This is a genomic window from Amycolatopsis sp. NPDC004378 (genome assembly GCF_053602455.1).
Window position 1 is genome coordinate 291,139 of the sequence record NZ_JBSGDR010000005.1, and the last position, 56,150, is coordinate 347,288.

General features: G+C 71.6%; 54 protein-coding genes and 1 riboswitch (2 of these 55 only partly in view). Of the genes, 18 read left to right on the forward strand and 36 right to left on the reverse strand.

Annotated features, from left to right (window positions below):
- The 10 genes from pcaG to ACWEN0_RS19010 form a co-directional block, all read right to left on the reverse strand.
- Nucleotides 1–299, reverse strand: partial view of a protocatechuate 3,4-dioxygenase subunit alpha gene (gene pcaG / locus ACWEN0_RS18965; protein ID WP_451974815.1) — the 5' portion only. Its footprint begins 256 nt before the window's first position; the window shows 299 of its 555 coding nt (coding positions 1–299); its start codon is at nucleotides 297–299; its stop codon lies off the left edge, out of view.
- Nucleotides 296–1,033, reverse strand: coding sequence for a protocatechuate 3,4-dioxygenase subunit beta (gene pcaH, locus ACWEN0_RS18970; RefSeq protein ID WP_451974817.1), 738 nt, complete (start codon nucleotides 1,031–1,033; stop codon nucleotides 296–298). The genes pcaG and pcaH overlap by 4 nt, the downstream gene beginning before the upstream one ends.
- Before the next feature lie 14 nt (nucleotides 1,034–1,047).
- Nucleotides 1,048–2,229, reverse strand: a complete 1,182-nt coding sequence (locus ACWEN0_RS18975) for a thiolase family protein (RefSeq protein ID WP_451974819.1) — start codon at nucleotides 2,227–2,229, stop codon at nucleotides 1,048–1,050.
- A complete protein-coding gene (locus tag ACWEN0_RS18980; RefSeq protein ID WP_451975193.1) occupies nucleotides 2,226–2,984 on the reverse strand; it encodes a CoA-transferase subunit beta in 759 nt (252 codons plus the stop codon). Before ACWEN0_RS18980 ends, ACWEN0_RS18975 begins: the two co-directional genes overlap by 4 nt.
- On the reverse strand, nucleotides 2,981–3,790 hold the full coding sequence (locus tag ACWEN0_RS18985) for a CoA transferase subunit A (protein ID WP_451974821.1): 810 nt from the start codon (nucleotides 3,788–3,790) through the stop codon (nucleotides 2,981–2,983). Before ACWEN0_RS18985 ends, ACWEN0_RS18980 begins: the two co-directional genes overlap by 4 nt.
- 164 nt (nucleotides 3,791–3,954) lie before the next feature.
- A complete protein-coding gene (locus tag ACWEN0_RS18990; protein ID WP_451974823.1) occupies nucleotides 3,955–5,262 on the reverse strand; it encodes a glycoside hydrolase family 27 protein in 1,308 nt (435 codons plus the stop codon).
- A 25-nt stretch (nucleotides 5,263–5,287) separates the two neighbouring features.
- Complete coding sequence (locus ACWEN0_RS18995) at nucleotides 5,288–6,121, reverse strand: carbohydrate ABC transporter permease (protein ID WP_451974825.1); 834 nt, start codon at nucleotides 6,119–6,121, stop codon at nucleotides 5,288–5,290.
- Nucleotides 6,121–7,074, reverse strand: a complete 954-nt coding sequence (locus ACWEN0_RS19000) for a carbohydrate ABC transporter permease (protein ID WP_451974827.1) — start codon at nucleotides 7,072–7,074, stop codon at nucleotides 6,121–6,123. Before ACWEN0_RS19000 ends, ACWEN0_RS18995 begins: the two co-directional genes overlap by 1 nt.
- Entirely contained in the window at nucleotides 7,071–8,339 is a 1,269-nt protein-coding gene (locus tag ACWEN0_RS19005) for an ABC transporter substrate-binding protein (RefSeq protein ID WP_451974829.1), read from the reverse strand. Before ACWEN0_RS19005 ends, ACWEN0_RS19000 begins: the two co-directional genes overlap by 4 nt.
- Before the next feature lie 21 nt (nucleotides 8,340–8,360).
- The gene (locus ACWEN0_RS19010) at nucleotides 8,361–9,530 is read right to left on the reverse strand and encodes an ROK family protein (RefSeq protein ID WP_451974831.1); all 1,170 of its coding nucleotides are present in this window, start codon (nucleotides 9,528–9,530) and stop codon (nucleotides 8,361–8,363) included.
- Nucleotides 9,531–9,606: 76 nt separating this feature from the next.
- Here ACWEN0_RS19010 and ACWEN0_RS19015 point away from each other — a divergent pair, with 76 nt between their 5' ends.
- The 4 genes from ACWEN0_RS19015 (at nucleotide 9,607) to ACWEN0_RS19030 (ending at nucleotide 14,766) form a co-directional block, all read left to right on the forward strand.
- The gene (locus tag ACWEN0_RS19015; protein ID WP_451974833.1) at nucleotides 9,607–11,685 is read left to right on the forward strand and encodes an alpha-galactosidase; all 2,079 of its coding nucleotides are present in this window, start codon (nucleotides 9,607–9,609) and stop codon (nucleotides 11,683–11,685) included.
- Between the two features lie 106 nt (nucleotides 11,686–11,791).
- Nucleotides 11,792–12,679: an SGNH/GDSL hydrolase family protein gene (locus ACWEN0_RS19020; RefSeq protein ID WP_451974835.1), complete on the forward strand. Its 888-nt coding sequence runs from the start codon at nucleotides 11,792–11,794 to the stop codon at nucleotides 12,677–12,679.
- 30 nt (nucleotides 12,680–12,709) lie between these two features.
- Entirely contained in the window at nucleotides 12,710–13,648 is a 939-nt protein-coding gene (locus ACWEN0_RS19025) for a 2-hydroxyacid dehydrogenase (RefSeq protein ID WP_451974837.1), read from the forward strand.
- Entirely contained in the window at nucleotides 13,645–14,766 is a 1,122-nt protein-coding gene (locus ACWEN0_RS19030; protein WP_451974839.1) for a glycerate kinase, read from the forward strand. The genes ACWEN0_RS19025 and ACWEN0_RS19030 overlap by 4 nt, the downstream gene beginning before the upstream one ends.
- Nucleotides 14,767–14,822: 56 nt before the next feature.
- Here the strand turns inward: ACWEN0_RS19030 and ACWEN0_RS19035 are convergent, their stop codons facing one another.
- Both ACWEN0_RS19035 and ACWEN0_RS19040 read right to left on the reverse strand, forming a co-directional pair.
- Nucleotides 14,823–15,119, reverse strand: coding sequence for an iron-sulfur cluster biosynthesis family protein (locus tag ACWEN0_RS19035; RefSeq protein ID WP_451974841.1), 297 nt, complete (start codon nucleotides 15,117–15,119; stop codon nucleotides 14,823–14,825).
- A gap of 83 nt (nucleotides 15,120–15,202) precedes the next feature.
- A complete protein-coding gene (locus ACWEN0_RS19040; RefSeq protein ID WP_451974843.1) occupies nucleotides 15,203–15,613 on the reverse strand; it encodes a hypothetical protein in 411 nt (136 codons plus the stop codon).
- 153 nt (nucleotides 15,614–15,766) lie between these two features.
- On the opposite strand from ACWEN0_RS19040, the gene ACWEN0_RS19045 reads away from it, so the two are divergent.
- From ACWEN0_RS19045 to shbA, 4 genes are all read left to right on the forward strand, one after another.
- Entirely contained in the window at nucleotides 15,767–16,237 is a 471-nt protein-coding gene (locus ACWEN0_RS19045; protein WP_451974845.1) for a GtrA family protein, read from the forward strand.
- Between the two features lie 11 nt (nucleotides 16,238–16,248).
- Nucleotides 16,249–16,602, forward strand: coding sequence for a YidH family protein (locus tag ACWEN0_RS19050; protein WP_451974847.1), 354 nt, complete (start codon nucleotides 16,249–16,251; stop codon nucleotides 16,600–16,602).
- 556 nt (nucleotides 16,603–17,158) lie between these two features.
- Nucleotides 17,159–17,455 carry a DUF202 domain-containing protein gene (locus tag ACWEN0_RS19055; protein ID WP_451974849.1) on the forward strand — a complete coding sequence of 99 codons (297 nt, stop codon included), beginning with the start codon at nucleotides 17,159–17,161 and terminating at the stop codon, nucleotides 17,453–17,455.
- 253 nt (nucleotides 17,456–17,708) lie between these two features.
- On the forward strand, nucleotides 17,709–18,365 hold the full coding sequence (gene shbA, locus ACWEN0_RS19060; RefSeq protein ID WP_451974851.1) for an RNA polymerase sigma factor ShbA: 657 nt from the start codon (nucleotides 17,709–17,711) through the stop codon (nucleotides 18,363–18,365).
- A gap of 31 nt (nucleotides 18,366–18,396) precedes the next feature.
- Here shbA and ACWEN0_RS19065 read toward each other — a convergent pair whose 3' ends face one another.
- From ACWEN0_RS19065 to ACWEN0_RS19075, 3 genes are read right to left on the reverse strand one after another with little or no spacing between them, the layout of a single operon-like run.
- Nucleotides 18,397–19,248, reverse strand: a complete 852-nt coding sequence (locus ACWEN0_RS19065) for an amidohydrolase family protein (protein WP_451974853.1) — start codon at nucleotides 19,246–19,248, stop codon at nucleotides 18,397–18,399.
- A complete protein-coding gene (locus ACWEN0_RS19070) occupies nucleotides 19,245–20,213 on the reverse strand; it encodes an aldo/keto reductase (protein WP_451974855.1) in 969 nt (322 codons plus the stop codon). Before ACWEN0_RS19070 ends, ACWEN0_RS19065 begins: the two co-directional genes overlap by 4 nt.
- A 5-nt stretch (nucleotides 20,214–20,218) precedes the next feature.
- Nucleotides 20,219–20,557 carry an L-rhamnose mutarotase gene (locus ACWEN0_RS19075; RefSeq protein WP_451974857.1) on the reverse strand — a complete coding sequence of 113 codons (339 nt, stop codon included), beginning with the start codon at nucleotides 20,555–20,557 and terminating at the stop codon, nucleotides 20,219–20,221.
- An 80-nt stretch (nucleotides 20,558–20,637) separates the two neighbouring features.
- Here ACWEN0_RS19075 and ACWEN0_RS19080 point away from each other — a divergent pair, with 80 nt between their 5' ends.
- Nucleotides 20,638–21,360 carry a FadR/GntR family transcriptional regulator gene (locus ACWEN0_RS19080; protein ID WP_451974859.1) on the forward strand — a complete coding sequence of 241 codons (723 nt, stop codon included), beginning with the start codon at nucleotides 20,638–20,640 and terminating at the stop codon, nucleotides 21,358–21,360.
- A gap of 28 nt (nucleotides 21,361–21,388) precedes the next feature.
- On the opposite strand, the gene ACWEN0_RS19085 is transcribed toward ACWEN0_RS19080, so the two are convergent.
- From ACWEN0_RS19085 to ACWEN0_RS19110, 6 genes are read right to left on the reverse strand one after another with little or no spacing between them, the layout of a single operon-like run.
- Nucleotides 21,389–22,402 carry an ABC transporter permease gene (locus tag ACWEN0_RS19085; RefSeq protein WP_451974861.1) on the reverse strand — a complete coding sequence of 338 codons (1,014 nt, stop codon included), beginning with the start codon at nucleotides 22,400–22,402 and terminating at the stop codon, nucleotides 21,389–21,391.
- Nucleotides 22,399–23,922 carry a sugar ABC transporter ATP-binding protein gene (locus tag ACWEN0_RS19090; RefSeq protein WP_451974863.1) on the reverse strand — a complete coding sequence of 508 codons (1,524 nt, stop codon included), beginning with the start codon at nucleotides 23,920–23,922 and terminating at the stop codon, nucleotides 22,399–22,401. The genes ACWEN0_RS19085 and ACWEN0_RS19090 overlap by 4 nt, the downstream gene beginning before the upstream one ends.
- Nucleotides 23,919–24,959 (reverse strand): sugar ABC transporter substrate-binding protein, encoded by a 1,041-nt coding sequence (locus ACWEN0_RS19095; protein ID WP_451974865.1) that lies wholly within the window; start codon nucleotides 24,957–24,959, stop codon nucleotides 23,919–23,921. Before ACWEN0_RS19095 ends, ACWEN0_RS19090 begins: the two co-directional genes overlap by 4 nt.
- 36 nt (nucleotides 24,960–24,995) lie before the next feature.
- Nucleotides 24,996–25,742, reverse strand: a complete 747-nt coding sequence (locus tag ACWEN0_RS19100) for an SDR family NAD(P)-dependent oxidoreductase (protein ID WP_451974867.1) — start codon at nucleotides 25,740–25,742, stop codon at nucleotides 24,996–24,998.
- Nucleotides 25,735–27,039: an enolase C-terminal domain-like protein gene (locus ACWEN0_RS19105; protein WP_451974869.1), complete on the reverse strand. Its 1,305-nt coding sequence runs from the start codon at nucleotides 27,037–27,039 to the stop codon at nucleotides 25,735–25,737. Before ACWEN0_RS19105 ends, ACWEN0_RS19100 begins: the two co-directional genes overlap by 8 nt.
- Nucleotides 27,040–27,041: 2 nt before the next feature.
- Nucleotides 27,042–27,893, reverse strand: coding sequence for a fumarylacetoacetate hydrolase family protein (locus ACWEN0_RS19110; RefSeq protein ID WP_451974870.1), 852 nt, complete (start codon nucleotides 27,891–27,893; stop codon nucleotides 27,042–27,044).
- Nucleotides 27,894–28,096: 203 nt separating this feature from the next.
- Between ACWEN0_RS19110 and ACWEN0_RS19115 the strand changes: the two genes are divergently transcribed.
- Nucleotides 28,097–29,314: a multidrug effflux MFS transporter gene (locus ACWEN0_RS19115; protein ID WP_451974872.1), complete on the forward strand. Its 1,218-nt coding sequence runs from the start codon at nucleotides 28,097–28,099 to the stop codon at nucleotides 29,312–29,314.
- Here ACWEN0_RS19115 and ACWEN0_RS19120 read toward each other — a convergent pair.
- On the reverse strand, nucleotides 29,283–30,506 hold the full coding sequence (locus ACWEN0_RS19120) for an NAD(P)/FAD-dependent oxidoreductase (protein WP_451974874.1): 1,224 nt from the start codon (nucleotides 30,504–30,506) through the stop codon (nucleotides 29,283–29,285). The two genes, ACWEN0_RS19115 and ACWEN0_RS19120, sit on opposite strands and share 32 nt — an antisense overlap.
- A gap of 205 nt (nucleotides 30,507–30,711) precedes the next feature.
- Here ACWEN0_RS19120 and ACWEN0_RS19125 point away from each other — a divergent pair, with 205 nt between their 5' ends.
- From ACWEN0_RS19125 to ACWEN0_RS19135, 3 genes are all read left to right on the forward strand, one after another.
- Nucleotides 30,712–30,915 carry a hypothetical protein gene (locus tag ACWEN0_RS19125; RefSeq protein WP_451974876.1) on the forward strand — a complete coding sequence of 68 codons (204 nt, stop codon included), beginning with the start codon at nucleotides 30,712–30,714 and terminating at the stop codon, nucleotides 30,913–30,915.
- An 88-nt stretch (nucleotides 30,916–31,003) separates the two neighbouring features.
- A complete protein-coding gene (locus ACWEN0_RS19130) occupies nucleotides 31,004–32,983 on the forward strand; it encodes an SDR family oxidoreductase (RefSeq protein ID WP_451974878.1) in 1,980 nt (659 codons plus the stop codon).
- 271 nt (nucleotides 32,984–33,254) lie between these two features.
- On the forward strand, nucleotides 33,255–35,036 hold the full coding sequence (locus ACWEN0_RS19135) for a hypothetical protein (RefSeq protein WP_451974880.1): 1,782 nt from the start codon (nucleotides 33,255–33,257) through the stop codon (nucleotides 35,034–35,036).
- Here ACWEN0_RS19135 and ACWEN0_RS19140 read toward each other — a convergent pair.
- The 4 genes from ACWEN0_RS19140 to ACWEN0_RS19155 all read right to left on the reverse strand — a co-directional run bounded on the left by ACWEN0_RS19140 (nucleotide 35,033) and on the right by ACWEN0_RS19155 (nucleotide 40,187).
- Complete coding sequence (locus ACWEN0_RS19140) at nucleotides 35,033–36,157, reverse strand: FAD-dependent oxidoreductase (protein WP_451974882.1); 1,125 nt, start codon at nucleotides 36,155–36,157, stop codon at nucleotides 35,033–35,035. The genes ACWEN0_RS19135 and ACWEN0_RS19140 overlap by 4 nt on opposite strands.
- A gap of 108 nt (nucleotides 36,158–36,265) precedes the next feature.
- Entirely contained in the window at nucleotides 36,266–37,588 is a 1,323-nt protein-coding gene (locus tag ACWEN0_RS19145) for an aminotransferase-like domain-containing protein (protein ID WP_451974884.1), read from the reverse strand.
- Between the two features lie 44 nt (nucleotides 37,589–37,632).
- On the reverse strand, nucleotides 37,633–38,865 hold the full coding sequence (locus tag ACWEN0_RS19150) for an NAD(P)/FAD-dependent oxidoreductase (RefSeq protein WP_451974886.1): 1,233 nt from the start codon (nucleotides 38,863–38,865) through the stop codon (nucleotides 37,633–37,635).
- Nucleotides 38,862–40,187, reverse strand: coding sequence for an MFS transporter (locus tag ACWEN0_RS19155; protein ID WP_451974888.1), 1,326 nt, complete (start codon nucleotides 40,185–40,187; stop codon nucleotides 38,862–38,864). Before ACWEN0_RS19155 ends, ACWEN0_RS19150 begins: the two co-directional genes overlap by 4 nt.
- Before the next feature lie 122 nt (nucleotides 40,188–40,309).
- On the opposite strand from ACWEN0_RS19155, the gene ACWEN0_RS19160 reads away from it, so the two are divergent.
- Nucleotides 40,310–41,443 carry a CdaR family transcriptional regulator gene (locus tag ACWEN0_RS19160; RefSeq protein WP_451974890.1) on the forward strand — a complete coding sequence of 378 codons (1,134 nt, stop codon included), beginning with the start codon at nucleotides 40,310–40,312 and terminating at the stop codon, nucleotides 41,441–41,443.
- Entirely contained in the window at nucleotides 41,440–42,096 is a 657-nt protein-coding gene (locus ACWEN0_RS19165) for an O-methyltransferase (protein ID WP_451974892.1), read from the forward strand. The genes ACWEN0_RS19160 and ACWEN0_RS19165 overlap by 4 nt, the downstream gene beginning before the upstream one ends.
- A gap of 1 nt (nucleotide 42,097) precedes the next feature.
- On the opposite strand, the gene ACWEN0_RS19170 is transcribed toward ACWEN0_RS19165, so the two are convergent.
- Together ACWEN0_RS19170 and ACWEN0_RS19175 are read right to left on the reverse strand one after the other, a co-directional pair.
- Nucleotides 42,098–43,987 carry a transglycosylase domain-containing protein gene (locus ACWEN0_RS19170; protein ID WP_451974894.1) on the reverse strand — a complete coding sequence of 630 codons (1,890 nt, stop codon included), beginning with the start codon at nucleotides 43,985–43,987 and terminating at the stop codon, nucleotides 42,098–42,100.
- 75 nt (nucleotides 43,988–44,062) lie between these two features.
- Complete coding sequence (locus ACWEN0_RS19175; protein ID WP_451974896.1) at nucleotides 44,063–44,782, reverse strand: FadR/GntR family transcriptional regulator; 720 nt, start codon at nucleotides 44,780–44,782, stop codon at nucleotides 44,063–44,065.
- A gap of 130 nt (nucleotides 44,783–44,912) precedes the next feature.
- Here ACWEN0_RS19175 and ACWEN0_RS19180 point away from each other — a divergent pair, with 130 nt between their 5' ends.
- Nucleotides 44,913–45,140: a hypothetical protein gene (locus ACWEN0_RS19180; RefSeq protein ID WP_451974898.1), complete on the forward strand. Its 228-nt coding sequence runs from the start codon at nucleotides 44,913–44,915 to the stop codon at nucleotides 45,138–45,140.
- On the opposite strand, the gene ACWEN0_RS19185 is transcribed toward ACWEN0_RS19180, so the two are convergent.
- The 7 genes from ACWEN0_RS19185 to ACWEN0_RS19215 form a co-directional block, all read right to left on the reverse strand.
- Nucleotides 45,141–46,508 (reverse strand): L-serine ammonia-lyase, encoded by a 1,368-nt coding sequence (locus ACWEN0_RS19185; protein WP_451974900.1) that lies wholly within the window; start codon nucleotides 46,506–46,508, stop codon nucleotides 45,141–45,143.
- A 14-nt stretch (nucleotides 46,509–46,522) separates the two neighbouring features.
- Nucleotides 46,523–47,524: a lipoyl synthase gene (gene lipA / locus ACWEN0_RS19190; protein WP_451974902.1), complete on the reverse strand. Its 1,002-nt coding sequence runs from the start codon at nucleotides 47,522–47,524 to the stop codon at nucleotides 46,523–46,525.
- Nucleotides 47,521–48,795, reverse strand: coding sequence for a serine hydroxymethyltransferase (gene glyA / locus ACWEN0_RS19195; RefSeq protein ID WP_451974904.1), 1,275 nt, complete (start codon nucleotides 48,793–48,795; stop codon nucleotides 47,521–47,523). The genes lipA and glyA overlap by 4 nt, the downstream gene beginning before the upstream one ends.
- The gene (gene gcvH, locus ACWEN0_RS19200) at nucleotides 48,795–49,172 is read right to left on the reverse strand and encodes a glycine cleavage system protein GcvH (RefSeq protein WP_451974906.1); all 378 of its coding nucleotides are present in this window, start codon (nucleotides 49,170–49,172) and stop codon (nucleotides 48,795–48,797) included. The genes glyA and gcvH overlap by 1 nt, the downstream gene beginning before the upstream one ends.
- A 13-nt stretch (nucleotides 49,173–49,185) precedes the next feature.
- Nucleotides 49,186–50,277 (reverse strand): glycine cleavage system aminomethyltransferase GcvT, encoded by a 1,092-nt coding sequence (gene gcvT, locus ACWEN0_RS19205; RefSeq protein WP_451974908.1) that lies wholly within the window; start codon nucleotides 50,275–50,277, stop codon nucleotides 49,186–49,188.
- Between the two features lie 2 nt (nucleotides 50,278–50,279).
- A complete protein-coding gene (gene gcvP / locus ACWEN0_RS19210) occupies nucleotides 50,280–53,111 on the reverse strand; it encodes an aminomethyl-transferring glycine dehydrogenase (protein ID WP_451975196.1) in 2,832 nt (943 codons plus the stop codon).
- Between the two features lie 39 nt (nucleotides 53,112–53,150).
- Nucleotides 53,151–53,249: riboswitch (glycine riboswitch) on the reverse strand.
- A gap of 169 nt (nucleotides 53,250–53,418) precedes the next feature.
- Complete coding sequence (locus ACWEN0_RS19215) at nucleotides 53,419–54,711, reverse strand: helix-turn-helix domain-containing protein (RefSeq protein WP_451974910.1); 1,293 nt, start codon at nucleotides 54,709–54,711, stop codon at nucleotides 53,419–53,421.
- 104 nt (nucleotides 54,712–54,815) lie between these two features.
- On the opposite strand from ACWEN0_RS19215, the gene ACWEN0_RS19220 reads away from it, so the two are divergent.
- Together ACWEN0_RS19220 and ACWEN0_RS19225 are read left to right on the forward strand one after the other, a co-directional pair.
- Nucleotides 54,816–55,196: a hypothetical protein gene (locus ACWEN0_RS19220; protein WP_451974912.1), complete on the forward strand. Its 381-nt coding sequence runs from the start codon at nucleotides 54,816–54,818 to the stop codon at nucleotides 55,194–55,196.
- Between the two features lie 75 nt (nucleotides 55,197–55,271).
- A complete protein-coding gene (locus tag ACWEN0_RS19225) occupies nucleotides 55,272–55,469 on the forward strand; it encodes a hypothetical protein (protein WP_451974914.1) in 198 nt (65 codons plus the stop codon).
- Here ACWEN0_RS19225 and ACWEN0_RS19230 read toward each other — a convergent pair.
- Nucleotides 55,466–56,150, reverse strand: partial view of a 3-oxoacyl-ACP reductase gene (locus tag ACWEN0_RS19230; protein WP_451974916.1) — the 3' portion only. It continues 83 nt past the right edge of the window; 685 of the gene's 768 nt are visible here — the last part of the coding sequence; its start codon lies beyond the right edge, outside the window; its stop codon occupies nucleotides 55,466–55,468. The two genes, ACWEN0_RS19225 and ACWEN0_RS19230, sit on opposite strands and share 4 nt — an antisense overlap.

Sequence of the window (56,150 nt, forward strand, 5' to 3'; positions counted from 1 at the left end):
AGGGTGAGGATCCCGTAGGTGCCCTCGGGCGTGGTCGGGCAGCGGCCGAAGCCGCGGAAGTCGCCGGACGCCTCGCCGCGCGGGTCGTCCGGGTGGCGGAAGCCGCCGTCGGAGTCGGCTTGCCACGTCTCGATCATCGCGTCCGGGATCGGGTCGCCGTTGCCGTCACGGACCGTGCCGCGGATCCAGAACGCGCCGGGCGTGCCCTCGGGCACGACGTACGGGCCGTCGGGCCAGGGCAGCCCGATCGACAGGTACGGGCCGACGGTCTGCGAAGGGGTCGGGAGCAGCTTGGTCATTCGTCTTCGTCCTCTTCCTCTTCGAACACCGACGCCTCGGGCCCGCGCAGCACGATGTCGAACTGGAACCCGAGGGCCCACTCGGCCTGCGTGATCTCGTGGTCGTAGCGCGAAACCATGCGCTGACGGGCCTTTTCGTCGGGGATCGAGTTGAAGATGGGGTCCTGGTAGAAGAGCGGGTCGTCCGGGAAGTACATCTGGGTGACCAGCCGCTGCGTGAACGCCGAGCCGAACACCGAGAAGTGGATGTGGGCCGGGCGCCAGGCGTTGTCGTGGTTCTTCCACGGGTACGCGCCCGGCTTGATCGTGGTGAACATGTAGCGGCCGTCGCTGTCGGTCAGGGTGCGCCCGAGGCCGTCGAAGTTCGGGTCGAGCGGGGACGGCCAGCGGTCGCCGGTGTGCCGGTAGCGGCCGCCCGCGTTCGCCTGCCAGATCTCGACGAGCGAGTCGCGCACCGGGCGGCCGTCGCCGTCGAGCAGCCGGCCTGTGACGATGATCCGCTGGCCCTGCGGCTCCCCCGCGTGCTGGCGGGTGAGGTCGTTGTCGTGCTCGCCGAGCCGGCCGGGGCCGAGCAGCGGGCCGGTGACCTCGGTCAGCATCTGCGGCAGCAGGACGAGCTCCTGCTTCGGGTGCCGCAGCGCCGTCGAGCGGTAGCCGGGGTAGCCGAGCGGGGGATGCGTGCCTTCGGGGTCTTCCCCGTAGCGCGGCAGCTTGAGTTCGGTCGGAGTGGCCACGTTTGTTCTCTCCCTTACCGGCCTTCGAGGACGACGGCCAGGCCCTGGCCGACGCCGATGCAGATGGCGGCCAGGCCCCAGCCACCGCCGCGGCGGTGCAGGTCGTGTGCCAGGGTGCCGAGGATCCGGCCGCCGGACGCGCCGAGCGGGTGGCCGATGGCGATCGCGCCGCCGTGGGTGTTCACGATCTCCGGGTCGAGCTTCTTCCAGTCGCGCAGGCAGGCGATCGACTGCGCCGCGAACGCCTCGTTCAGCTCGACGGCGGCCAGGTCGTCCCAGCCGATGCCGGCGCGCTCGAGGGCGATCTCCGCCGCGCGCACCGGGCCGATGCCGAACACGTCCGGGTCGACGCCCGCCGCGCCGCGACCGGCGATGCGGGCCAGCGGAGTCGCGTTCAGCCGGTTCGCGCTCGCTTCGTCGCCGAGCAGCAGCGCCGACGCGCCGTCGTTCAGCGGCGAGGCGTTGCCCGCGGTGACGGTGCCGTTCTCCTTGCGGAAGGCCGGCTTCAGCTTGGCGAGCTTCTCGGGGCTGGAGTCCGGGCGGATGCCCTCGTCGCGGGCGAGGTCGACGCCTTCGACCGGGACGACCAGGTCGTCGTAGAAGCCCTCGTCCCACGCCTTGGCGGCGTTGACGTGACTGCAGGCGGCGAAGGCGTCCTGCTCGTCGCGGCCGATGCCGTAGCGCTCGGCGAGCTTCTCGGTGGACTCCCCCAGCGAGATCGTCCACTGGGACGGCATTGCCGGGTTGACCATGCGCCAGCCGAGCGCGGTGTTGTAGAGCGTCTGGTTCCCGGCCGGGAAGGCCTTCTCCGGCTTGGGCATGACCAACGGCGACCGAGTCATCGACTCGACGCCGCCGGCGACCACCAGGGACGCGTCGCCGACCTGGATCGCGCGGCTGGCCTGCATCACCGCGTCGAGACCGGAACCGCAGAGCCGGTTCACGGTGGTGCCCGGGACGCTCGTGGGCCAGCCCGCGAGCAGCGCCGCCATGCGCGCGACGTTGCGGTTGTCCTCCCCCGCGCCGTTCGCGTCGCCGAGGGCGACCTCGTCCACTGTGGACGGGTCGAGGTCGTTGCGGGACTGCAGGGCGCGCAGCACCCCGGCCGCCAGGTCGTCCGGGCGGACGCCGGCCAGCGCGCCGCCGTAGCGGCCGAACGGGGTGCGGATCGCGTCGAGGACGTAGACGTCGGTCATTCGCTTGCCTTCTCCAGGTCTCGGAGCACCTTGAGCTCCTGCTCGGTCGGGGCGGGGGTGACCTTCAGGTCGTCGGCGACCTTCAGTTTCCACCCCGTCGCCGCCACCGCGCGATCCAGCTCCACACCCGGGTGGAGCTCGGTCAGCGTCAGCTCCGCCGTCTCGGGGTCCGGCCGCATCAGGCCGAGGTCGGTGACGACCAGCGTCGGGCCCTTGCCGGGGAGGCCGAGCTTCTCGCGGTCGCCCTTGCCCGAGCCGTGGCCGAACGACGTCACGAAGTCGACCTTGTCGACGAACGCCCGGGGGCTCTGGCGCAGCACGATGAACACCTCGCCGCACGACGCCGCGATCTCCGGGGCACCGCCCGCGCCCGGGAGGCGGACCTTCGGGTCGTGGTAGTCCGAGCCGATCACCGTCGTGTTGATGTTGCCGAACTTGTCCAGCTGGGCGGCACCGAGGAAGCCGACGTCGATGCGGCCCGGCTGGAGCCAGTAGTTGAACACCTCCGGCACGCTCACCACCGCGTCGGAGGTGTCGGCCAGCTCGCCGTCGCCGATCGAGAGCGGGAGCCGGGACGGCTTCGCGCCCAGGCAGCCCGATTCGTAGATCAGCGTCAGGTCCGGGGCGTGCGTGCGACGGGCGAGGTTGGCCGCCTTGCTGGGCAGGCCGATGCCGACGAAGCACGACATGCCGTCACCGAGGGCACGGGCCGCCGCGATGCTCATCATCTCGTCGGCGGTGTAGCCGGCGCTCATGCCGAAACCCCCGTCAGCTCGTTCAGCCACTTCGTGAACTCCTCGCGGTCGCGGCCGATCTCGTCCCACGCCTGGTACGCCGAGTTGTCCCGCTCGTAGTACCCGGCCGCGTACGACGGCTTCGCACCGCCCGGGACCTCGGCCACCGCGGTGACCACCCAGGCCGGGAGAACGATCGCCCCCGGACGGGGTTCCAGCTCGTCGACGATCTCCTCGACCGTCACGATCGAGCGCTTCGCCGCCAGGACGGCTTCCTTCTGGACGCCGGTGATGCCCCAGATCTGGACGTTGCCCTCGCGGTCGGCGCGCTGCGCGTGGACGATCGTGACGTCCGGGTTCAGTGCCGGCACCGCCGTCAGCCGCTCGCCGGTGAACGGGCACGTGATCGGCTTGATCGTGTCGGTCTGCCCCGGCAGGTCGGTGCCCGTGTAGCCGCGCAGCACCGCGAACGGCAGGCCGGACGCGCCGGCCACGTACCGGTTCGCCATGCCCGCGTGGCTGTGTTCCTCGATCTCCAGCGGCACCGGCCAGTCATGCTGGACCGCGTCACGGAAGCGGTGCAGCGAGCCGACTCCGGGGTTGCCGCCCCACGAAAAGATCAGTTTGCTCGCGCAGCCCGCGCCGATGAGCTGGTCGTACACGATGTCCGGGGTCATCCGCACCAGCGTCAGGCCACGCTTGCGCTGCCGGATGATCTCCTGCCCGGCCGCGACCGGGATGAGGTGCGTGAAGCCTTCGAGCGCGACGGTGTCGCCGTCGTGCACCAGCCGGCCCACGGCCTCCTCGAGCGACAGCAACTCCGCCATCACGTCTCCAAACTGTTCGCATCACGCACACTCGTTCTGCCACCGAACATAGCACGACGACCGGCGCGCCGACCAGACGTCTTCCACCCAATGGATGACGCACGCACGACGAAGGGGACTTTTCCCGCCGTTCGCACGGGAAAAGTCCCCTTCGAGGCCGAGAATCAGCCGATCCGGACCAGCCGGGAGCCGTGTGGCGGGACGGCGGTCGCGGTCCACGAGCCCCGGGCCCGCCCGAGGTCCTTGCGCGCGACGAGGTCACGCACGGGACGGGCCCCGGGAACACCCAGGTCCACCGTGATGTCCGCGGGCGTCGAACCCAGGTTGTAGACGGCCGCGTACCAGCTGCCGTCGGGCGCGCGCTTCTTCCACACCTGGTGGTCGCCGCCGGTCACCCGCGTCGGGTACGAGCCGGCCTGGTCGACCCGGATGACCTCGGGATTCGTCAGGATCGACACGGCGGACGCGTCCAGGAAATAGATGTCTCCCCCGACGTACAGCGGCGAAGACGCCATCGACCAGAACGTCATCATGCTCTGCCGCTCGACGTCGGAGATGCCGTCCTGGATGCCGGAGCCCGTGTTGTTGCTGATCGGCATCGAGTCCAGGTCGGGCCGGTACTGCGGGCCGAACACGCCGAGCCAGCCGGGCAGGTCCGCCCACCGCGCCTTCACCGAGCTGTCCCAGGTGGACACGGTGTCGCAGTAGCACTCGACGTCGGTGTTCACCCGCACGCCGTTCGCGTAGGGAGCGAGCGACGGCCCGGCCGCACGCGGGACCGGCCACGCGCTGGCCGTCAGCCACATCGGCCGTCCCGAGTGGTCGATCGCCCGGGACCAAGCGGCGATGTCGGCGACGTTGTCCTCGGTGGTCCCGTCGACCTTGACGAAGTCGACGCCCCACGACGCGAAGCGCGCCACGATCGAGTCGTAGTACTTCTGCGCGCACGGCTTCGAGAAGTCGACCTTCCAGTTGCCGCCCCACATGTTCGACGGCGTCAACGGCTGGTACGCGATGTCCTGCGCGTGGCACGTCGTCCCCTGGATGGGCGCGTTCTTGGCGTAGACCTCCTTCTCCAGGCCGGTCACGGAGTAGAGACCCAGCTTCAGCCCGAGCGAGTGCACGTAGGACGCCAGCGCCGGGATCCCGGACGGAAACCGGCCTGGATCAGGCGCCGGAATGCCGTTGACGTCGGTGTGGAAGACCCACGACAGGTCGGCGTTCCAGCCCGAGTCGATGTTGACGTAGGTGTAGCCCGCGGACTTGAGCTTCGACGCCAGCGCGCCGGCCGCGTCGCGGACGTGTGACTCGTTCAGCCACGAAGTGCCGTAACCCGCGCGGGTCGACGACTCGAGACTCCAGCTGCTCCAGCCCATGAACGGCTTGACGAACGGCGTCCGCGCGCCGGCCACGGGCACCAGGAAGGACAGGAAACCGAGCACCGCGAGGAAGACGGAAAAGAAGCGCTTCAAAGGAACACTCCTCCAGTAAGGGGACCTACTCCTTGAGCCCGCTCGCCGCGATGCCGCGGACGATGAACCGCTGGGCGACCAGGAACATCGCGACCAGCGGCGCGATGGTGACGAGGGCGCCGGCGAACAGCGCCGGCAGGTTGACCGACTGCGCGGTCAGGAACGTCGACAACGCGATCTGCGCGGTCCACGACGACGGGTCCTGCCCGATCACCAGCGGCCACAGGAACGCGTTCCAGCTTTCGATGAACATCAGCGCGCCGAGCGACGCGAGCATGCTCCCCGAATTCGGCAGCACGAGACGCCGGTAGACGCCCAGGTAGCCGAGCCCGTCGAGGCGCCCGGCCTCCTCGATCTCGGCCGGGAACCGCAGGTAGAAGTTGCGGAAGAGGATCACGGTGAACGCGCTGAACAGGTTCGGCGCGATGATCCCCCACTCCGTGTTGACCCCGCCCATCGAACCCACGACGACGAACGTCGGCACGAACGTCACCGACTGCGGGATCATCAGCGTGACCAGCACGTACGTGAACACCGCGCGCCGTCCCGGCACGGGGATCCGGGCGAGGGCGTACCCGGCCATGGAGCCGAACAGCGTGCCGACCGGAGCTGTCACGACCGCGACCAGGAACGAGTTCCAGAGTGAATGCGCCATCGGGACCGAGGCGTCGGCGAACAGGTCGCCGAAGTTGACCCACGACAGCGGGTCCGGCAGCCACGACCAGTCCGGCGAGCTGACCTGCTGCCGCGTCATCAGCGCGTTGCGCAGCATGATGTAGAACGGCAGCAGGAAGATCAGCGCGAGCACCGACGCCAGGACGTACTTCGGCGCCTTGCGGGGCGCGGTCAGGACGGCCATCAGTCCTTCTTCCCGAAGCCGACGAACCGGCCCTGCAGCAGGGTGATCACGACGATGATCACGGTGAGCAGGAACGCGCCCGCCGAGCCGACGCCGTAGTTCTGGTCGCCGAGCGCGGAGTCGTACAGATAGACCAGCGGCGGCTTGACCGGCGCGGTCGCCGTGCCGGAAAGCCCGGTGCCGAACAGGTTGTAGAACTCGTCGAACGCCTGGAACGCGGCGATGAGGATGAGCAGCAGCACCGCGACCGACGTGTTCCGCAGCTGCGGCAGGGTGATGTAGCGGAAGGCCTGCCACTTCGTCGTGCCGTCCAGCTCACCGGCTTCGTAGAGGGACGGCGAGATCGCCTGCAGCCCGGCCAGGAACAGGATCATGTACAGCCCGACCTGCAGCCACAGCCGCAGTGTCACGACCGCGACCCAGTACACCGGCGGGCTCGTCTCCGACAGCCACGGCACCGGGTCGGCGCCGAACAGGCCGCCGACGACGTTCGCGACGCCGGACGGGAGGCCGTTGAACAGCGCCATCTTCCACACGAGCGCCGCGACGACGTACGACACCGCGGCCGGGACGAGGAACACCGTCCGGAAGAACGCCTTGCCGCGCTTGATGCTGTTGATCAGCACCGCGAGCCCGAGCGACGCGACGAACGTGATCGGCACGATGAACACCGTGAAGATCGCGATCGTCGACAGAGACGTCAGAAAGGCGTCATCGCCCAGCAGGAACGCGTAGTTGTCGAAGCCGATCCAGTGGCCGATGGTGATCGTGCCGCGCGCATCGTTGAAGCTGAGCAGGAAGCTCCACGCGATCGCGACGTACTTGAACAGCCCCAGCCCGACCACCACCGGCCCGGTGAGCACGGCGAACGCGCCGATCGCCCGCCAGTCACGGCGCTTGCGGCGTTTCTTCGCCGGCGCCGAGACGGTCGGTGCCTCCAGCAAGGCCGTCATGCCAGCTGCTTGTCGACTTCGGCCTGCGCCTTCTTCGCCGCGTCTCCCAGCTCGGCGGCCGGGTCGGCCTGCCCGTTCGCGATCTTCGTCGCGGCCTGCAGGAACAGCGTCGCCGACGCCTTGTTCCACAGCCCCGAGTACGACTTGCCGTTCTGCTGCGAGATCGTCACGGCGTCCTTCGCCGGGCCGCTGGAGAACTCGGTCGTCTGCGCGGCGACCGGCTTGCGGGCCGGGATGTGGAAGCCGTACTTGACGCACCAGTCCTTCTGCAGGCCGGCGTTCTTGACCCACAGCCAGTCGATGAACTTCTTGACGGCGTCGAGGTTCCGACTCTTCGCGTTGGCCAGCTGGTACCAGCCGCCGACGCGCGCGACCTGCTTGCCGGCGTCGCCGAACTTCGGCCACGCGACGACACCGAAGTCGTCACCCAGGGCCTTCTTGATGTCCGGCAGCGACCACAGGCCGCCCCACTGCATCGCGGTGGCGCCGTTGGCGAACGCGCCCGGGTCGGACCAGTCCGTCGGGTAGCCCTGGAGCAGGCCGCCGGTGTCGTGCAGCTGCTTGAGGCCGCTGATCGCGGCGATCGCCTCGGGCGAGGCGAACGCGACCTTCTTGCCGCTCGAGTCGAAGAAGTCGCCGCCGGACGACCAGAGCAGGAGCGTCGCGGCCTCGCCGACGCCGTCCGTGCCGACGTAGAGGCCCTTCTGCTTGCCGTTGCTGAGCTTCCGCGTCGCCTCGAGGAGCTCGGCGAACGTCTGTGGCGGCTGGACGCCCGCGGCCTGCAGCGCGCTCTTGCGGTAGTACAGCATCATGACGTCGTCGATCATCTTGACGCCGTAGATCCTGCCGTCGACGGTCACCGTGTCCAGGGCGGCGGCGCTGAAGTCGGCCTTGACCGGGTCCACGATGTCGTCGAGCGGCGCGAGCAGGCCGTTCTTGACGTTCTGGTAGCGGAAGTCGCCCAGCTCGAACAGGTCCGGCGCCTGCGCGGTGAGCATCGCCGAGTTGAGCTTGGTCTCGTAGTCGCCGGCGATCCAGCTGACGTTGAGCGCGATGTCCGGGTTCGCCTTGGTGAACTCCTGGGCGTAGCGCTGGACCGCTTGCTGCGTCCCGGATTCGCCGTACGCGTGATACCACTGCTGCAACGTGACCTTCGCGCCCGAAGACGCGCCCGCGTTCTTGTTCAACGGGTCCGAAGTGCAGCCCGCGAGGGCCGCTCCCCCGGCGAACAACACGGAACCGACCAGGAAGCTTCTGCGATTCATGGGGCTCACGGGGGACTCTCCTTAGACGCTCTCGGCGACGAAAAGACCTTGGATGGCGACGGCGGACGCGCCCCGCGCCCACTCTTCGAACGGCAGCGGCCGGATCACCAGGCCACAGCGGGCGGCGCTGCCGAACGCCTGGACCGCGAAGGTCCGGCGGATCTGGTCCTCGAACAGGTCGTAGGTGGCGACGCCCTCACCCGAGACGACCACCCGCTCCGGGCCGAACAGGTTGACCAGCGCGGCCAGGCCGAGCCCGATCGCGTGCCCGGCCCCCGCGAACACCTCGCGCAGCGAGTCGTCGCCACCACGGGCGCGCGTCACGGCGTCTTCCATGGTCAGCGCGGGTTCGCCGGCGACTTCCCGGGCGCGCGTCAGGATCGCTTCGGTGGACGCGATCGCTTCGACGCAGCCCTGGCCACCGCAGTGGCAGGACGGGCCGCCGTCGGCGACCGGGACGTGCCCGATCTCGCCCGCGACGCCGTGCGCGCCGCGGACCAGGTCGCCGTTGACGACGAGCGCACTGCCGATGCCCGTCCCCACCGTGACCAGCGCGAACGAGGACGCGCCGACGCCTTCGCCGAACCACTGCTCGGCGACGGCGAGGGCTTTGACGTCGTTCTCCAGCGTCGCCGTGAGCCCGGTGGCCTCTTCCAGGAAGGCCGCCAGGGGCACGTCCCGCCAGCCGAGGAACGGCGAGTACCGGACGACGCCGGACGCGCGGTCGACGTCACCGGACACCGCGACGCCCAGGCAGTAGGCGCGTTCGCGGAGGTCGCCGGTCAGCAGTTCGCCGACGAGGTCGGCCAGCGCGCCGACGACGTGCTCGACGTCGTGGCTCTTCAGCGCGTGGTGGGCGCTGGCGCGGACGTCGGCGCGCAGGTCCGTGACCACGCCGATGAGGTCGTCACCGGTGATCTTGACGCCCACGAAGTACTCGCGGTCCGGGCGGATCGCGAGGGGGTTCGCGGGGCGGCCGGCGCCGGGGCCGGTACGGCCTTCGGAAGCGAGTTCTTCGAGGTAACCGGCTTCGATGAACGGCCGGGCCGCCTTGGTGACCGCGGCCGACGACAGACCGGTGCGCCGGGCGACGTCGACGCGCGAGACCGGCCCCTCGGTCAGGACCGTGGTGAACACGGTCGCCGCCGCGGGACTGGTGATCGGCGCCCTTGCCGGTGCACTGCGAGGCATGGCCGGAAGGATAGGAACTATTAATTAACTTCGTCAAGAATTTATTTTTCCGCTGGTCATGCCTACGCTCGGGACCATGTCGCTCGCCGAACACGACCCTGAGCACCGGCTCTGGCTGCTGCGCACCCCCGAAAGCTCCTACGCCTTCCGCCTCGACGCCGACGACCGGCCGCGGCACGTCCACTGGGGCCCGCCCCTGACGCTGGCGCAGGCCATGCAGGTCGCCGCGCGCCGCAACCCGGCCGACAGCAGCTTCGACGAACCGGGCGACGAGCGGCAGGAGCTCCCGGCCGAGGGCGGCGCGTTCTTCGGCGTAGCGGCGCTCGCCGTCCGGTACGAGGACGGGACGTCGGCGCTCGAGTGGCGCTACGACGGGCATTCCGGCACCGAGGACTCCCTGGTCGTGCGGCTCGTCGACCGGCACTACCCCCTGGAACTTTCGCTGCACTACCGGGTTCGCGGCGACGTCATCGAGCGCTGGACGTCGCTGCGCGCGGACCAGCCGGTTTCCCTGCTGCGCACGGATTCCGCGTCGTGGACGCTCCCCCGTCGCGACGGCGCCCGGCTGAGCCGGACGTCGGGTGCGTGGAGCGCCGAGTACGGCGTGCTGCGCGAAGCCCTGCCGGTCGGCGAGACGACGTTGACCAGCCGTCGCGGCGTGTCCAGCCACCAGGTCAACCCGTGGGTGATGCTCGACGCCGGTGACGCGACCGAGACGTCCGGGGAGGTCTGGTCGACCGCGCTCGCGTGGAGCGGGAGCTGGCGGATCACCGTCGAGCACACGCACACCGGGCGCGTCACGTGGACCGGCGGGTTCGGCCACGAGAACGTCAGCTGGTCGTTGCAGCCGGGCGAGACCTGGGAGACGCCGGTGTTCGCCGGGCTCTACGCGCCGGACGGCTTCGGCGGCACGAGCCGGCGCTGGCACGCGTACGTCCGCGAGTTCGTCCAGCCGCATCCGGAAGAGCTGCGGCCGATCGTCTACAACTCCTGGGAAGCCACCGGGTGGGACGTCGACGAGCAGACCGAAACCCAGCTGGCCGAGGCGGCCGCTCGCCTGGGAGCGGAACTGTTCGTCATGGACGACGGGTGGTTCGGCGCCCGCACCGGCGACACCGCCGGGCTCGGCGACTGGACCGCCAACGAGCAGCGCTTCCCCGCCGGGTTGCAGCCCTTGGTCGACGCCGTCCACGCGCGGGGCATGCGGTTCGGGCTCTGGGTCGAGCCCGAGATGGTCAACCCGGACAGCGACCTCTACCGCGCGCACCCGGACTGGGTGCTGCACATGGCTCACCGCGAGCGGACGACGTTGCGGAACCAGCTCGTGCTCAACTTCGCCCGGCCGGACGTCGCGGACTGGGCCCAGAAGTGGCTCGACCGCCTAGTCGGCGAGCACGGCATCGACTACCTCAAGTGGGACATGAACCGCGCGTTCACCGAGGCGGGCTGGCCGGGCGAAGACGCCGGACGCGTCTGGGTCGACCACGTGCGCGCGGTGCACGCCATCCTCGACCGGCTCCGCGCCGACCACCCGGACCTGCGGATCCAGGGCTGCGCGGGCGGCGGCGGGCGCACCGACCTCGGGATCCTCGCGCGCACCGACGAGATCTGGGCGTCCGACAACACCGACGCCGCCGACCGGATCACCATCCAGCACGGCTACGGCCAGCTCTACCCGGCCGGCACGATGTCCGCCTGGGTCACCGACAGCCCGAACCCGACCACCGGCCGCGAAGCGCCGTTGCGCTTCCGGTTCCACGTCGCGATGGCGGGCGTGCTCGGCCTAGGCGGCGACCTCCCGAAGTGGAGCGCCGGCGAACTCGACGAGGCGGCGGACCTTGTCGCGCTGTACAAGGAAATCCGGCCCGTCGTGCAGCACGGCGAGCTGTACCGGCTGGCGGACCCGGCGACGTCGGCGCTGACCGCCGTGCAGTACGTCCTGGGCGGCGAGGTGGTGGTCTTCTTCTGGCGCCGCCCGACGGAGTTCGCGCGGCCCTGCACCCCGCCCCGGCTCGCCGGCCTCGCGCCGGACGCGCGTTACCGCGACCAGGACGGCGCCGTCCACGACGGCGCGGTGCTGCTGAGCCACGGCCTCGGCGTCGACCTGCCGGGAAGCGGTTACGCGAGCGCGGTCGTGCGGCTGACCAGGGTCTGATTACCCACGCCGATCGGCGTGACCGGGGCGGGTGAGCCGCATTGACTTTTCACCGGCCGTGAGCTGAATGTGAAAGTCCTTCACTTCGCTCGCCAACGGAGGCAGCATGCGCAAGCGCCTGTCCGCTCTGCTCGTCGTGCCCGCGCTCGCCATGCTCGCCTTCGCCGCCCCGGCGTCGGCGAGCACGGGCTACCGCGAGTACGTCGCCCTGGGCGACTCCTGGACCGCCGACGTCTTCGTCACCTTGCCGCCCGCCACGCAGTTCACCCCGCTCGACTGCGCGCAGTCCACTTCGGACTACCCGCACGAGGTGGCCGGCGCGCTCGGCGTCGAGACCTTCCGCGACGCGAGCTGCGGCGGCGCGACGACGACCGACTTCACGCAGCCGCAGAAGCTGCCGCTGGGCGGGACGAACGCGCCGCAGTTCGACCGGCTCACGCCCACCACGGACCTGGTGACCGTCGGCATCGGCGGCAACGACATCGGGCTCGCTTCGGCCGTGACGAAGCGCCTCACCCTCCTGCCGGTGAGCACGTGCAAGGCGAAGTTCACCGCGGGCGGCGTCGACCAGCTGGAAAACGCGATCACGGCGACCGAACCGAAGATGACGGCCGCGCTGCGGCAGATCGAGGACCGTTCGCCCCGGGCGCGGATCCTGCTCGTGAACTACCTCGCGGGACTGCCCGCCTCCGGGAAGGGGTGCTGGCCGGTCATCCCGATCGCCGACGGCGACGTCGCCTACCTGCAGGAGAAGTTCCTCCACATGAACGCGATGCTCGCGCGCGTCGCCGCGGGCAACGGCGTCGAACTCGTCGACACGTACACGCCGACGGTCGGGCACGACGCGTGCCAGGCGCCCACCGTCCGCTACGCCGAGGGCCTGATCCCGGTTTCCACGAGCAACCCGCTGCTGCTGGCGTTTCCCTTCCACCCCAACGGTGCCGGCGCCGCGGCGCAGTCGGAGATCGTCCTCGACGCCGTTCGGCGCGGCTGAACTGTCGGTGCCGTGAACTAGGCTGTCGGGGTGCCCAAGATCGCGGTGACCCGATGGATTCCCGACGACGCGGTGAAGGTCCTGGCCGAGGCAGGCGAGGTCGAGGTGTCCGCGGCCGACCGGCCGCTCACGCCCGCCGAGCTGCACGAGTTCGTGGCCGGCGCGGACGCCGTCGTCGGCATGCTGCACGACCGGCTCGACGGCGCGCTGGCCGACGCCGCCGGGCCGGGGCTGCGCGTGGTGGCGAACGTCGCGGTCGGCTACGACAACGTCGACGTCCCGGCGCTGGCCGAACGCGGCGTCGTCGTCACGAACACGCCCGGCGTGCTCACGGACGCGACCGCCGACCTCGCGTTCGGCCTGCTGCTCGCCGTCACGCGGCGGATCGGCGAGGGCGAACGGCTGCTGCGCTCGCGCACGCCGTGGTCGTTCCACCTCGGCTTCCTGCTCGGCTCCGGGCTGCAGGGCAAGACGCTCGGCATCGTCGGGCTCGGGCAGATCGGCCGGGCGATGGCGAAGCGGGCCGAGGCGTTCGGCATGGAGGTCGTCTACTCAGGACGGACGAACCGCGGCGGCGGGCACGTGTCGTTCGAAGAGCTCCTCGCGCGCTCGGACGTCGTCTCCCTGCACTGTCCGCTGACACCCGAGACACGGCACCTGATCGACGCGGCCGCGTTGCGGGCCATGAAACCCGGCGCCTACCTGGTGAACACCACGCGCGGCCCGGTCGTCGACGAAGCCGCGCTCGCGGACGCGCTCGAAGCCGGGGAGATCGCCGGCGCCGCGCTCGACGTGTTCGAGAAGGAGCCGGAGGTCGAGCCGCGGCTGCTCGGCCGCGACGACGTCGTGCTGAGCCCGCACCTCGGGTCCGCCACGGTCGAAACCCGCACCGCGATGGCCGTGCTGGCCGCGCGCAACGTCGCGGCGGTGCTCGCCGGGCGTCCCCCGCTGACGGAGGTGAAACCGTGACCAGGGTCGTCATCGCGCCCGACAAGTTCAAGGGCAGTCTCACCGCGGTCGAGGCCGCGGAGGCCATCGCACTCGGTGTGCGAGACGCGTTGCCGGACGCCGAAATCGTCTCGTGCCCGGTCGCCGACGGTGGCGAAGGCACCCTCGACGTCCTCGAAGCGGCGGGCGCGCGGATCGTCCGGCTGTCCGTCCGCGGCCCGCTCGACGACCAGGTCGAGGCCCGGTACGCGGTCCTGGACGGCACGGCCTACGTCGAGTCGGCGCGCGCGTGCGGGATCGAGTTCGTCGACCCCAGCCCGGAAACCGCGCTCGCCGCGCATACCTGGGGCGTCGGCGAACTGCTCGGGCACGCGCTGGCGAACGGCGTGACGCGGCTCGTGCTCACGGTCGGCGGCACGGCCAGCACCGACGGCGGCGCCGGGATGCTCGGCGCGCTCGGGGCCGGGGTGCTGGACGCGTTCGGCGCACCGGTCGGCCTGGGCGGCGGCACGCTCACGCGCGTCGCTTCAAGCGAGCTGACACCCGTGCGAGAGCGGCTGAGCGGTGTGCGCGTCGCCGTCGCGACCGACGTCACGAACCCGCTGCTGGGCCCGGACGGCGCGGCGGCGGTGTTCGGGCCGCAAAAAGGCGCGGGGCCGTCGGAAGTGGCGGTGCTGGACGACGCGCTGACGAGGTGGGCGCACGCGCTGCAGGTGGGCGGCGCTCCGGACGTCACGCGCGTGCCGGGCGCGGGTGCCGGCGGCGGTGTCGCCGCAGGTGCGATCGCGGTCGGCGCGACCGTCGAATCCGGGTTCGCCCTCATCGCCGGGCTGACCGGGGTCGACCGGGCGCTCGACGGCGCCGACCTCGTCATCACCGGCGAGGGATCACTCGACGAACAGAGCCTGAACGGCAAGGCGCCCGCGGGCATCGCCGAACGAGCGCGGCCGCGTCGAGTGCCGTTGCTCGCGCTGGCGGGCCGGATCCAGCTCGATTCCGCCGGGCTGGACCGGCTGGGCGTGGTGGGGAGCAGCGCGCTGATCGACCACGCGCCGTCGCTCGACCACGCGCGGGCGCACGCCGCGGAACTGCTGCGGGCGCGCGCGGCGGTCCTGGTGCGGGAATGGGGTGGTCGCTGAGGCGGCACGCCGCGAACGGACCTCCCGCGACACTGCGAAAGGCCCGTCCGCCGCGGTCAGCTGGTGTGCTGCGGCAGGACGGCGAAAGCCACCCCGCCGGCCTCGTCCTCCTGGACGTCGAGCACCTTGTCGTCGAGCAACGCCGCAGCCTGGGGCTCGAGGAAGACCTTCGGGCCTCCCTCTTCGTTGCCGAGCACGCGGTCGCCCTCGGTGGGTTCCGGGGCGACCGAGAGCGCCAGCTGGGCGCTTTCGCCATCGGCGTTCTGAACCGCCAGGCGGAGTCCGGCATCGCCTTCGCCCTGGCTGGTCAACGCGGTGATCGCCTCGGCGGCGGCTTCGGTGACGGTCAGCATCTTCGGCCTTCCCTTCGTCGCGGTCCGATGCACTGTGGCCACCCACGCTAGGGGCGTCCGTTCGGGTGTGCAGTCTGAGCGGATCAGCCCTGCCGGGCCTCGCGGATGGCGTCGGCCACCGATCCGCCGGCGAAGTCCGCCCGCTCGCCCGGATCCGGGTCGGCGTGCCGGTGCGGCAGCTCGTCGTCCGGGGACACCTGCTCGTAGTCGGGCGGCGCGTCCTCGACGGTCTCGTCGAGTTCGTCGGCCGGCGTCGCGGCGATCGGCCGTTCCGGCACCGGCTCCGGCTCGGTGTCCGGCACCTCTTCGGCGAGGCGCTGGTCCATCGGCTCGCCTTCGCGGACCTCGCTGGGCGTGGTGCCGTAGCGGTCGGCGGCGCTCCACCGCTCGGGCGGCTCGACGCCCGCCTCGAGCGGGTCGACGCGCAGCTCGTCCTCGTCCAGCGCCTCACTGGGGGCCAAGCTTTCCGGTTCGGCCGCGTCACGGTCACTCACTGGTCTCTCCCGGCGCGTAGGCAGCAATAGGTCTTCGTCGGTGACCTACCCGGCTCGCCGGGGGCCTCAAACCCGGGCGGTGTCGCCGGGATCACATTTCTTCAACTGGTTTAACATATTCACAAGTTTGTGAACGCAGAGTAGGTTCTGATCATGGCCACCACCAGGTGCGCACCGGGGCACCGGCTGCTCGCCACCGACCCCGACCGGCACCACGAGCTCGGCACGCACGCCGCGTGGTACGTCGTGGCCGGCGTGGTGACGACGGGCGTCCAGGCCCTCCTGTTCCTCCTGCTGCGCGACCGGCTCGGCGCCCAGCTGGCGAACCTGGTCGCGATCGCGCTCACGACGCTCGGGAACACCGAGTTCCACCGTCGCGTCACCTTCGCCGGGCGGCGCAGCAACGCGGGCAAGCGGCACCTGCAGGACCTGCTGACGTTCGCCTTCTACGCCGGGTACGGCTCGGCGGTGCTGGCGATCCTCGACGCGGTCGTCGAGCGGCCGACGTCGTGGGAGGAGACCGGCACGCTGCTGCTGGCGAGCCTGGTCGGCGGTTTCGTGCGGTTCGCGGTGCTGCGCTGGTGGGTGTTCGCGCACCGAGCCGAGCCGGCGCCCGCCCGCTAGCGTCTGCGGACGTGGACCGGGAAGACATCACGCCCCACTCGGGCGGCACCGAACCGGATTATCGCTTCACGCTGGCCAACGAGCGGACGTTCCTCGCCTGGCTCAGGACGGCGCTGGGCCTGGTGGCAGGCGGCGTCGCGGTGCACCAGCTGGTGCCGGCCCCGGCGGCGGCCAGCGCGGTACTGGCGGCGCTGTGCGTGGTGCTGGCGGCGGTCCTGGCGGCGACGGCGTACCCACGGTGGCGGCGAGTGCAGATCGCGATGCGCGCGGGCGAGCCGTTGCCGCGAAGCTGGATGATCGTGGTGCTCACGGCCGGCCTGCTCCTGCTCATCGTGGCGGCGGCGGTGCTGCTGGTGCTGTCGTGAGCGGCCGGGTGGCGGCCGGGCGAGCTGCCAGGCCCGGACGCGACCGGCTGGCAGGCACCAACGCCACCGGGGTCCGACCCAACCGACCGACCCGCACCCTCGCCCCCGAGGCTCGACCCAACCGACCGACCCGCACCCTCGCCACCAGGGTTCGACCCAGGCGACCGACCCGCACCTTCGCCACCAGGGTTCGACCCAGACGACCGACCCGCACCAGCGCCACCAGGGTTCGACCCAGACGACCGACCCGCACCAGCGCCACCAGGGTTCGGCCCAGACGACCGGCCCCCGACTCGCGAGCCTCCGCGATTATTCGCCCCACCCGGCCCACGACCACGCCGACCGCTCGGCACCTCCATGCCCAGCACCCGCGCCAACCCGGGTCGCACGGGTGGACACTCACCGCTACCCCACCCGAACGGCTCACCGGCACTCGCCCGGACGTGGTTCAGGCCGTTCGGCGCAGCACCGCCGGGCCTCGCCGCCGCCCTCGAATACCGCGGCTTCGCGATTATCGCGACGTCAGAAGTACCGTCATGGCCCCCCGGAATGTTCCGTGACCACCCCTGCCGGCGCTCAGGCCGAACGGACCGGGCTCGCGTGGCGGCGGACCGCGCTCGCCGCCACCGCCTGCACCGCGCTGCTCCTGCACTCCGCCGCCCAGCGGCACTGGGGTACCACTCTGGTCCCCGTTCTGCTCTCCGGCGTTACATCCGCCCTGCTCGCGGCGGTGGCCGTGCGCCGGGAACGGGCATTACGGGCCGGGCGGCCCGCTGCGATACACCCCGCGCTGGCCGCGATCGCGTCGCTCGCCGTGACCGCGACTGCCGCTTCCGTGGCCATCCTCCACTGACGGGTGAACTCGGCACATCCTGAAACCGATTAATCGCAATGTGCGGGGGCTGGTCGCGGGAACATCACGGTCGCTCCTGCTTATGGGGTATTGGTCGTTGAAATCTGGACTGATCCGCCATGAGGTGCTTACGATTACCCAGCGTCGCACGGAGCGCAGGTCAGCCGGATTCTCACGGAGTATCTGCAACCGAAAAGTCACGGAGAGTGGAGCCCCCGGCAGCGACGGTCGAGGGTCGGCCGGGGAGACGACCATGACAGCACCGCCGAGGATCACCGAGGAACCCGCCTCCGACGTTCGCGATTATCGCACTCTGGAGTCATCTCCGAGGCCGGGCGGACGCCTGACGAAGGAGGACCTCGACCCTCTGGTGAAGGACGCGGGCGAGGGCAACCCCGCCGCGATCCACAACCTGCTCCAGATGATCGAGCCCGTGGTGGTCCGCTACTGCCGCGCGCGCATGGGCGGGCGCGACCTGTCCTACCTGTCGGCCGACGACGTCGCCCAGGAGGTCTGTCTCGCGGTCCTCAAGGCGCTGCCGGACTACCAGGACCGCGGCGGCTCCTTCCTCTACCTCGTGCACGCGATCGCGGCCAACAAGGTCGCCGACGCCTACCGCGCCGTCGCCCGCGACCGCTCCGAGCCCGTCCCCGAGCTCCCGGAGCGCCCGCTCGCCAACGGCAACGAGCCCGAGACGCACGCCCTGCACCTCGACCTCGGCGCCCGCCTGGGCCGGCTGCTCGCCTCCCTGCCGCGGGTGCAGCAGGAGATCCTGACCCTGCGCATCGCGGTCGGCTTCTCCGCGCAGGAAACCGCCGAAGCGCTCGGCATCTCCGCCGGGAACGTGCGCGTGACGCAGCACCGGGCGCTCACCCGGCTGCGCGCCATGATCCGCGACGAAGAGTTCTGAGCCACCCCAGCGGCGGGCGGGGGAACCTCTTTTACCCCCTGGAAGAGGTTTCCCCGCTCGCATCCAAGCCGTAGACGCGGCGGGCGTTGTGGTCGAAGACGCCCAGCCGCTCGGCGTCGGACAGCGAGCCGGTCAGCGCGATCGCCGCGTCCAGGACCACCTCGTAGGACGCGGCCAGTTCGCAGACCGGCCAGTCCGAGCCGAACAGCAGCCGCGACGGGCCGAACACGTCCAGGACGTGGTCGACGTAGCGGCGCAGGTGCCCGACCTCCCAGCCGGACCAGTCCGCTTCGGTCACCAGGCCCGACAGCTTGCACACGACGTTTTCGTGCGCCGCCAGCGCGGCCACCCCCGACGCCCACGGCTCCCACTCCCGCGACGCGATCGGAGGCTTCGCCGCGTGGTCCAGCACGAGCCGCAGCTCGGGCCGGCGCAGGGCCAGCTCGGCCGCCGCGGGCAACTGGCCGACGCGCACCAGCAGGTCGCAGGCCAGGCCCGCCGACGCCACCGCGCTCAGTCCGGCGACGATCTCCGGGCGCAGCAGCCAGTCGTCGTCCGGCTCGGACTCCACCTGGTGCCGGATACCGACCAGCGGACCGTCCAGCGCGGCCAGCCGGTCCGCGACATCCGGTGCCGCGAGGTCCACCCAGCCGACCACGCCCGCGACGACCGGCTCGGCCGAAGCGGTCGCGAGGAACTCCGCGGTCTCCTCGGCGGACGACACGGTCTGGACCAGGATCGTCGCGCGGACGCCGGCCGCCTTGGTCACCGCGCGCAGGTCGTCCACGGTGTACGGACGGCGGATCGGGTCGAGCGCCTCCCCCGCCATCCACGGGTACTCGCGCCGCGACGGGTCCCACAGGTGGTGGTGCGCGTCGATCATGAGACTCCTTCGGCGATCACGACGTCGGCGCGCAGCAGTCCCGCGTCGACCAGCTCGGTCCACAGCTCCGGTGGCACCACCGCCCGCGCCCGCCGGGCGTTGACGCTGACCTGCGAAGGATCATGCGCGCCGACGACGACCGACGCCACCGCGGGATGCGCCATCGGCAGGGCCAAAGCCGCTTCCGGCAGTTCGACGCCGTGGCGCGCGCAGACCTCGGCGATGCGCCCGGCCCGTTCGACCAGCTCCGGCGGTGCTTCGGCGTAGTCGTAGACGCGTCCCGGTTCGGCCGTGGCGAGGATGCCGCCGTTGAACACGCCGCCGGCCACCACCGAGACGCCGCGGTCGAGGCAGAGCGGCAGCAGCTCGTCGAGGGCCGGCTGGTCGAGCAGCGTGTACCGGCCGGCCACCAGCAGCACGTCGAGGTCGGTGCGGCGGACGAACTCCGCGAGCATCGGCGCCTGGTTCATCCCGGCGCCGAACGCTCCGATCACGCCCTGCTCGCGCAGCTCGCGCAACGCCGGGAAGGCGCCGCGCAGGGCGTCCTCGAAGTGGTCGTCCGGGTCGTGGACGTACACGATGTCGACGCGGTCGAGGCCCAGCCGGGTCAGGCTGTCCTCGAGGGACCGCAGGACGCCGTCGCGGCTGAAGTCCCACCGGCGCTTGTACGCGGCCGGGACCGCGAAGCCCTGGTCGTCCCGCGCGCCCGCGCCGTCGGGGTTGGGCTCCAGCACGCGGCCGACCTTGGTCGAGAGCACGTACTCGTCGCGGGGGAACGAACCCAGGGCCGCGCCGAGCCGGGTCTCCGACAGGCCGAGGCCGTAGTGCGGCGCGGTGTCGAAGTACCGGACGCCCTCGTCCCACGCGCGGCGGACGGTCGCGGCCGCGGTTTCGTCGCTGATCGCGTGGTAGAGGTTGCCCAGCTGCGCGCAGCCGAGACCCAGCGGGGACAGGGAGAGTTCCAACGCCGTCACTCCTTTTCCGGCAGTTCCCAGACCAGCCCGATGCCGGTGTCGTCGCCGGAGTAGTCGTCCTCGACGGCCAGCAGCTCGGCCATCCTGGCCTGCCACGGGACGTTGGCGGGATGGTCCCGCAACGCCGCCCGCATCGCCGCGTAGTCGTCGACTTCGACGACGTGGAAGAGGTCGAGACCGTTACGCCAGATCCGCCAGGTGCGGACGCCGGCCTCGCGCAGGGCGGTGTCCAGCTCGGGCGGGATGACCGCGTGCACGGACTCGTACGCGGCCTCCTTGCCCGGCTTGAGCCGGGTGTGCAGAGCCACCCTTTGTGGTTCGCGTTGGTGGGTCATCACCACTCCTTGGCCGGGGCATGGCACGCTGGGGAGGAACACCGAAACATCCGAGGTCTGTTGCAGGGAGGGCGGACGCGATGCCCGTCACCGATGTCGCGATCGACAAGATCAAGGACATGATCATCTCCGGCGAGCTGGCGCCGGGCGACCGGCTGCCGAAGGAGGCCGAGCTGGCCCAGCGGCTCGGGCTCTCGCGCAGCTCCCTGCGGGAGGCCGTGAAGGCGTTGTGCCTGATCAGGGTGCTCGACGTCCGGCAGGGCGACGGCACCTACGTCACCAGCCTCGAGCCGAACCTGCTGCTCGACGCGATGACGTTCGTGGTCGACTTCCACCGCGACGACACCGTGCTCGACTTCCTCGCCGTACGCCGGATCCTCGAGCCGGCCGCGACCGCGCTGGCCGCGTTGCACATGAGCGACGACGACATCACCGAGCTGGGCCAGCTCCTCGGGGAGCTGGAGGACTCGCCGACCGTCGAGGCGCTGGTCGCCAACGACCTGCAGTTCCACCGCAAGATCGCCGACGGCTCCGGCAACCCCGTGCTCTGCTCGCTGCTCGACAGCCTCTCCGGGCCGACCGCCCGCGCCCGGATCTGGCGCGGCCTCACCCAGGAGGGCGCGGTCGCGAAGACGCGGGAGCAGCACACGGCGATCTACGAGGCCATCGCGGCGCGCGAGCCGGAGCTGGCGCGCTCGTGGGCGACCGTGCACGTCGCGGGCGTCGAGCAGTGGCTGCGCAACGCCCTCGGCACCGCGGACGACCCGACGGCGGACGACGGGCCGGCCGCGGCAGCTTCCTGACAGTGATCCGATGATCACAGGCTGACCATCAGGTCTGGGGCTTCCCGCCCGCGTACCGGGCGATGATCAGCGCGACCAGGATGATGGCGCCGTAGATCGCGCCCTGCCACTCCGCCGTCACGTGCGCGTAGTTGAGCAGGCTCGACACCGAGGACAGCAGCAGGACGCCGGTCAGCGCGCCGACCAGCGTGCCCTTGCCGCCGTCGAGCGAGACGCCGCCGATCACCGCCGCCGCGAACACCTGCAGGATCATGCCGGAACCCTGGTTCGCGCCCAAGGCCCCGACGTAACCCGTGTACGCCAGGCCGCCGATCGCGGCGAGGATCCCGGCGACGACGAACACCGCCCACGCGATCCGGTCGACGCGCACACCCGCCGCCCGCGCGGCTTCGCGGTTGCCGCCGATCGCGTACAGCGCCCGGCCGACGCGGTGGTAGCGCAGCACCCAGCCGGCCGCCGCGAACAGCACCGCCGCCAGCCAGACCGACATCGGCAGCCCGGCGAACGTGGTCGTCGCGAGGTTGGTGAACGAGTCCGGCAGGTTGAACAGCGTCTTGCCCTTGGTCGAGCCGACCTGCACGCCCCGCAGCACGGTGAGCATGGCCAGGGTGACGATGAAGGCGTTCAGCTTCAGCTTCACGATCAGGAAGCCGTTGACGAACCCGACCAGCGCGCCGCACAGCGGGATGATCAGGAGCCCGATCGCGGCGGGCAGCTCGACGCCGAAGCCCGCCGACGCCGCCGGGATCACGACCATGGCACCGAGCGCGGGCGCCAGGCCCATCGTGGATTCCAGCGACAGGTCGAACTTCCCGGTGATCAGCACGAGCGACTCGCCGAGCACGACCAGCGAGAGCGCCGCCGACGCGGTCAGGATGCTGACGATGTTGCTCCAGCCGACGAACGTGTCGTCGACCAGGCCGCCGATGACGAACACGACGACCAGGGCGGGCAGCAGGGCGAGTTCACGCAGCCAGACGGCTTTGCGGCGCCGGGGTGGGGCGGGCAGCTCCGTCTGCGGAGAGGTCATCACGTCGGTCACGAAAGCTCGACTCCTTCGATGTCGGCCACGAGGTCGCCGTCGGACCACCCGGCCTGGTGTTCGGCGACCACGGCCCCGGCGCGCAGCACCAGGACCCGGTCGCTCAGGCGCAGGTCGTCGAGCTCGTCGCTGACGATCAGCACCGCCTTGCCTTCGGCGCGCACCCGGTCGACGACCGCGAGCAGCGCCTCCTTCGACTTCACGTCCACGCCGGCGGTCGGGTTGATCAGCACCACGACCCGCGGATCGCCGATCAGGGCCCGCGCCAGCACCACTTTCTGCTGGTTGCCGCCCGAGAGGTCCGACACGGGCTGCTCGGCGCTCGCGGCCACGATGTCGTAGTCCTTCAAAGCCTGCGACGCCTTCGCGCGCCGGGCGGTGGGCGACGCGATCCCGCCGCGGCCCATTCGGTCCAAAATGGACAGCGTGGTGTTGTCCGCGATGGAGTGCTCCAGCACGAGACCCTCGTGGTGCCGGTCGCGCGGCACGCAGCCGATGCCCGCACGCAGCGCCGCCGGGATGTCGCCCGGCCGCAACGGCGAGCCGTCGACGCGGACCGTGCCCGAAGACGGTGTCCGCAGGCCGTAGACCGTCTCGGCGACCTGGTGCTTCCCGCTGGCGTTGCTGCCCGCGAGCCCGACGACCTCGCCGCGGCGCAGCCGGAACGAGACGTCGCGGAAGCCGTCGCCGGACAGGCCGTCGACCGAGAGGATTTCCGCGGCGTCCGCTTCGAGGGACTCGCGTGTGGCGGCGTCGCGGACGAACAGGCCACCGGGTTCGCCGGTCATCGCGTCGACGAGTTCCGCGCGACCGACCTCGGCCACCGGTGCGGTGAGCACGTGCTTCGCGTCCCGCAGGACCGTGACGGCCTGGCAGACCTCGTACACCTCGTGCAGGTGGTGCGAGATGAACAGGAACGTCACCCCGCTCGCCTGCATCTGGCGCATCCGCTCGAAGAGCCGCTCGATGGCCTGGCTGTCGAGCTGCGCGGTCGGCTCGTCGAGGACGATGAACCTCGCGCCGTAGGACAGCGCGCGGGCGATCTCGACGAACTGCCGGTCCTCGACCGACAGCTCCCCCGCGGGCGTGTCGACGTCGACGTGGACGTCCCACGAGTCGAGCAGCTCACGGGCCTTGCGCCGCAACGACTTCCAGCCGATGGCGAACCCGCCGCCCGCCTGCCGGTTGAGGAACAGGTTCTCGGCGACCGTGAGCTGCGGGACGACCATCGCGTGCTGGTACACGCAGGCCACGCGCGCCTTCCAGTCGTCCTGTTTGGACAGCGGCGGGGCCGGCTCGCCGCCGAACTCGACGTGCCCGGTGTCCGTGGCGGACAGGCCGGTGAGGATGGAGACGAGCGTCGACTTGCCGGCCCCGTTGCGCCCGACGAGCGCGTGTGACTCGCCCGGGTGCACGGTGAGGCTGACGTCGTGGAGCGCCACGGTGGGGCCGTAGCGCTTTCCGACGCCTACCGCGCTGACCACCGGGACGGCGGTTTCGCCGGCGGGCAGCGCGGTCACAGGTTGTTCCCCCAGAGGGCCTTGTCGTCCACGTTGGCCTTGGTGATGACCGGCGCGGGCAGCTGGTCCTCGAGGATGCCGGGGCTGATCTCGACGATGGTGCTGTCGTGGTCGGTCGGGCCCGGCTTGAACGTCTCGCCCGCCATGGCCTTCTTCAGCCAGTACAGGCCGTACTTCGCGTACGCGTCGGCCGGCTGGGACACGGTGGCGTCCAGCTCGCCGGCGCGGATCGCGGCCAGTTCCTGCGGGATGCCGTCGTTCGACACGAGCACGATGTGCTTCGGGTCGCCGACCGGGAAGAACAGGTTCTTGCGCTTGAGGGCCTGCTCGGTCGGGGCCAGGTAGACGCCGCCGGCCTGCATGTAGACGCCCTTGATGTCCGGGTTCGCCGTCAGCATGCTGTCCAGGCCCGAAGACGCCTTGTCGGCCTTCCACTCGGCCGGGATCTCCAGCACCTGGATGCCCGGGTACTTCTGCTTCATGCAGTCGCGGAAGGCTTCCGAGCGGTCGCGGCCGTTGACCGACGCGAGGTCGCCCATGATCTGCACGACCTTGCCGGACTTGACCTTCTCGCCGATCGCGTCGCACGCCTTGGTGCCGTAGGCCTTGTTGTCGGCGCGCACGACCATGGCGACCTTGCCGCTCTCGGGGGCGACGTCGACCGCGACGACCGGGACGCCCTTGTTCTCGGCCTGCTTGAGCCCGGCGACGATCGCGGCGGAGTCCAGCGGCGTCACGACCAGGCCCTTGACGCCCTGGTTGAGGAAGGTGCCGATGTCGGTGATCAGCTTCGCCGGGTCGCTGTCCGCGTTGACCGTCGGGAGGACGTCGACGCCCTCCTGCTTGGCCATCTGCGGCACGTAGTTGTTGTAGGCCTGCCAGAACGGCGAGGTCAGCAGCGGCAGGGTGGCCCCGACCTTGCCGCCGGAGCCACCGCCCGCCGCGGGTGCCGACGCATTGTCCTTAGTGGACCCGCAGGCGGCCAGAACCAGGCCGCAGGCGGCGACGGCGGCCACCTTGATCACCTTCGTGCGCACAGCATCCTCCTTGATGACGGCGGGGAATCAAGTCTTCTAGTCGTGGTTCACGGGACCGCGCGGGCGCAGGCCGTACATGCCACCGTCGACCGCGAGGGCGGTCCCGGTGGTGGACGCGGACAGCGGGCTGGCGAGGTAGACGATCGCGTTCGCGACCTCGTCGGCGATGACCAGCCGGCCCATCGGCTGGCGGGCCGCGAGGGCCGCGCGTTCGGCCGCCGGGTCGTCGGCGGCGTCGAGCAGCCGGCCCACCCAGGGGGTGTCCGCCGTGCCCGGGCACACGCAGTTGACGCGGATCCGGTCGGGCAGGTGGTCGGTCGCCATGGCCAGGGTCAGCGAGAGCACCGCGCCCTTGCTGGCCGAGTACAGCGCGCGGCTGGGCAGGCCGGCCCAGGCCGCGATGGAGCAGGTGTTGACGATCGCCGCGGAGGGCGAGTTCTTCAGGTGCGGCAGGGCGGCCCGGGCGAGCCGGACCATGCCGACGACGTTGACGTCGAACACGCGGTGCCACTCGTCGTCGTCGTTGCCGGTGACGTCACCCTGCGCGCCGATCCCGGCGTTGTTCACCAGGATGTCGAGGCGCCCGAAGCGCTCCACGACGGCGTCGATCGCCGACCGGACCTCGTCGTCCGACGAGACGTCGCAGCGGATGCCGTCGTCGCCCGGCTTCAGGTCCAGCACCGCCACCTGCGCGCCGCGTTCGGCCAGCAGGTCCGCGACGGCCTTGCCGATACCCGAGGCGCCTCCGGTGACGGCGGCCACCAGGCCCTCGAATTCACTCACTTGCGGTCTCCGTCCACTCGGGACCGTCCGGGAAGCGGAACCGGCGCAGCGTGGCGTCGTGCATGCGCGCGGAGAACCCGGGTGCGGTCGGGGCGAGGTAGCGGCCGCGCTCGACGACGGCCGGGTCGGTGAAGTGCTCGTGCAGGTGGTCGACCCACTCGATGGACCGGTCCGCGTCGGTGCCGGAGACCGCCACGAAGTCGAACATCGAGAGGTGCCGGACGAGCTCGCAGAGCCCGACGCCACCGGCGTGCGGGCACACCGGCACGCCGAACTTGGCCGCCAGCAACAGGATCGCCAGGTTCTCGGTGAACCCGCCGACGCGGGCGGCGTCGAGCTGCAGCACGGAAATCGCGTTCGCCTGCAGCAGCTGCTTGAAGACCACACGGTTCTGGACGTGCTCGCCGGTGGCGACCCGGATCGGCGCAAGCGCTTTCGCGATGGCGGCGTGCCCGAGGACGTCGTCCGGGGATGTCGGTTCCTCGATCCAGTACGGGTCGTACGGCGCGAGCGCGGTCATCCAGGCGACCGCGGCCTGGACGTCCCAGCGCTGGTTGGCGTCGACGGCGATCCGGACGTCCTGGCCCACCGTCTCGCGGGCGAGCTTCATGCGCCGGACGTCGTCCTCGAGGTTGCCGCCGACCTTGAGCTTGATCATCTCGAAGCCGTCGGCGACGGCCTGTTCGGCGAGCCGCACGAGTTTCGCGTCCGCGTACCCGAGCCAGCCGGGCGACGTGCTGTAGGCGCGGTAGCCGTGCGCTTCGAGCTGCTTCGCGCGCTCCTCGCGGCCGGGCTCGGCGGCGCGCAGGATCTCCAGGGCCTCGGCTTCGGTGAGCGCGTCGGACAGGTACCGGAAGTCCACGAGCGAGACGAGTTCTTCGGGCGTCATGCGCGCCGCGAACCGCCAGACCGGGAGGTTCGCGCGGCGGGCGGCGAGGTCCCAGGCGGCGTTGACGATCGCGCCCACGGCCATGTGCGCGACGCCTTTTTCCGGGCCCAGCCAGCGGAACTGCGAGTCGCCGACGAGGGTGCGGGACAGGTCGCCGAGCGCGGCGGCGTCCTCCGGGACTTCGCGGCCGACGACGTGCGGGGCGAGCGCGCGGATCGCGGCCGCCTGGACGTCGTTGCCGCGGCCGATGGTGAACGCGAGGCCGTAGCCGTCCGGGCCGCCGTCGGTGTGCAACACGACGTAGGCGGCCGAGTAGTCCGGGTCGGGGTTCATCGCGTCCGAGCCGTCGAGCTCCCTCGACGTCGGGAACCGGACGTCGAGGACCTCCATGCCGATGATCTTCGCCATGGTCAGGCCTGCCTCGCGGTCTGCCGCTGGCGGCCCAGCCCGTCGATCTCCAGCTCGATGACGTCGCCGTCGCGCAGGTACGGCTTCGGGTCGGGTTGGCCGAGCGCGACGCCTTCGGGCGTGCCGGTGTTGATCAGGTCGCCGGGCCGCAGCACCATGACCTGGCTCAGGTGGTGGATGATCTCGGCCACGGAAAAGATCATGTCCTTGGTGGACGAGTCCTGCTTCTTTTCGCCGTTGATCCACAGGCGCAGGCCGAGGTCCTGCGGGTCGGGCACCTCGCTCGCGGGGACGAGCACCGGCCCCAGCGGGTTGAAGTTCTCGCACGACTTGCCCTTGTCCCACTGCGCGGTGCGGAACTGCAGTGCGCGCTCGGAAACGTCGTTCGAGACGACGTAGCCGGCGACGTGGTCCAAGGCCTCTTCGACGCTGTCGAGGTAGCGCGCGGTCTTGCCGATGACGACGCCGAGTTCGACTTCCCAGTCGGTGCTGGCCGAGCCGCGCGGGATGAGGACGTCGTCGGCGGGGCCGACCACGACGTCCGGCGCCTTCATGAAGACGACCGGCTCGGTGGGCGGCGTCGCGCCCGTTTCCTCCGCGTGGCGGCGGTAGTTCATGCCGATGCAGACGACCTTGCCGGGCTGCGCGATCGGCGGGCCGACCCGGAGTCCGGCTTCGGCGGCGACGGGCAGGTCCCCGGCGGCGAGCGCGGCGGCCGCGCGGGCGATGCCGTCCGCGGCGAGGAAACCGCCGTCGATGTCGGCGGTCAGCCCGCCCAGCTCGTAGGTCATGCCGTCGTCGGCACGCACGAACGGACGCTCACTTCCCGGCTCCCCGAGGCGCACAAGCTGCACGGATTTTCCCTTCACCCGCCCGACCAGACATCCGATGTATATCGCAGTCGGGAGTCTCGATCCAGAGCAGTGGCCCAATCGGCCGGAAAATTGATCGGATCAGTACCGGTTCAGTGCTCAGATGAGCACGGGGTGTCACCGATCACAGCCGGAATAGCGCAGGTCACGGCGTCGCTGGTCGGTTCAGGGACACGAGGAGGCGCATGACCACCACGGCGGAAGGTACCGCGACGAGCAGGCGGGCGCAGCTGAAGTTCGTCCTCGTCCTGGGTGGGCTCACGGCGTTCGGGCCGCTGTCGATCGACATGTACCTGCCCGCGCTGCCGCGGATGGCGGAGGACCTCCGCGCGGCGGACACCACCGTCCAGCTGACCCTCAGCGCGTTCATCGTCGGCCTGGCGCTGGGCCAGCTGGTCATCGGCCCGCTGTCGGACTCCCTCGGCCGTCGCCGCCCGCTGCTGGCCGGCCTGGTGCTGTACGTCGCAGGCTCGGTGCTGTGCGCGGTGAGCCCGGACGCGTGGCTGCTGGTCGCGGCCCGGCTGGTCCAGTCCGTCGGCGCGGCCGCCGGCATCGTGATCGCCCGCGCGACGGTCCGGGACCTGTTCTCCGGCACCGCGATGACGAAGTTCTTCTCGACGCTGATGCTGGTCAGCGGCTTGGCCCCGATCCTGGCCCCGCTGATCGGCGGGCAGCTGCTGAACTGGACGTCGTGGCGCGGGGTGTTCGTGGTCCTGACGGCGTTCGGCGCGCTGCTGCTGGTCGTGGTGGTCTTCTTCCTGCCCGAGCCGTCCGCGGTCCGCACCCCCGCGCGGCTCGGTGAGGTGATGCGCACCTACGGGCGGCTGGCGCGGGACCGGTCGTTCGCCGGGTACGCGCTGTCGGCCGGGCTGCTGTTCGCGTCGATGTTCGCCTACATCTCGGGTTCTTCGTTCGCGCTGCAGGGCGTGTACGGGCTCAGCCCGCAGGCGTACAGCGTCGTGTTCGGGGCCAACGGCGTCGGGATCGTGCTGGCGGGCCAGCTCAACGGACGGCTGGTGGGCCGGGTCCGCGAGCGCGTGCTGCTGTCTTGGGGGCTTTCGCTGGGCGTGCTCGGCGGCGCCGCGGTCCTGACCGCCGCGCTGACCCGGGCGCCGCTGGTTTTCCTTCTGGTGTCGTTGTTCCTGCTGGTGTCGAGCATCGGGCTGGTCATGCCGAACGCGAGTTCGCTCGCCCTGGCGGAGCACGCCCGCTCGGCCGGGGCCGCGTCGGCGTTGCTGGGCGTGCTGCAGTTCGTCGTGGGCGCCGCGGCGACCCCGCTGGTCGGCCTCGGCGGCCCGGGAACGGCCGTGCCGATGGCCGCGACCATGGCCGGGTTCGCGGTCCTGGCGCTGGTGGCGTTCCTCGTCCTGGCTAGGCCAGCGACGCCAGATCCGCGTTCTTGAGCTGGTCCGCCGTCACCTTCGCGCGGCCGTCCACCAGTGCCGACAAGGCATCGCCGTCGTCCCACATGTTGACGTTCATCGCCGCCGCCACTTCGCCGTCACGCAGCCAGAACGCCGTGAACTCGCGCGACCCCAGGTCGCCGCGGACCACCAGCTCGTCCGTCGCCGGGTCGGCCAGGCCGCGGTACTCGCAGCCGAGGTCGTACTGGTCGGTGAAGAAGTACGGCGAGGCGAGGAACGGCTCGTTCTCCCCCAGCAGGTTCTGCGCCACGTGCGTGCCCTGCTCCTTCGCGTTCGACCAGTGCTCCACGCGGATGCGGTGGCCGTAGCGCGGGTGGAAGTGGGCCGCGATGTCGCCGACCGCGTAGACGTCCGGGGCCGCCGTGCGCAGGCCCGCGTCCACGCAGACGCCGCCGTCGTCGGACAGCTCCAGGCCCGCCGCGTGCGCGAGCTCGACCCGCGGGGCCGCGCCGACCGCGATCAGGACCACGTCTGCCGTGAGCTCGTCGCCGCTGCCGAGCCGGACGCCGCGGACGCCGTCCGGGCCGCCCGTGATCTCCGTGACCTGCTCACCCAGGCGCCAGTGAACGCCCTTTTCCGTGTGCAGGTCCCGGAACACCCCGCCGACCGTCTCGCCGATGACCGTGGCCAGCGGCACCGCAACCGGGTCGACGACCGTCACGTCGGCGTTGTGCGCGCGGGCCGCCGCGGCGGCTTCGGAGCCGATCCAGCCGGCGCCGACGATCACCACGCGTTCCGCCTCGGCGAAGGCCGAGCGCAGCTTGAGGGAGTCGTCGAGGCTGCGAAGCGTGTACAGGCCGGGCAGGTCGCCGCCGGGCACCGGGATCGACCGCGGCCGGGAGCCGGTCGCCAGGACGAGGCGGTCGTAGCGGTGCTCGCCGCCCGCGTCGTCGAGGACCAGGCGGGCGCCCAGTTCGATCCGGGTCGCGGTGACGCCGGGGGTGAACCGGATGTCCTTCTCGGCGTAGAACTTCTCTTCGTGCACCCAGTCGGGTTCGTCGGTGGTGCCCAGCAGGACGCCCTTCGACAGCGGCGGCAGCTCGTACGGCCGGTGCGGGTCCGAGCCCATCAGCAGCACTTCGCCCGGATAGCCGCGCTCGCGCAACGCGGCCGCGGCGGACGCGCCGCCCAGGCCCGCCCCGACGATGACGATCTTCCGCGGCTCCGACATCCCAGACCTCCCACGACGGTTCGTGGGGCGGACGGTACTCCCGAACGGGCCCGGCCACGAGCGGGGGATACGCCGGAAATCCGCGAAGCGCAAGAGAAAACCCGCGAGTAGGCAGATCGGGTGAACCGGCGTCATAGCCCCGGGGCGGCGCCCTCCCATCCCCGCACGGAGCAGGACCACGAGGAGAAATCGGAGGGCGGCGACCATGAGTCGGGGCGAGTGGTCGATCGGCTGCCGGGATCTGGCCGGCAGGCGCAGGGACGTGACGGTGTTCGTCAGCCAGGACAAGGTGGTGCTCGTCGCGCCGCCGGGCGAGGCGGCCGTCTTGGGCCCGCTCGACGTCGGGCGGCTGCGAGCGGCGTTGCGCGACGCCGTCGTGGCGACGGCGGACGACAAGGCCGAAACCTGACCGGGGGTCCGACCCCGGGATGACACTGACAACTACCGTTCCTACTTTCCAGTAGGTTAGAGTCGGCCCACGACGGAAGGGACCGGCCATGACGACCTACTTCGTGACGGGCGCGACGGGCTTCATCGGGAAACGCCTGGTCGCGCGCCTGCTGCGGCGGCCGGAGACGTCCGCCGTGTACGCGCTGGTCCGCGAAACCTCCCGCGAGCGCCTGGCCACGCCGGCCCAGGACTGGCCGGGCGCGGACAAGCTGCACCCGGTGGTCGGCGACCTCGCCGAACCGCGGCTCGGCGTCGACCCCGCCGGGTTGCCGCACCTCGACCACGTCGTCCACCTCGGCGCGATCTACGACCTCACGGCCGGCGAAGAGGCCAACCGGCGTGCCAACGTCGAGGGCACCCGGCACCTGCTCGCCTTCGCCGCCGCGGCCGGGGCGGGGCTGGTGCACCACGTGTCCTCGATCGCCGTCGCGGGCGACCACGCCGGCCGGTTCACCGAGGCCGACTTCGACCTCGGGCAGCACTTCCCTTCGCCGTACCACGCGACGAAGTTCCAGGCCGAGAAGCTCGTCCGCGAGCAGTCGCTGCCCTTCCGCGTCTACCGGCCCTCGGCCGTCGTCGGCGACTCGCGCACGGGCGAGATGGACAAGGTCGACGGCCCGTACTACTTCCTCCCCGCGATCTCCCGGCTTTCCGCGTTGCCCGCGCGGCTGCCGCTCGCCGCGCCCGGCCTCGGCGCGACGAACCTGGTGCCGGTCGACTACGTCGTCGAGGCGATGGACCACCTGATGCACCGGGACGCGCCGTCCGGGGCGACCTACCACCTGGCCGCCGCGCGGCCGCAGCCGCTCAACTCCGTCTACAACGCCTTCGCGCGCGCCGCGGGCGGGCCGGTGATCCGGGCCGTGCTGCCGGCGCGGCCGTCCGGCGTGGTGCGGCGCGCCGGCACCCGGCTCGCGCACGCGGCGGCGTCCGGTGTCGACCGCGTGCCCGGCGGGCGGGCCGCCCGCGCCGCCGTCCTGGAAGAGCTGGGCATCCCCCTCGAAGTGCTGCCGCACCTGACGATGGACGTCGTCTTCGACACCGCGCGCACCACGACGGCGTTGTTCGGCAGCGGCGTCGAACTGCCCGAGCTGCGGGACTACGCGGCGCCGCTCTACCGGTACTGGCAGGCCCACCTCGACCCCGACCGCGCGCGCCGCGGGCACGGCCTGGCCGGGCGGACGGTGCTGGTCACCGGCGCGTCGTCCGGGATCGGCCGGGCGACGGCGCTCGCCGTGGCCCGCAAGGGCGCGAAGGTGGTCCTAGTGGCGCGCCGCGCGTCGGAACTCGACGAGGTGCGCGACGAGATCACCGCGGCCGGCGGCGTCGCGGCGGCGTACCCGTGCGACCTCACCGACGGCGACGCCGTCGACGCCCTGGTCAAGGACGTCCTGGGCGAGCACGGCGCGGTGGACATGCTGGTGAACAACGCGGGCCGGTCGATCCGGCGCTCGGTCGCGCTGTCCACGGAACGCTTCCACGACTACGAGCGCACGATGGCCATCAACTACTTCGGCCCGGTGCGGCTGATCCTCGGTTTCCTGCCGTCGATGGCCCAGCGGCGGTTCGGGCACGTCGTCAACGTGACGACCCAGGGCCTGCAGACCGACACCCCGCGCTTCTCCGCGTACCTGGCGTCGAAGGCGGCGCTGGAGGAGTTCGGGCTGACGGCCGGGCGCGAGACGCTCTCGGACGGGATCACGTTTACGTCCGTGCGGATGCCGCTGGTGCGGACACCGATGATCGCGCCGACCGGCTACCGCGGCATCCCGTCGAGCAGCCCCGAACGCGCGGCCGCGCTCGTGGTGAAGGCCCTGGAAGAGCGTCCGGAGATCCTCAGCCTGCCCGAAGGCCGGGCCGCCGAGCTGGCGACGCTCGCCGCGCCGAAGCTCGCCCGGTTCACCGCGCACCTCGCGTACCGCGCGATGCGGGAGTCCGCGCCGGAGGCCCGCGCCCTGCCCCGCCGGCCCGCGTCCGCGTCCGTCGCGTCGGCGGTGACCCGCCTGATTTGGCGCCGTCGTGCTTGATCCCCGCGAATCCCGCCCGAACGCTGGCTTCACGACGACGGTACTTCTACCCTCGCGCAAGTCCCGCACACCGGTGCGGGCGTGAACTGGGGAGTTCGCAATGTCCGTCAACCACGCTGGGGAACGAACCGCCGACGCCGACGAGCCGGCCGCCATCGGCACCGCCAGGTAGCCGGCGCTGCCGCGGCCGGGTGGTGGGGTTCATGCCGGTGACGGCCACGGCCGCTACCATCGCTGTCCGGGTGTGATCGGGAGCGGAAGGCGGGCAGGCGTGGACGTGGCGAGTCCTGCGCGCACCGCCGCGCCGGAGCCCCGGCCCGCCGAAACCACCCGGCCGCTGCTGCGGTGGGGCCTGCACGCCGGCTGGGTCGTGCTGCTCGCCCTCGCCACCGAACTGCGCGTCGGCAGGTTCGGCTTCCACCCCTCCGACCAGGGCTTCATCCTCGCCCAGGCCTGGCGCGTGCTGCAGGGGGAAGTCCCGCACGCCGACATCATTTCGGCGCGCCCGCTCGGGTCCGCGGTGCTGCATGTCGTCGACTTCGCGCTGCCGATGCCGCTGTTCTTCGGCTCCAGCTTCCTGTCGATGATCGAGATCATCGTCGCCACGATCGCCTTCGCCGCGCTCGTCACCCGCCGCCGGGTGCTCACCTGGGGGCCGGGCCTGACCGCGATGGTCGCCGCGGCGTCGCTGATCAACCTCAACGCCTTCCCGCTGATGGCCTGGCACACCGTCGACGGCATCGCGCTCACCGCGTGCGGGGCCTGGGCGCTCGACGCCGGTCTCACCAGGAACCTCGCGGTCGCCCGCCGCGGCGGGCTGGTGCTCCTCGGCTGCGCGGTGTTCGTCAAGCAGAGCTTCGTGCTGGCCGCGGTCATCGGCGTGCTGTGGCTGCTGCTGCACCCGGCCACCCGCGCCGGGACGCGCCGCGGGCTCCGGTTCGTTCTCGACCTCCTCGCGCTCGGCGCGCCCGGGCTGCTCTACGTCGCCTGGGTGAGCCTCGGCGGCGGGTTCGCCGAGATGGTCGAGCAGCTGACCGGCGGCGTGCCCGCCTACGGCGAACGGCTGCTCGGGCTCTGGCTCGAAGACCCCGAAGCGCTGACCCGCGCGCCCGTGCGCGAGCTGACCTTCTTCGCCGCGATCGCCGTCGTGCTGCTGGCCGTCCGGCTGCCCGGCGACCGGCTCGGCGCGGCCGGGCGCGCCGCGTCCTGGGTGCTGGTGCTCGCCGGCGCCGCGGCGGTGGCCTGGACGGTCGTCGACGGCCGGTTCACCGGCTCCTCGCGCTGGGCGGACGTCCTGTGGTGGATCGTCGCGGTCAGCGTGCCGGTGAACGCGGCCGTGCGGCGGAAGGTGCCGTGGGCCGGGCTGCTCGTGCTCGCCACGGGCTTCATGACCAGCCTGTCGTGGGGCAACGACACCCCCACGCTGCTCACCGGCACCCTCGCCCTGACGGCGTTGCTGCTGCTCAGCCAGGTCGTCCCGGCGCGTCCGCGGCTCACGCGCCGCTGGGTGACCGCCACGGCCGGCCTCACCGCGGTGGCCCTGTGCGGCTGGCTCGTCGTCGCGCAGCACGACCGTGCCGCCTACCTCGACGTCGGGCACGACCGGCTGACCGAGGACCTCGGCGACGTCACCCCGGCGATGGCGGGCATCCGCACGAACCCCTCGACGCACACGTTCGTCCGGCAGATCCGCGACTGCCTCGACCGCTTCCCGGCCGCGCGGACGGCGATCCTCCCGGACAGCCCGTTCGCCTACCCGGCGTTCGGCCTGCGCAACCCGTTCCCGCTGGAGTGGCCGCTGCCGCTGGAGATCGTCGGCGACGCGCCCGAGCGCATGCTCGCCACGGCCGACGAGCTCAACCGCCAGGGCGGCTACCTCGTGCTGTTCGAGACGGACTCGATCCGGATGCTCGCCACGGGCGGCCCGGTGCCGGCGTCGATCCCGCCCGACACGCCGGTGTTCGACTACCTGGGCCTGGAGAAGGCGATCCAGGGCCGGCTCACCGGACGGGCCGTCACCTGCGGCAGCTTCGTCGGGAAGTACGCGCCTTAGCTCTCCTCGCCCCGCACGAGGGCGAGCAGGCTCTCCGGAGCGTCGTCGCCGAAGAGGCTCTCGAGGACGACGGCGTCGTCGACCGGGTTCGCGCTGCGCAGGAACATGGTCTCTTCGTACTGCGCGATCGCGCCTTCGACGTCGCCCGGGTGCGCGGCGAGGGCCTGGCCCAGCTCCGCGCCGTCGAGCATGGCCAGGTTGGCGCCTTCGCCGTTCGGCGCCGTGAGGTGGGCGGCGTCGCCGACGAGGGTCACGCCCGGCACGCGGTCCCACCGCAGCCCGGCCGGCAGCGTGTAGTGGGGACGGAAGACCGGCGGGGTGTCCCCGTCGGTGATCAGCGCGAGCAGCTCCGGGGCCCAGCCTTCGAACTCCGCCGCGATCCGCGCGGCGGCCGCCGCGGGGTCGGTGAAATCGATGGCGGCGAACCAGTCCAGCGGCCGGTTGAGCACCACGTAGGTGTGCACGGTCTCGCCGCTTTCGCGGTGGGCGTTGATCCCGTCGTCGCGCGAGCCGCCGTGCGCGACCATCGACCCGCCGCCGACCGCCGCCGCGGTGGCGGGGTGCTTCGCGACGACGTCGAAGAGATAGGTCTCGACGAAGGCCTCGCCGGTGTACTCGGGCGTGGCGGCGGTGAGCAGCGGCCGGACCTTCGACCAGGCTCCGTCCGCGCCGACGAGCAGGTCCGTGACGACCGTGCCCCCATCGGCGAAGGTCACCTCGTGGCGGCCGTCGTCGAGCGTGCGGGTGCCGCTGACCTTGTGGCCCCACCGGACGGTGCCTGCGGGGAGCGCCTCGAGCAGCATCCGCCGCAGCTCCCCGCGCTGCACTTCGGGACGGCCTCCCGTGCCGTCGTCGGCCTTCTCGAAGATCAGGTTCCCGTCCTGGTCCAGGATCCGCAACGCCTGGCGGCCCTCGAGCACGAGGTCCCGGAACCCGGCCACCAGGCCGGCGGCTTCGACGGCGAGCCGGCCGTTGTAGTCGTGGATGTCGAGCATCCCGCCCTGCATCCGCGCCATCGGCGAGTCCTCGGCTTCGTGGACCGTGGCCGGGATGCCGTGGACGTGCAGGACCCGGGCCAGGGTGAGGCCGCCGAGGCCGGCGCCGATGATCGTGACGTTCATGGGTGCTCCTTCGGTTCGTGCTGCGACAACCGAAGAGTGGCGCTGCTGCCTGGTGCGGGCCGCACACCGCACTGGCACGCCGCTGGCAGGCCCTGTCAGCCGGCCCCGTCAGTCGGCGAGCAGGTCGTCCGGGCTGCCGCTCGCCAGCGTCGCGAGGACGTCGAGGGCCGGGCCGAGGATCTCCATGGGCGGCGCGGACACCGCGATCCGCACGGCGTTCGGCGCGTGGCCGGGCAGGACCGCGAAGGCCGCCGCCGGCAGCAGCGCGATGCCCCGGCGGGCCGCCGCCGCGACGAACGTCTCCGCGCGCCACTGCTCCGGCAGCTCCCACCAGCGGTGGTACGACGCCGCGTCGCCGCGCAGCCCCGGCAGCTTCGCGGCCACGACCGACGCGCGTCCGGCGGCGTCCCGGCGTTTCGCGGCTTCGACCTCGGCCAGCGTTCCGGTGACGATCCACTGCGTCGCCGCCTCGACGGAGAAGCGCGACGCGGCCCACGCGCCCGAACGCACCGAGGACGCCAGCCGCGCGGTCCACGCGGGCGGCGTCACCAGGAATCCCGCGGTCAGGCCGGGTGCGACGCGCTTGGACAGGCTGTCGGCGAACACCGTCCGCTCCGGCGCGTACGCCGCGAACGGCCGGACGTCGTCGCGCAGGAACGTGTAGATGCCGTCCTCGATGACCGGCAGGTCCAGCCGGGCGACGACGTCGGCGAGCTCCTCGCGGCGCCGGGGCGGCATGGTCGTGCCGAGCGGGTTGTGCAGGGTCGGCTGGACGTAGAGCGCGCGGACCGGGCCGGCCGCGGCGAGGGCGGCCGGGACCAGGCCGGACTCGTCGGTCTCGATCGGCACCAGCTCCACGCCGAGGCGCGAGGCGAGCGCCTTGACCACCGGGTAGGTCAGCGACTCGACCGCGAGCCGCTCCCCCACCGGCACGAACGCGGCGATCGCCGCCGCGATGGCCTGCCTGCCGTTGCCGGTGAACAGGACCGTCGCCGGGTCGGGCCGCCAGTCGCCGCGGGTGAGCGACGCGGCCGCCGCGTCGCGGGCCGCCGGGGTGCCCGCGGCGCCGATCGGGTGCAGGGCCGCGGTGAGGACGTCAGTGCGCAGCAACGGTTCCAGCGCCTTCGCCAGCCGCGCCGACTGGTCCGGCAGGACTGCGAAGTTGAGCTCGAGGTCGACGCGGGCGTCACCGGGCTCGGCGAGCGCGGGCTCGGGTGCCGGCTTCGCGGCCCGGACGAACGTGCCGCGGCCGACCTCCCCGACGGCCAGGCCACGCCGGACGAGCTCGCCGTAGACGCGGGCCGCGGTCGAGCCGGCGATACCGCGCTGGCGCGCGAACCGGCGTTGCGGCGGGAGCCGGTCGCCGGGCCGCAGCCGGCCGGCCTCGATGTCGGCGGCGAGGGCGTCCGCGACGACGCGGTAGTCGTCCACTGTGTCCCTTCCGCCTGCGGTCCGTCGGTCAGCATGATCTCACGCTAGAACCGGCGGGACAGCCGAGCCGGGTCCAGCGCCGCCGCCAGTTCCGGGTCCGGCGCTCCCGTGACGAAGTCCGTGACCAGGCGCCCGGTCGCCGGCCCCAGCATCAGGCCCAGCATGTTGTGGCCCGACGCCAGCAGCACCCGCTCGTGGCCGGGCACCTTTCCCACCGCCGGGAGGCCGTCCGGGGTCAGCACCCGCGCGCCGACCCACTCGTCCTGGCGGCCGGCCCAGTCCGCCGAGCGGAGGTAGCCCGAGGCCGCCGCGACGATCGCCGCGATCCGGCGCGGGTGGAACGCGTCCGGGTCGGCGTCGAACTCCATCGTGCCCGCGACCCGGACCCGCTTGCCCATCGGCGTGAGCACCACCCGCGCGTCGCCGAGGTGGACCACCCGGTGCGGCACCGGGTCGGCGTCCACCGAGAAGCTGTACCCCTTGCCGGGGAACAGGTCCGTCCGGACACCGAGCGCGCGGCACAGTTCCCGCGACCACACGCCGGCCGCGACCACCGTGACGTCGGCGTCGAAGTCGCCGACGGTTGTCCGGGTGCGGGTGCCGCCGCCGCGTTCGCTCACCGACGTCACCCGCGCACCCTCCACAATGGACACACCCCGCGCCCGCAACCGGGCGGCCAGCCGGTCGACGAACAGCGACGGGTCCACCGACCACTGCTCCCGCACCAGGAACCCCGCCCGCGCGGCCGGTCCCAGCGCGGGCTCGAGCGAGGTCAGGTCGCCGCCGCCGAGCACCGGCTCGACCGGGGCCCCGATGTCCCGCTGCCCCTCCCACGCCGCCTGGGCCGATGCGGAAGAGCCGAAGGCGAACACGAAGCCGGACTTCACCGCGTCGCCGTCGACGCCGGCCGCTTCCAGCTCGCCGAACAGGCCGAACGTGCCCCGCGCCAGGCGGGCCAGCGTCCGGGCGCCGGCGGCGTACCGGTTCCGGGAGGTGTTGAGCCCGAACCGGACGAGGAACCGCACCAGCGACGCGTCCAGCCGCGGCCGCACGTACAGCGCGCTGTCCGGGCGGGGCAGGCCACGCAGGGCCGGGCCGATGACACCGGGCGCGGGCAACGGCGTCACGAGGTCCGGGCAGATTTCGCCCGCGTTGCCCCGCGATGCGCCGCCGCCGACGCGCCCACGCTCCAGCACGGTCACCGTCGCCCCGGCTTCGGCGAGGTAGTGGGCGCTGCAGAGGCCGATCAGACCGCCGCCCACGATCGTCACGTTCACGCCGCACTCGATTCCGCGAGGGTCATGCCGTTCGTCTCCGGGGCCAGCCACAGCGACGACACCAGGCCCACCACGGCGATGACACCGCCGACGAGCATCGCCAGCCGGGTGCTCTGCGCGAGCAGCAGCGGCGCGCCGTAGGTGCCGATCGCCGCGCCGACCCGGCTCACGCCGGTGGCGAACCCGTTGGCCGTCGCACGGACGCCGGTCGGGAACAGCTCGGACGGGTAGATCGCCTGCAGGCACTGGCTGGAGAACGACGCGACGCCGAAGACGGCGAACAGCAGGATCACCAGCCACGTCGACGGGTGCCCGAGGATCCCCAGCAGGAACAACGGGATCGCGGCGATGCCGAAGCTCCACAGCAGCAGCTTCCGGCGGCCGCGGTTCACCACGAGCGCGCCCGAGAGCGAGCCGAGCACGAAGAAGATCTGGATGACGACCGCGCCGAAGTAGGACGCGTTGCCCTCGGCCAGGCCGAGCGAGTGCAGGATCGTCGGCTGGTACGTCGTGATCGCGTAGATCGGCAGCAGCTGGCACGCCCAGAACAGGCAGACGAAGATCGTGCGCTTGCGGTACTTGCCCCGGAAGATGTCGCCGTAGCGGGTCTTCGAGCCGGTGTCCGCGGCGATGTCGGAGAAGTCGGCGTCCGGGCCGAGCATCTTCCGCAGCACCGCGTGCGCCTCCTCGGTCCTGCCCTTGCTCAGCAGCCACCTGGGCGACTCCGGTGTCCCGATCCGGAGCGCGAGGATCACCAATGCCGGGATCGCACTGCTGGCGAGCATCCAGCGCCAGGCGTCGTCGCCGAGCGAGAGCATCGCCCAGCCCGCGACGTACGCGGTCGCGGCGCCGACCGACCACATCGTCACCAGCACGACCAGCAACGGTCCGCGCGACTTCTGCGGCGCGAACTCCGAGGCGATGGTCGCCGCGATGGCGAAGTCGGCCCCGATCGCGATGCCCATCAGGAACCGCAACGCCGTCAGCTGGCCCGGGTCGGTGGCGAAGAACTGCAGCGCCGACAGGACGATGAACGCCGCGATGTCGGCGAGGTAGACCTTCTGCCGCCCGACGCGGTCGGTGACGTACCCGAAGATCAGGCCGCCGACGAACATCCCGGCCAGCGACGCCGAGCCGAGCAGCCCGGCCATCGAGCCGCTCATGTGGAAGGCGCCCGTCACCAGGGGCAGCGCGACTCCGATGATCGAGAGGATGTAGCCGTCGCAGAACTCGCCGCCGCCGGCGTACATCGTGATGAGCCAATGGGTCTTCGTCGGCCTGCTGTGTTCCAGCGACTGCCGCGCGGAGGAGGTTGCCTTCATGGTTCGCTCCGGGGGTTCGGGTCTGGTTGGCAGGTGACGCTAGACACACCGAGCTCGACGGTCATCGGACGAACCATCCGAAGTATGAGCTTGTTTTCCGGGATGCGCTGTACGGTTCGTCCATGGCTGATCCACAGCTCACACCCGCGCTCGCCCAGGAGATCGCCGGCGAGACGAGCGCGGTGATCGGGTTGAACGTGCTCATCACCGACGTCGAGGGTGTCGTCATCGGCAGCGGCGACGTCTCGCGCGTCGGCGGCGTCCACGAGGCGTCCCTGGAGGTCCTGCGCACGCTCGAAGCAGCGGAACACTCGGCCGAGCGGGCCCGCGCGCTGCACGGCGTGCGACCGGGGATCACGCTGCCGATCGTCATCGACGGGACGGCCGTCGGCACGGTCGGGCTGACCGGCGCGCCGCGGCACGTCCGCCAGTTCGGCCTGGTCGTGCGACGCCAGACGGAGATCCTGCTGCGCGAGGCGATCGGCCTCGAGTCGCGGCTGCTCGGCGAGCGCGCCCGCCACGACCTGGTGCGTGACCTCGCGTTCTTCGACGCCGACGTCGTCGAGCCGGCCGCGATCGCGGCGCGCGCGAGCGAACTCGGCCTCGACCTGCGCCTGCCGCGCATCGCGGTGCTCGTCGAGGTGCGCGGCACGCCCACGGCGTCACCACTGGGGGCGATACGCGACGTCTTCCCGCAGGACCTGGCCGCCGAGATGACCGCGAGCCGCTTCGCGGTGCTGCACCACCCGCGTGGCCCGGGCGGTCCCGCGCGGCAGTGCGCGGGCCTCGTCACGGTGCTGCGCGAGCGGTACGGCCTGGCCGCGTGCGCCGGGTTCGGCACCGCGGCGACGGACGTCCCCGGCCTGCACGCGTCCTATGTGGACGCCGCCGCGGCGGTCCGGCTCGGCCCCCTGAGGCGTCCCGCCGAGAGCGTCTTCGCCATCGAGACCCTCCGGACCGAGCAGCTGCTGGAGACGACCGCGCACCAGGCGCGGGACCGGTTCGCCGCCGGGCAGCTCGGCGCGCTTCGCGACGATCCGGCGTGGGACGCACTGTGCGAAACCGTGCTCGCCTGGGTCGAAAACGGCCTCAACCTGGTGCACACCGCGGCCGCGCTGCACATCCACCGCAACACGCTGCTGCACCGGCTGGCGAAGATCGCCGACCTGACCGGGCGTCCGGTGCGTGACGCCACCGCCGCCGTTCCCGTGTACCTGGCGTGCCTGGCCGCTAAGTTGGCGGTGGAGGTGCCATGACCGACAAGACCTGGGCCGAAGTCGACGACTACCTCACCGGCGCGCTGCTCGCCGCCGACCCGGTGCTCGACGCCGCGCTCGCCGACTCGGCCGCCGCCGGGTTGCCGCCCATCGCCGTCGCGCCCAACCAGGGCAAACTGCTCAACCTGCTCGCCCGCCTCGCCGGCGCCCGCTCGATCCTCGAGATCGGCACGCTCGGCGGGTACAGCACGATCTGGCTCGCCCGCGCGCTCCCGCCCGGCGGCAAGCTCGTGACCTGCGAATACGAGCCACGGCACGCCGAAGTCGCGCGGGCCAACCTGGCCAGGGCGGGCTTCGGCGAGGACGTCGTCGACATCCGGGTCGGCGCCGCGCTCGACACGCTGCCGGGGCTGAGCGGGCCGTTCGACTTCGTCTTCGTCGACGCCGACAAGAACAACCTCGCCAACTACGTGCGCGCGGTGCTCCCGCTTTCGCGGCCGGGCACGACGATCGTGGTCGACAACGTCGTCCGGCAGGGTGCCGTCGCCGACGCGGCGAGCACGGACCCGAACGTCGTCGGCGCGCGGGAGATGTTCGATCTCCTCGCCGCCGAAGACCGGATCGACGCGACCGCCGTCCAGACCGTGGGCTCGAAGGGCCACGACGGGTTCGTGCTCGGCATCGTTCGCTGACTCACCGCGGCGGCCGCACCACGGGCACCGGCCGGCCCTGGTGCGCCGCCGCCATGAAGCCGCGCCAGACGTCGGCCGGGACGACGTCGCCGGTCAGCTTGGCGCCGTTCGCGTCGGTCAGCCGCCGTTCGTCGTCGGAGCCGATCCAGACCGCCGTCGCCAGCTGCGGGGTGTAGCCGACGGCCCAGGCGTCCTGGAAGTCCGGGCTGGTGCCGTGCTCGGCCTCGCCGGTGCGCAGTGCGGCACTCCCGCCCGTGGTCAGCGTGCCCGTGACGTCCTCGGCGATGCGGCGGCTGTCGTCGCCGGTTTCGTCGAAGGCGGGGCGCGCGGTGTCGGTGTGCTCCCAGACGACCGCGCCGCTCTCGTCCCGGACCCGCGCCACCAGGTGCGGCGTCGTGCGCTGCCCGTCGTTCGCGAAGGTCGCGTAGGCGCCCGCCATGTCCAGCGGCCGCAGCGGGTACCGGCCGATCGCGATGCCGGCCCCGATGAGGTAGCCGTCCTTCTCCCGCATCGTCGGCGTGCCGTCGACGGTCTCGGGGATGCCGGCCTGGCGCGCGGCGTCGCTCAGCGCGTCCGGGCCGAGCTTCTTCGCCAGCGCGACGAACGGGCCGTCGGCGTGGGCCTGCATCGCCACGCGCGGAGCGCACTTCGGGCCGCAGACCTCGGGGTACTTGAACTTCTCGCCGAGGAACTCCTGCTCCTCCGGCGCCGGGACCGGCACGTCCGGGCCGTAGCCGCGGCGCAGGGCGGCGGCGAGCGTGAAGGGGTAGAACGCCGAGCCGGCCGCGTGCGGGGTGCTCGCGTAGTCGCGGACGCCCTGGTCACCGCCCTGGTAGGCGCGGACGGCACCGCTCTTCGGGTCGACGGAGACGACGGCCCCTCGGAACTCCTTCGGTTCGCCCTTCAGCCGGTCCTGCAGGGTCTTGCGGGCGGCGTCCTGCAGGCCGCGGTCGAGCGTCGTCTCGACGGTCATGTTCCCCTGCTGCAGCCGGCCGAGCGGGAAGCCGTCCTGTTCCAGTTCGGCCAGGACCTGCTGCTTGATGTGGAACTCGTCGTAGGTGAGGCGGCCCGCGCGGGTCTCCGACGGCGGCTGGATCCCGGCGCCGGGGTAGGCCATCGGTTCGTCGCTCTTCACGTAACCGCGGGTTTTGAGCTTGTCGCGCACGTATTCCCAGCGCCGCGCGGCGTGGGCGTCGCCGGACGCGGCGGGGTCGTGCACCGACGGCGACTGGATCATCCCGGCCAGGAAGGCGGCCTCGCTCCAGGTGATCGAGTCGTCGAGCCGCTTGCCGAAGTAGGCGTTCATCGCCGCGGCGGGCCCGAACGTGCCGCGGCCGAAGGAGATGATGTTGACGTAGCTCTCGAAGATCTGTTCCTTGCTCTGTTCCTGGGTGATCTTCGTGGCCAGCACGAGCTCGGCGAACTTGCGCCCGATCGTGGCGTCGTCGTCGCCGGTGGACTTCTTGATGTACTGCTGCGTGATCCCGGACCCGCCGCCGACGCCGGTGAGGAACGCGCGGCCGATGCCGGTCGGGTCGAAGCCCTGGTTGTCCCAGAAGGTCGGGTCTTCGGTCGCGATGATGGCGTCGCGCAGCTTCTCGGGCACCTGCGCGTACGGCACGAAGGTCCGGTCGCCGTCGGCGGGGATGACCTTGAGCAGCTCGGACCCGTCGGAATACTCGAGCACGACGGTCTTGTCGAGCCCGGCGAGGACTTCCTGCGGGCTGCGGACGTCGAGGACGAGGTAGGCGACCCAGAAGGCGATCAACGGGACGCCGACGAGCAGCCCGGAGGCCCAGTACCCGATCCGCCGGATCCGCCGCCACCGCCGTCGGCGCGGGGTGTCCGGCTGTTCGGCTTCTTCGTCGTTTTCCTCGGTCACCAAGGTCACGAACGGATGACGGTCGAACGGGTGAGGAGGTTCTGTGGAGAACTAACGAGGTTGTTCGAATCCTGTCAAGACGGCTCAGGCCAGGAAGGCCCGCAGCAGCGACGCCGTGCCTTCGATGTGCTCCGCCATCGCCTGCCGCGCGGCCACCGCGTCGCCGGCCAGGATCGCGTCGACGATTGCCTCGTGCTGGGCGTTCGAGTGCTCGAGGTTGGGCGGAAGCAGCGGGATGCGGTCGAGCAGCTGGTTGACGCGGGTGCGCGCGTCGGCCATCGCCGTTGTCAGGGAGCCGGAGGCGGTGACCTCGGCGATCGCCAGGTGCAGGCGGGAGTCCTTGCGGCGGTAGTCGTCGAGGTTCGCGCCCGACGCCTCGGCGAGCGTGCCGGTGAGGTGCTGCCGGTCGGCCGGGCTCAGCGAGCGCGCGGCGGCCATCTCCGCGGCCCCCGTCTCGAGGACGTACCGGAGGCACAGCGCGTCCTCCAGGCCGACGGCGTCGATCTCGCCGTCGGGCTCGGGCGGGCCGGGCAGGGTGTCGTTCACGAAGGTGCCGCCGTACCGCCCTCGCCGTGACTCGACGTAACCGGCGTCGGAGAGGGCACGGATGGCCTCGCGGAGCGTCACGCGGCTGACCCCGAGCCGCTCGGCGAGCTCGCGTTCCGACGGCAGCCGCTCCCCCGCGCCGACCACCCCGAGCCGGATGGCCTGCAGGAGCCGCTCGACGGTCTCCTCGAAGGCGTTGCCCGCGCGGACCGGCCGGAACAGCGCTTCCCCGGCATTCACCACCGACGTCGACTCCATCCCGCGAGTTTAGGCCGCACTCACGGAGTGGTGCCGGGAACGCGAGACAGTCACACTGTGTCGACGATGTCAGCGGCGAACGTTCGCGCTGCGGAAAACCGGTGGAACCGGACGGCCACGGTCGGCGACCATGGGACGACCGACACCGAACATCGACGCAGGGGGCGATCCGGTGCATTTCCTGATGGCGGAAGACCTGGTGCACGAACGCGAGGACGAGCTGCGCCACGGCGTGCGCAGCGACGCCTCCGGCCGGGAGGCGCCGCTCAGACGGATCGGCACGAGGAAGCAGCAGCTCGGCTGGACCCTCGTGGAGGTGGGGCTGAAGCTGGCCACGGAGGACGAACGGCGGAGCTGATCAGCACTCGATGACGTTCACCGCCAGGCCGCCGCGGGCCGTCTCCTTGTACTTGACGCTCATGTCCGCGCCCGTCTCGCGCATCGTCTTGATCGCCTTGTCCAGGGTCACCACGTGGCTGCCGTCGCCGCGCATGGCCATGCGGGCCGCGTGGATCGCCTTCGACGCTCCCACCGCGTTGCGCTCGATGCACGGGATCTGGACCAGGCCGCCGACCGGGTCGCACGTCAGGCCGAGGTGGTGCTCCACGCCGATCTCCGCCGCGTTCTCCACCTGGGCCGGCGAGCCGCCGAGGACCTCGGTCAAGCCCGCGGCCGCCATCGCCGACGCCGAACCGACCTCGCCCTGGCAGCCGACTTCGGCGCCGGAGATCGAGCCCGTCTGCTTGAGGATCGAGCCGATCGCGCCCGCGGTGAGCAGGAACGTCACGATGCCGTCGTCCGACGAGTGCCGGATGAACCGCTGGTAGTAGTGCAGCACGGCCGGGATGATCCCCGCGGCGCCGTTGGTCGGCGCGGTGACCACGCGGCCGCCCGCGGCGTTCTCCTCGTTGACGGCCAAGGCGTACAGGCTCACCCAGTCCATCGCGTACAGCGGGTCGTCCGCGCCGTCCTCGGCCAGGAGCTTTTCGTACAGCGAACGCGCGCGCCGCGGCACTTTCAGGCCGCCCGGCAGGACGCCTTCGTGCGTGCAGCCGTTGCGGACGCACTCCGCCATGACCGCCCAGATCGCCAGGAGCCCGTCGCGCACCTCCTCGCGCGAACGCCAGGACAGTTCGTTCGCCAGCATGATTTCGCTGATCGGCAGCCCGGTCTCCGCGCAGTGCCCGAGCAGGTCCGCGCCGGTGCGGAACGGGTACGGCACCGGCGTCGAGTCCTCGACGAACACCGTGTCCGTCTCGTACGACTCGTCGCGGACGAAGCCGCCGCCGACCGAGTAGTACGTCCGCTCCCGCAGCAGGCCACCGGACGCGTCGAACGCGCGGAACACCATGCCGTTCGGGTGCGCCGGCAGCGACTTGCGGCGGTGCATGGTGAGGTCGTTGTCCTCGTCGAACGCGATCTCGTGCGTGCCGCCCAGGAGGAGGCGCCCGGACTCGCGGATCGCCGCGATGCGGCCCGGCACGGCGTCGGTGTCGATCTCTTCGGGCCGGTCACCGGAAAGTCCCAGCAGGACGGCTTTGTCGCTGCCGTGGCCGAAGCCGGTCGCGCCGAGCGAGCCGAACAGCTCGGCCTGGACGCGGGCCGTGCGGCCGAGGTCGTCGCCGAGTCCGTCCACAAAGGTCCGGGCGGCCCGCATCGGCCCGACGGTGTGCGAGCTCGACGGCCCGATCCCGATCGAAAACAGGTCGAAGACGCTGATCGCCATTGATCCGCCCCTTCCTATCGCGCCAGCAGGGAGCTGGCTTCTTGCGCGGCCGGGCCCTGGTCGGCGAGGTGCCGCAGGTTGTCCGGCAGCTCCTCCCCACGGTAGCCCTTGGTCTGGGCGTAGAGCCGTCCCGCGCGGTAAGACGAGCGCACCAGCGGACCCGCCATCACGCCCGCGAAGCCCATCGCCTCCGCCGCCTTCGAGTGCTCCACGAACTCCTCCGGCTTCACCCACCGATCCACCGGATGATGCCGCGGCGAAGGCCGCAGGTACTGCGTGATCGTCAAAATCTCGCACCCGGCGTCAACCAGGTCCTGCATGGCGGGCGCGACCTCATCCGGGGTCTCACCCATGCCCAGGATCAGGTTCGACTTCGTCACCAAACCGGCCTCACGCGCCGCCGTGATGACCTCCAGCGAACGCTCATAGCGGAACCCGGGGCGGATCCGCTTGAAAATCCGCGGCACCGTCTCCACGTTGTGCGCCAAGACCTCCGGCCGCGAGCCGAACACCTCAGCCAGCTGCGCGGGATCGGCGTTGAAATCCGGGATCAGCAGCTCGACACCGGTGCCGGGGTTCAACGCGTGAATCTGGCGCACGGTCTCCGCGTAGAGCCACGCGCCACCGTCGGAAAGATCATCACGGGCGACGCCGGTGACCGTGGAGTACCGCAGACCCATGGCCTGCACCGACTCGGCGACCTTCCGCGGCTCGGTCCGGTCAAGGGCGGCGGGCTTGCCGGTGTCGATCTGGCAGAAGTCACACCGACGCGTGCATTGATCCCCACCGATCAGGAACGTGGCCTCACGGTCTTCCCAGCACTCATAGATGTTGGGACACCCCGCCTCTTCACACACCGTGTGAAGACCTTCGCGACGCACCAGACCCTTGAGCTCGGTGAACTCCGGCCCCATCCGCACCCGCGTCTTGATCCACGACGGCTTCTTCTCGATCGGCGTCTCACTGTTGCGAACCTCGAGACGCAGCAGCTTCCGCCCCTCGGGCAGCGCGCTCATCGCGAAAGGTCCGCGTACAGGGGGTGCTTCTTGGCGAGGGTCTCGACGCGGTCCCGCAGCTTCGAGCGCACGGCGTCGTCGAAGTCCGGCTTCAGGGCCTCGGCGATGACGTCGGCGACCTCGGTGAAGTCCTCGGCCCGGAAGCCGCGCGTGGCGAGTGCCGGGGTACCGATCCGCAGGCCGGAGGTGATCATCGGCGGGCGCGGGTCGAACGGGACGGCGTTGCGGTTGACCGTGATGCCGACCTCGTGCAGCCGGTCCTCGGCCTGCTGACCGTCCAGAGTGGACTGGACGAGGTCGACGAGCACCAGGTGGACGTCGGTGCCGCCGGTCAGCACGCGCACACCGGCGTCAGCGCAGTCCGCCTGCGACAGCCGCGCGGCCAGGATGCGCGAACCCTCGAGGGTGCGCTCCTGGCGCTCGCGGAACTCGTCGCTCGCGGCGATCTTCAGCGCGACGGCCTTGGCGGCGATGACGTGCTCCAGGGGCCCGCCCTGCTGGCCGGGGAACACCGCCGAGTTGATCTTCTTCGCCAGCTCCTCGCGGCTGAGGATGAGCCCGCCGCGGGGACCGCCGAGGGTCTTGTGCGTGGTCGTCGTGACGATGTCGGCGTGCGGCACCGGCGACGGGTGCAGCCCGGCCGCGACCAGCCCGGCGAAGTGCGCCATGTCCACCATCAGGCGGGCACCCACGAGATCCGCGATGCGGCGGAACTCGGCGAAGTCGAGCTGACGCGGGTAGGCGGACCAGCCGGCGATGATCAGCTTCGGCTCGTGCTCGACGGCCAGCCGCTCGATCTCGGCCAGGTCGACGATCCCGGTCTCCTTGTCGACGTGGTACGCGACGACGTTGTACAGCTTGCCCGAGAAGTTGATCTTCATCCCGTGCGTCAGGTGGCCGCCGTGCGCCAGGTCGAGGCCGAGGATCGTGTCGCCCGGCTTGAGCACGGCGAACATCGCGGCCGCGTTGGCCTGCGCACCCGAGTGCGGCTGGACGTTGGCGTGCTCGGCGCCGAAGAGGGCCTTCGCGCGGTCGATGGCGAGCTGCTCGACGACGTCGACGTGCTCGCAGCCGCCGTAGTAGCGACGGCCGGGGTAGCCCTCGGCGTACTTGTTGGTCAGCACCGAGCCCTGCGCCTCGAGCACGCCCACCGGGGCGAAGTTCTCGGAGGCGATCATCTCCAGGGTGGACTGCTGGCGGGTGAGCTCGTCGGCGACGGCCGCCGCGACCTCGGGGTCGACGTCGGCGAGGTGGGCGTCGAAGGTCGTCATCAGTTCTCCTGGGTGAGCGCGGCGTAGGCGGCGGCGTCGAGCAGTTCCGGCACGTCGCCGGAGAGACGCACCTTCAGCAGCCAGCCTTCCGTGTACGGGTCTTCGTTGATGACCTCGGGGCGGTTCGATGTGGCCTCGTTCACCTCGACGACCTCGCCGGAGACCGGCGCGTACAGCTCGCTGACCGACTTGGTCGACTCGACCTCGCCGAACACCTCGCCCGCGGTCACCGTCGAACCGGCGTCGGGCAGCTGGACGAACACGATGTCACCGAGCGACTCGGCGGCGAAGGCGGTGATGCCGACGGTGGCGACGCCGTCCTCGACCGACAGCCACTCGTGTTCCTTGGTGTACTTCAGGTTCTCGGGGATGCTCACAGCTGGGGGTCCTTTACGCGCGGGAGTAGAAGGGCAGGGCGACGACCTCGACGGGCTCGATCCTGCCCCGGATGTCGACGGACAGCTCGGTGCCGGGCTCGGTGTACGCCCGATCGACGTACGCCATGGCGATCGGGTACCCCAGCGTGGGCGACAGCGCGCCGCTGGTGACCTCGCCGATCTCGACGCCGTCGGCCAGCAGCTTGTAGCCGTGCCGCGGCGCGCGGCGACCCGCGCCCTTGAGCCCGACCCGCACGCGCGGGACGTCGGCCTTGGACCGCTCCTCGAGAGCGGCGCGGCCGACGAAGTCGCCCGGCTTCTCGAACTTGACCACGCGGCCGAGCCCGGCTTCGAACGGGCTCTGGTCGAGGGTGAGTTCGTTGCCGTACAACGGCATCCCGGCTTCCAGCCGCAGCGTGTCGCGGCAGGCCAGGCCGGCCGGGACCAGGCCGTGGCCCTCGCCCGCCTCGGTCAGGATGCGCCAGACCGCCGGCGCCTCGTCCGCGGGCACGAACAGCTCGAAGCCGTCCTCGCCGGTGTAGCCGGTGCGGGCGAGCAGGACGTCGTGGCCCTTCACGACAGCGGGGACGCTCGCGTAGTACTTGAGCGCGGCCAGGTCGGCGTCGGTCACCGCGCCGAGGATCGCCGCGGCGTTCGGGCCCTGGACGGCGATCAGCGCGGTGGTTTCGGACTTGTCGTCCACGACGGCGTCGAAGCCCGCGACCCGCTCGGCCAGGGCGTCCGCGACGACCTGCGCGTTGCCCGCGTTCGCGACGACCAGGTAGTGCTCGTCGGCGAGCCGGTAGACGACCAGGTCGTCCAGGACCCCGCCGGAAGCGTCGCAGATCATCGTGTACCGCGCGCGGCCCGGCTTGACCCCGGTCAGGTTGCCGACCAGCGCGAAGTCCAGGACGTCGGCCGCCTGCTTGCCGGTGACGTGGATCTCGGCCATGTGCGAGAGGTCGAACAGCCCGGCCGCCTCGCGGACGGCCTTGTGCTCGGCCAGCTCGCTGGCGTAGCGAACCGGCATGGACCAGCCGGCGAAGTCGGTGAACAGCGCACCGAGTCCCTTGTGGACTCCGTGCAGGGAGGTTTCCTTCGACACTGTCAGCCTTCGTAAGCGTTGAGGGGCGGGCAGGAGCAGACGAGGTTGCGGTCGCCGCGGGCGCCGTCGATGCGGCGGACCGGCGGCCAGTACTTGTTCTTGCGCGACACCCCGGCCGGGTACACGGCCAGCTCGCGGCTGTAGGGCTTGTCCCACTCCCCGACCAGCGTCTCCGCGGTGTGCGGGGCTCCCCGCAGCGGCGAGTCCTCCGCACTCCACTTGCCGGAAGCGACCTCGTCGATCTCGGCGCGGATGGCGATCATCGCGGCGATGAACCGGTCGATCTCGCCGAGGTCCTCGGACTCGGTCGGCTCGACCATCAGCGTGCCCGCGACCGGGAACGACATGGTCGGCGCGTGGAAGCCGTAGTCGATGAGCCGCTTCGCGACGTCGTCGACCGTCACGCCGGTTTCCTTGGTGAGCTGGCGCAGGTCGAGGATGCACTCGTGCGCGACCAGGCCGTCCTGGCCGGTGTAGAGCACGGGGTAGTGCGGGGCCAGGCGCGAGGCGACGTAGTTCGCGGCCAGCACGGCGACCTTCGTCGCGGCGGTCAGGCCGGGCGCGCCCATCATCCGGACGTAGGCCCAGGAGATCGGCAGGATCGACGCCGAGCCGTACGGCGCGCCGCTGATCGGGCCGACGCCGGTCCCGGGGCCGGCGGCGTCGAGCAGCGGGTGGTTCGGCAGGTACGGCGCGAGGTGCGCGCGCACCGCGACCGGGCCGACGCCCGGGCCGCCACCGCCGTGCGGGATGCAGAACGTCTTGTGCAGGTTCAGGTGCGAGACGTCGCCGCCGAACTCGCCCGGCTTGGCCAGGCCCAGCAGGGCGTTGAGGTTCGCGCCGTCGACGTACACCTGGCCGCCGCCGTCGTGGACGATCTTGGCCAGCTCGTCGATCGAGTGCTCGTAGACACCGTGCGTGGACGGGTACGTGACCATGATCGCGGCGAGGGTGTCGCGGTGGGTGTCCACCTTGGACCGCAGGTCGGCCAGGTCGACGTTGCCTTCGTCGGTGCACTTGACGACGACCACGCGCATCCCGGCGAGCACCGCGGACGCGGCGTTGGTGCCGTGCGCCGACGACGGGATCAGGCAGACGTCGCGGGCCTCGCTGCCGTTCGCGCGGTGGTACGCGCGGATGGCGAGGAGCCCGGCCAGCTCGCCCTGGCTGCCCGCGTTCGGCTGCAGCGACACCTTGTCGTAGCCGGTGACCTCGGCCAGCCAGCCCGCGAGCTGCTCGACGAGGACGTGGTAGCCCTCGGCGTCCTCGGCCGGGGCGAACGGGTGGATGCCGGCGAACTCGCGCCAGCTGATCGGCTCCATCTCGGTGGTGGCGTTGAGCTTCATCGTGCAGGAGCCGAGCGGGATCATGCCGCGGTCGAGCGCGTAGTCGAGGTCGGACAGCTTGCGCAGGTAGCGCAGCATCGCCGTCTCGGAGCGGTGGGTGCCGAAGACCTCGTGGCCCATGAAGCCGCTCTCGCGGGCCAGGCCGTTCGGCAGCGCGACGCTGTCCTGGGTCTCTTCCTCGACGCCGAACGCGCGCAGGACCTTCGCCGTGATCGCGGGGGTGCTGACCTCGTCGAACGCGACGCGGACGTGGTCGGCGTCGACGTGGCCGAGGTTGATCCCGGCCTCGCGGGCGGCCGCGTGGACCTCGGCGGCCTGACCCGGGACGCGCGCGACGACGGTGTCGAAGAACGACTCGTGGACGACCTCGACGCCGGTCTTGCGCAGCGCCTCGGCGAAGCCCGCGGCGAGGCCGTGGACGCGCTGGGCGATCTGCTTCAGGCCGTCCGGGCCGTGGTAGACCGCGTACATCGCGGCCAGGACGGCCGGGAGCACCTGCGCCGTGCAGATGTTGGAGGTCGCCTTCTCGCGGCGGATGTGCTGCTCACGGGTCTGCAGCGCCAGCCGGTAAGCCGGGTTGCCGTCGGCGTCGACCGAGACGCCGACCAGGCGCCCGGGCAGCGAGCGCTCGAGCCCGGCGCGGACGGACATGTACCCGGCGTGCGGGCCGCCGTAGCCGAGCGGGACGCCGAAGCGCTGGGTCGACCCGGCGGCAACGTCGGCGCCGAACTCGCCGGGCGAGGTGATGAGCGTCAGCGCGAGGAGGTCGGCGGCGACGGTGAACAGCGCGCCCGCGGCCTTCGCCGACTCGGAAATCGCGTGGTAGAAGCCGCGGCCGCGCAGCACGCCGGACGCGCCGGGGTACTGGACGACGACGCCGAAGAACTCGTCCGGCAGGCCGGTGAGCAGGTCGCGGACCTCGACCTCGATGCCGAGGGCCTCGACGCGGGTCCGGACGACCGCGATGGTCTGCGGCAGGCACTCGGCGTCGAGGACGACCTTGTTCGACTTCGACTTGGACGCGCGGCGCATCAGCGTGACGGCCTCGGCGACGGCGGTCGACTCGTCCAGCAGCGAGGCGTTGGCGGTGGCCAGGCCGGTCAGGTCGGCGACCATCGTCTGGAAGTTGAGGAGGGCTTCGAGCCGGCCCTGGGAGATCTCCGGCTGGTAGGGCGTGTACGCCGTGTACCAGGCCGGGTTCTCGAGGACGTTGCGGCGGATCACGCCCGGGGTGACGGTGTCGGAGTAGCCGAGGCCGATCATCTGCGTCATCGGCCGGTTGCGCGCGGCGAGGGCGCGCAGCTCCGCGGTGGCGTCCTCTTCGGACGCGGCGGGCGGAAGGGTGAGTTCCTTCGTCGCGCGGATGGCGCTCGGCACGGCGGCGCCGACGAGGGCGTCCAGGCTGCCGTAGCCGCACTCGGCCAGCATCTTCGCGCGTTCGGCCTCGGACGGGCCGATGTGGCGGGCGTCGAACTGCGTTGAAGTGATGGGGAGCTCCTCGGGCCGGGCACACAGCGGTGCGCTGGGAACTCCCCCTCTGTCATGGCACCTGAGAGTTTCACCGTGGGAGACACGGCTTTCACCTTGGGTGAGGCGCGGGTGCGCCTGCTTTCCAGAGTGGCCTCGCGCGAAGCGGTAACAGGTACCTGAGAGATTCTGGGGAGTTTGCTCCTTCGGTGCCCCACTGACGTCGTGAGGACTCTCCCGCCCCGGCTCTACGGCCCGATCTGCAGTTGTGGCGGTTACGGTACCCGGCCCGTTCGAGGTCCGTCTACTTCACCCGGGCAACGCCACATCAGTTTTCGAGCGCGGCTCGACGCACGACGCTCCCGGCCAGCGCGGGCGGCCGCCGCACCCGCCCCGAGGGCAGGACCAGGCGTTTCAGCGGCCCGCCCAGCGGCACCGGCGGGTGCCCGGCGCCGAGCAGCACCTGCTCGACGATCTGCTCGGCGAGCCACGCGACCGAGTCGTTGAGCCGGTCGAGCGAGGGGTGGTCGCCGTCGAAGACGTCCTCGTCGGCGAGCGTCACCTCGAAGTACTCGCAGCCCGGCGGCACCGAGATCGCGTCCTCGATCGCCTTCGCGCCCTCCTCGGGGTCGGAAAACCCGGCTTCGAGCAGCGGCTCGCGGTAAATCCGCGCTGCCCGCTCGCGCATGCGGGGGCCGTAGCGGACGACGACCGGAAGCCGGCCGGTCAGGTCGGGCACGGCCAAGCCGTGCAGCAGCATGATCGGCGGCACCGAGTGCACCAGCTGCGGCGCGGGCCCGGCCAGCTCGCGGGCGGTGATCCGGACGCGGTCGGCCATCGCGTCCGGGAGGCCGAAGTAGCGGAAGTCGACGTTGCCGAACCCGAGGCCGTCGGCGACCAGGGACGCGAGCAGCTCGCCGTAGCCCCAGATCGGCGACAGCACCACCACGGGCGGCGCGGAGACCACCGGCGACGGCGCAGGTGGGCGCGTCGCCTCCTGCTCGGGCACCTGGATCACCAGCCGCGGCGGCTCGTGCCAGTCGTGCACCTCGGCGACCCGCCAGTACAGCCCGAGCGGCCGCCACAGCTCGCCGAGGATGTCGTGCTCGAGGATCCGCCGCACCTCGGCGTCGTCGTGCGGGAAGTCCCGCGGCGGCACGATCCCGACGTAGTGGTGGTAGGTGACGCGGACCTCGTCCCCGCGGGTGGCGGACCGGATCCGAATCTCCCAGTCGACCGGCGACGCGGCGATGGCGTTGGCCACCTGGGTGCCGGGCGAGGAGTAGACGAGCGCGGTGGCCTGCCGCAGGAACTGCCCGGCCCGGTCGATGCCCTCCCGAAGGGCTTTCGCGGCGTGCGCGACGTGCACCGGACTCGCGAGGGAGTCGGGCAGCACCCCGGCAACGCGCAGGAGGTCGGCCTCGCCGAGCCCGGTGACTTCGGCGAGCTGAGCCCAGTGATCGAAAACGGTCACCTTCGGCGCGTGCCGGTGCTCGATCCAGCTGCGCAGCGTCGACGTCGGAACGCCGATCCGCCGGGCGGCCTCGTCGAGGGAGAGGCCTTTCGCGCGGATGCCCGTCCGGACCGCTTCCGCCCACTCGTCGGCGCGCCAGTGCGTCACCTCACAAAGCTAACGCAGCTCCTGGCTCGTAACGATCGAGCAGCCGACGCAACACCGGCCCCCGATGGCGCGACACCAGTGCCGTCCGCGGAAGGAGACCGGCCATGACGACGGAACCCCGCGCCCCCCGACGCCGACCCGTGGTCGCCGGTCTCGCGCTCGTAAGTGTCGCCGCGGTGGTCGTCATCGCGGTGTCGATCGCACTGGCCGTGGACCGGAGCTCCGGTCCCGCCAGGAGCGAGCCGGACTACGAAGCGGTGGTCCGCGACACGGTGTCGATCATCTTTCCCGGCACCGTGGCCTCGGCGGACCAGGTGCAGGAGCTCCTGCCCAGCTCGAAGCGGTCCACGGACATCGCGTGCGACAACCTCGCCCACATGCCGCGAAGCGAGGTCGTCGGGTACACCGCCGTATCGGTGGGCGACAGGGCGAAGGCCGACATGCTGGTCGCGTCGATGGAGCGGAACGTCTGCTCTCGCAAATAGGCCCGCACGAAGCTGACGAAACCCGCTAGCTTTGCGCAGGGACGAATCGCCCATTCGGCGTCGACGCTGGTGAGCATGACCACCACCATCATCGCCCTGACGCTCATCGTCGGCGTGCTCACCTTCGCCGCCGGCGCCTTTCTCGCCTCGGAGATCGCCGTTCGCGTGCTGCGGCGGCGCGAACGGCTCGTCTCCGAGGAGCGCAAGAAGCTCAACGCCGCCTGGACCTACCTCCGGGAGGTGTACGGCGTCAAGAAACCGACCAAGCGTTAGATCGGGGTGACGTAGGCGCCCGAGATGCCGCCGTCGACCAGGAACTGCGACGCCGTGATGAAGCTGGCGTCGTCGCTCGCCAGGAACGCCACCGCCGCCGCGATCTCCTCCGGCTCGGCGAAGCGACCCACCGGCACGTGCACCAGGCGCCGCGCGGCGCGTTCCGGGTCCTTCGCGAACAGCTCCTTCAGCAGCGGCGTGTTGACCGGGCCCGGGCACAGTGCGTTGACGCGGATGTTCTCCCGCGCGAACTGCACGCCCAGCTCGCGGCTCATCGCCAGCACGCCGCCCTTGGACGCCGTGTACGAAATCTGCGACGTCGCCGCGCCCATCACCGCGACGAACGACGCCGTGTTGATGATCGAGCCGCGGCCCTGGCGCTGCATGTGCGGCAGGACGGCCTTGCAGCAGTGGTACACCGACGTCAGGTTGACGCGCTGGACCTTCTCCCACGCCTCGATGCCGGTGGTCAGGATCGAGTCGTCCTCGGGCGGTGAGATCCCCGCGTTGTTGAACGCGACGTCGACCGAGCCGAACTGCTCCACCGTGCTGTGGAACAGGTTCTCGACCTGCTCGGCGTCGGTGACGTCGGTCTGGATGAACGCGCCGCCGACCTCGTCGGCCGCGGCCTTGCCCGAATCCGGCGTCAGATCGCCGATGACGACCTTCGCGCCTTCGCTC

Coding starts and splice junctions, on each gene's coding strand:
- lipA (WP_451974902.1), bottom strand. CDS start 47,524: ATGAGCGCGCTGCCCGAGGGGCGGAAGCTGCTGCGTCTCGAGGTTCGC.
- ACWEN0_RS19000 (WP_451974827.1), bottom strand. CDS start 7,074: ATGACGGCCTTGCTGGAGGCACCGACCGTCTCGGCGCCGGCGAAGAAA.
- ACWEN0_RS19120 (WP_451974874.1), bottom strand. CDS start 30,506: ATGTCGGAGCCGCGGAAGATCGTCATCGTCGGGGCGGGCCTGGGCGGC.
- ACWEN0_RS19180 (WP_451974898.1), top strand. CDS start 44,913: ATGGGACGACCGACACCGAACATCGACGCAGGGGGCGATCCGGTGCAT.
- ACWEN0_RS19105 (WP_451974869.1), bottom strand. CDS start 27,039: ATGGCGAAGATCATCGGCATGGAGGTCCTCGACGTCCGGTTCCCGACG.
- ACWEN0_RS19010 (WP_451974831.1), bottom strand. CDS start 9,530: ATGCCTCGCAGTGCACCGGCAAGGGCGCCGATCACCAGTCCCGCGGCG.
- glyA (WP_451974904.1), bottom strand. CDS start 48,795: ATGACGACCTTCGACGCCCACCTCGCCGACGTCGACCCCGAGGTCGCG.
- ACWEN0_RS19225 (WP_451974914.1), top strand. CDS start 55,272: ATGACCACCACCATCATCGCCCTGACGCTCATCGTCGGCGTGCTCACC.
- ACWEN0_RS18975 (WP_451974819.1), bottom strand. CDS start 2,229: ATGACCGACGTCTACGTCCTCGACGCGATCCGCACCCCGTTCGGCCGC.
- ACWEN0_RS19075 (WP_451974857.1), bottom strand. CDS start 20,557: ATGACCCACCAACGCGAACCACAAAGGGTGGCTCTGCACACCCGGCTC.
- ACWEN0_RS19005 (WP_451974829.1), bottom strand. CDS start 8,339: ATGAATCGCAGAAGCTTCCTGGTCGGTTCCGTGTTGTTCGCCGGGGGA.
- ACWEN0_RS19045 (WP_451974845.1), top strand. CDS start 15,767: ATGGCCACCACCAGGTGCGCACCGGGGCACCGGCTGCTCGCCACCGAC.
- ACWEN0_RS19130 (WP_451974878.1), top strand. CDS start 31,004: ATGACGACCTACTTCGTGACGGGCGCGACGGGCTTCATCGGGAAACGC.
- ACWEN0_RS19035 (WP_451974841.1), bottom strand. CDS start 15,119: ATGCTGACCGTCACCGAAGCCGCCGCCGAGGCGATCACCGCGTTGACC.
- ACWEN0_RS19015 (WP_451974833.1), top strand. CDS start 9,607: ATGTCGCTCGCCGAACACGACCCTGAGCACCGGCTCTGGCTGCTGCGC.
- ACWEN0_RS18985 (WP_451974821.1), bottom strand. CDS start 3,790: ATGGCGGAGTTGCTGTCGCTCGAGGAGGCCGTGGGCCGGCTGGTGCAC.
- ACWEN0_RS18995 (WP_451974825.1), bottom strand. CDS start 6,121: ATGGCCGTCCTGACCGCGCCCCGCAAGGCGCCGAAGTACGTCCTGGCG.
- ACWEN0_RS19125 (WP_451974876.1), top strand. CDS start 30,712: ATGAGTCGGGGCGAGTGGTCGATCGGCTGCCGGGATCTGGCCGGCAGG.
- ACWEN0_RS19185 (WP_451974900.1), bottom strand. CDS start 46,508: ATGGCGATCAGCGTCTTCGACCTGTTTTCGATCGGGATCGGGCCGTCG.
- ACWEN0_RS19020 (WP_451974835.1), top strand. CDS start 11,792: ATGCGCAAGCGCCTGTCCGCTCTGCTCGTCGTGCCCGCGCTCGCCATG.
- ACWEN0_RS19115 (WP_451974872.1), top strand. CDS start 28,097: ATGACCACCACGGCGGAAGGTACCGCGACGAGCAGGCGGGCGCAGCTG.
- ACWEN0_RS18980 (WP_451975193.1), bottom strand. CDS start 2,984: ATGAGCGCCGGCTACACCGCCGACGAGATGATGAGCATCGCGGCGGCC.
- ACWEN0_RS19175 (WP_451974896.1), bottom strand. CDS start 44,782: ATGGAGTCGACGTCGGTGGTGAATGCCGGGGAAGCGCTGTTCCGGCCG.
- ACWEN0_RS19160 (WP_451974890.1), top strand. CDS start 40,310: ATGGCTGATCCACAGCTCACACCCGCGCTCGCCCAGGAGATCGCCGGC.
- ACWEN0_RS19140 (WP_451974882.1), bottom strand. CDS start 36,157: ATGAACGTCACGATCATCGGCGCCGGCCTCGGCGGCCTCACCCTGGCC.
- shbA (WP_451974851.1), top strand. CDS start 17,709: ATGACAGCACCGCCGAGGATCACCGAGGAACCCGCCTCCGACGTTCGC.
- ACWEN0_RS19155 (WP_451974888.1), bottom strand. CDS start 40,187: ATGAAGGCAACCTCCTCCGCGCGGCAGTCGCTGGAACACAGCAGGCCG.
- ACWEN0_RS19165 (WP_451974892.1), top strand. CDS start 41,440: ATGACCGACAAGACCTGGGCCGAAGTCGACGACTACCTCACCGGCGCG.
- ACWEN0_RS19065 (WP_451974853.1), bottom strand. CDS start 19,248: ATGATCGACGCGCACCACCACCTGTGGGACCCGTCGCGGCGCGAGTAC.
- ACWEN0_RS19080 (WP_451974859.1), top strand. CDS start 20,638: ATGCCCGTCACCGATGTCGCGATCGACAAGATCAAGGACATGATCATC.
- ACWEN0_RS19220 (WP_451974912.1), top strand. CDS start 54,816: ATGACGACGGAACCCCGCGCCCCCCGACGCCGACCCGTGGTCGCCGGT.